This is a genomic window from Amycolatopsis melonis (genome assembly GCF_040064235.1).
Taxonomy (GTDB): Bacteria; Actinomycetota; Actinomycetes; order Mycobacteriales; family Pseudonocardiaceae; genus Amycolatopsis; species Amycolatopsis melonis.
In genome coordinates this window covers 127451-182878 of the sequence record NZ_JBDZYD010000009.1, presented here as the reverse complement: position 1 = coordinate 182878, position 55428 = coordinate 127451, and the positions used below count along the sequence as shown (strand labels likewise).

General features: G+C 72.5%; 54 protein-coding genes (2 of these 54 only partly in view). 23 read left to right on the top strand and 31 right to left on the bottom strand.

Going from position 1 to position 55428, the window contains the following annotated elements:
- The 9 genes from ABJI51_RS24665 to ABJI51_RS24625 form a co-directional block, all read right to left on the bottom strand.
- A protein-coding gene (locus ABJI51_RS24665) for an ABC transporter substrate-binding protein (RefSeq protein ID WP_348953771.1) crosses the window boundary here: on the bottom strand, positions 1-601 show its 5' portion. It extends 713 nt beyond the left edge of the window; 601 of the gene's 1314 nt are visible here — the first part of the coding sequence; it begins with the start codon at positions 599-601; its stop codon lies beyond the left edge, outside the window.
- Entirely contained in the window at positions 588-1655 is a 1068-nt protein-coding gene (locus ABJI51_RS24660; RefSeq protein WP_348953770.1) for a branched-chain amino acid ABC transporter permease, read from the bottom strand. Before ABJI51_RS24660 ends, ABJI51_RS24665 begins: the two co-directional genes overlap by 14 nt.
- Complete coding sequence (locus tag ABJI51_RS24655) at positions 1652-2503, bottom strand: branched-chain amino acid ABC transporter permease (RefSeq protein ID WP_348953769.1); 852 nt, start codon at positions 2501-2503, stop codon at positions 1652-1654. Before ABJI51_RS24655 ends, ABJI51_RS24660 begins: the two co-directional genes overlap by 4 nt.
- Positions 2504-2532: 29 nt before the next feature.
- Positions 2533-3240: an ABC transporter ATP-binding protein gene (locus ABJI51_RS24650; RefSeq protein WP_348953768.1), complete on the bottom strand. Its 708-nt coding sequence runs from the start codon at positions 3238-3240 to the stop codon at positions 2533-2535.
- A complete protein-coding gene (locus ABJI51_RS24645) occupies positions 3233-4021 on the bottom strand; it encodes an ABC transporter ATP-binding protein (protein WP_348953767.1) in 789 nt (262 codons plus the stop codon). Before ABJI51_RS24645 ends, ABJI51_RS24650 begins: the two co-directional genes overlap by 8 nt.
- A 205-nt stretch (positions 4022-4226) precedes the next feature.
- Complete coding sequence (locus tag ABJI51_RS24640; protein WP_348953766.1) at positions 4227-5204, bottom strand: ABC transporter substrate-binding protein; 978 nt, start codon at positions 5202-5204, stop codon at positions 4227-4229.
- 365 nt (positions 5205-5569) lie between these two features.
- Positions 5570-6805, bottom strand: a complete 1236-nt coding sequence (locus tag ABJI51_RS24635; RefSeq protein WP_348953765.1) for an MFS transporter — start codon at positions 6803-6805, stop codon at positions 5570-5572.
- A 986-nt stretch (positions 6806-7791) separates the two neighbouring features.
- Positions 7792-8211: a hypothetical protein gene (locus tag ABJI51_RS24630; RefSeq protein WP_348953764.1), complete on the bottom strand. Its 420-nt coding sequence runs from the start codon at positions 8209-8211 to the stop codon at positions 7792-7794.
- Positions 8212-8540: 329 nt separating this feature from the next.
- Positions 8541-9167, bottom strand: coding sequence for a thioesterase II family protein (locus tag ABJI51_RS24625; RefSeq protein ID WP_348953763.1), 627 nt, complete (start codon positions 9165-9167; stop codon positions 8541-8543).
- A gap of 86 nt (positions 9168-9253) precedes the next feature.
- On the opposite strand from ABJI51_RS24625, the gene ABJI51_RS24620 reads away from it, so the two are divergent.
- Positions 9254-12343, top strand: a complete 3090-nt coding sequence (locus ABJI51_RS24620; protein ID WP_348953762.1) for an AfsR/SARP family transcriptional regulator — start codon at positions 9254-9256, stop codon at positions 12341-12343.
- 48 nt (positions 12344-12391) lie between these two features.
- On the top strand, positions 12392-13159 hold the full coding sequence (locus tag ABJI51_RS24615; RefSeq protein WP_348953761.1) for a GntR family transcriptional regulator: 768 nt from the start codon (positions 12392-12394) through the stop codon (positions 13157-13159).
- Between the two features lie 64 nt (positions 13160-13223).
- On the opposite strand, the gene ABJI51_RS24610 is transcribed toward ABJI51_RS24615, so the two are convergent.
- Genes ABJI51_RS24610 through ABJI51_RS24595 form a run of 4 tightly spaced genes read right to left on the bottom strand, consistent with a single transcriptional unit; the run spans position 13224 to position 17043 of the window.
- Positions 13224-14543 (bottom strand): hypothetical protein, encoded by a 1320-nt coding sequence (locus ABJI51_RS24610; protein ID WP_348953760.1) that lies wholly within the window; start codon positions 14541-14543, stop codon positions 13224-13226.
- A complete protein-coding gene (locus tag ABJI51_RS24605) occupies positions 14540-14932 on the bottom strand; it encodes a PTS sugar transporter subunit IIA (RefSeq protein ID WP_348953759.1) in 393 nt (130 codons plus the stop codon). The genes ABJI51_RS24610 and ABJI51_RS24605 overlap by 4 nt, the downstream gene beginning before the upstream one ends.
- A gap of 11 nt (positions 14933-14943) precedes the next feature.
- Complete coding sequence (locus tag ABJI51_RS24600; RefSeq protein WP_348953758.1) at positions 14944-16560, bottom strand: PTS system mannose/fructose/sorbose family transporter subunit IID; 1617 nt, start codon at positions 16558-16560, stop codon at positions 14944-14946.
- A 6-nt stretch (positions 16561-16566) separates the two neighbouring features.
- Positions 16567-17043, bottom strand: a complete 477-nt coding sequence (locus ABJI51_RS24595; protein WP_348953757.1) for a PTS sugar transporter subunit IIB — start codon at positions 17041-17043, stop codon at positions 16567-16569.
- Positions 17044-17454: 411 nt separating this feature from the next.
- On the opposite strand from ABJI51_RS24595, the gene ABJI51_RS24590 reads away from it, so the two are divergent.
- Entirely contained in the window at positions 17455-18399 is a 945-nt protein-coding gene (locus tag ABJI51_RS24590; RefSeq protein WP_348953756.1) for an MBL fold metallo-hydrolase, read from the top strand.
- Between the two features lie 15 nt (positions 18400-18414).
- On the opposite strand, the gene ABJI51_RS24585 is transcribed toward ABJI51_RS24590, so the two are convergent.
- The gene (locus ABJI51_RS24585) at positions 18415-18912 is read right to left on the bottom strand and encodes a MarR family winged helix-turn-helix transcriptional regulator (RefSeq protein ID WP_348953755.1); all 498 of its coding nucleotides are present in this window, start codon (positions 18910-18912) and stop codon (positions 18415-18417) included.
- A gap of 34 nt (positions 18913-18946) precedes the next feature.
- Between ABJI51_RS24585 and ABJI51_RS24580 the strand changes: the two genes are divergently transcribed.
- The 3 genes from ABJI51_RS24580 to ABJI51_RS24570 are packed head-to-tail and all read left to right on the top strand — an operon-like array spanning position 18947 to position 21944.
- A complete protein-coding gene (locus tag ABJI51_RS24580; RefSeq protein WP_348953754.1) occupies positions 18947-19861 on the top strand; it encodes an EamA family transporter in 915 nt (304 codons plus the stop codon).
- A 37-nt stretch (positions 19862-19898) separates the two neighbouring features.
- Entirely contained in the window at positions 19899-21095 is a 1197-nt protein-coding gene (locus ABJI51_RS24575) for a glycoside hydrolase family 64 protein (protein ID WP_348953753.1), read from the top strand.
- 42 nt (positions 21096-21137) lie between these two features.
- Positions 21138-21944, top strand: a complete 807-nt coding sequence (locus ABJI51_RS24570) for an esterase/lipase family protein (RefSeq protein ID WP_348953752.1) — start codon at positions 21138-21140, stop codon at positions 21942-21944.
- Here the strand turns inward: ABJI51_RS24570 and ABJI51_RS24565 are convergent.
- From ABJI51_RS24565 to ABJI51_RS24555, 3 genes are read right to left on the bottom strand one after another with little or no spacing between them, the layout of a single operon-like run.
- Positions 21934-22776 carry an ABC transporter permease gene (locus ABJI51_RS24565; protein ID WP_348953751.1) on the bottom strand — a complete coding sequence of 281 codons (843 nt, stop codon included), beginning with the start codon at positions 22774-22776 and terminating at the stop codon, positions 21934-21936. The genes ABJI51_RS24570 and ABJI51_RS24565 overlap by 11 nt on opposite strands.
- Complete coding sequence (locus tag ABJI51_RS24560; protein ID WP_348953750.1) at positions 22773-23684, bottom strand: ABC transporter ATP-binding protein; 912 nt, start codon at positions 23682-23684, stop codon at positions 22773-22775. Before ABJI51_RS24560 ends, ABJI51_RS24565 begins: the two co-directional genes overlap by 4 nt.
- Complete coding sequence (locus ABJI51_RS24555) at positions 23681-24799, bottom strand: LolA-like protein (protein WP_348953749.1); 1119 nt, start codon at positions 24797-24799, stop codon at positions 23681-23683. The genes ABJI51_RS24560 and ABJI51_RS24555 overlap by 4 nt, the downstream gene beginning before the upstream one ends.
- A 182-nt stretch (positions 24800-24981) precedes the next feature.
- On the opposite strand from ABJI51_RS24555, the gene ABJI51_RS24550 reads away from it, so the two are divergent.
- Positions 24982-26049: a methyltransferase gene (locus tag ABJI51_RS24550; protein WP_348953748.1), complete on the top strand. Its 1068-nt coding sequence runs from the start codon at positions 24982-24984 to the stop codon at positions 26047-26049.
- Here the strand turns inward: ABJI51_RS24550 and folP are convergent.
- Positions 26021-26923, bottom strand: coding sequence for a dihydropteroate synthase (gene folP / locus ABJI51_RS24545; RefSeq protein ID WP_348953747.1), 903 nt, complete (start codon positions 26921-26923; stop codon positions 26021-26023). The genes ABJI51_RS24550 and folP overlap by 29 nt on opposite strands.
- Positions 26924-27002: 79 nt before the next feature.
- Here folP and ABJI51_RS24540 point away from each other — a divergent pair, with 79 nt between their 5' ends.
- Positions 27003-27626 (top strand): rhomboid family intramembrane serine protease, encoded by a 624-nt coding sequence (locus ABJI51_RS24540; RefSeq protein WP_348953978.1) that lies wholly within the window; start codon positions 27003-27005, stop codon positions 27624-27626.
- Here ABJI51_RS24540 and ABJI51_RS24535 read toward each other — a convergent pair.
- Complete coding sequence (locus tag ABJI51_RS24535; protein WP_348953746.1) at positions 27623-28396, bottom strand: alpha/beta fold hydrolase; 774 nt, start codon at positions 28394-28396, stop codon at positions 27623-27625. The genes ABJI51_RS24540 and ABJI51_RS24535 overlap by 4 nt on opposite strands.
- Positions 28397-28515: 119 nt before the next feature.
- On the opposite strand from ABJI51_RS24535, the gene ABJI51_RS24530 reads away from it, so the two are divergent.
- The gene (locus ABJI51_RS24530; protein ID WP_348953977.1) at positions 28516-29208 is read left to right on the top strand and encodes a trypsin-like serine peptidase; all 693 of its coding nucleotides are present in this window, start codon (positions 28516-28518) and stop codon (positions 29206-29208) included.
- Positions 29209-29269: 61 nt separating this feature from the next.
- Here ABJI51_RS24530 and ABJI51_RS24525 read toward each other — a convergent pair whose 3' ends face one another.
- Positions 29270-30097 carry a hypothetical protein gene (locus ABJI51_RS24525; protein ID WP_348953745.1) on the bottom strand — a complete coding sequence of 276 codons (828 nt, stop codon included), beginning with the start codon at positions 30095-30097 and terminating at the stop codon, positions 29270-29272.
- A 177-nt stretch (positions 30098-30274) separates the two neighbouring features.
- Positions 30275-30904, bottom strand: a complete 630-nt coding sequence (locus ABJI51_RS24520) for a TetR/AcrR family transcriptional regulator (protein WP_348953744.1) — start codon at positions 30902-30904, stop codon at positions 30275-30277.
- Between the two features lie 84 nt (positions 30905-30988).
- Between ABJI51_RS24520 and ABJI51_RS24515 the strand changes: the two genes are divergently transcribed.
- The 5 genes from ABJI51_RS24515 (at position 30989) to ABJI51_RS24495 (ending at position 37160) form a co-directional block, all read left to right on the top strand.
- The gene (locus ABJI51_RS24515) at positions 30989-32695 is read left to right on the top strand and encodes a TIGR03086 family metal-binding protein (protein ID WP_348953742.1); all 1707 of its coding nucleotides are present in this window, start codon (positions 30989-30991) and stop codon (positions 32693-32695) included.
- 223 nt (positions 32696-32918) lie between these two features.
- Positions 32919-33758, top strand: a complete 840-nt coding sequence (locus tag ABJI51_RS24510; RefSeq protein WP_348953740.1) for a hypothetical protein — start codon at positions 32919-32921, stop codon at positions 33756-33758.
- Between the two features lie 561 nt (positions 33759-34319).
- Positions 34320-34901, top strand: a complete 582-nt coding sequence (locus ABJI51_RS24505; RefSeq protein WP_348953738.1) for a TetR/AcrR family transcriptional regulator — start codon at positions 34320-34322, stop codon at positions 34899-34901.
- 20 nt (positions 34902-34921) lie between these two features.
- Positions 34922-36094 (top strand): Glu/Leu/Phe/Val dehydrogenase dimerization domain-containing protein, encoded by a 1173-nt coding sequence (locus ABJI51_RS24500; RefSeq protein WP_348953736.1) that lies wholly within the window; start codon positions 34922-34924, stop codon positions 36092-36094.
- Between the two features lie 37 nt (positions 36095-36131).
- Positions 36132-37160 (top strand): LLM class flavin-dependent oxidoreductase, encoded by a 1029-nt coding sequence (locus tag ABJI51_RS24495; protein WP_348953734.1) that lies wholly within the window; start codon positions 36132-36134, stop codon positions 37158-37160.
- Here the strand turns inward: ABJI51_RS24495 and kstD are convergent.
- Both kstD and ABJI51_RS24485 read right to left on the bottom strand, forming a co-directional pair.
- Complete coding sequence (kstD, locus tag ABJI51_RS24490) at positions 37157-38890, bottom strand: 3-oxosteroid 1-dehydrogenase (RefSeq protein ID WP_348953732.1); 1734 nt, start codon at positions 38888-38890, stop codon at positions 37157-37159. The genes ABJI51_RS24495 and kstD overlap by 4 nt on opposite strands.
- Before the next feature lie 141 nt (positions 38891-39031).
- Positions 39032-40222 carry a cytochrome P450 gene (locus ABJI51_RS24485; protein WP_348953730.1) on the bottom strand — a complete coding sequence of 397 codons (1191 nt, stop codon included), beginning with the start codon at positions 40220-40222 and terminating at the stop codon, positions 39032-39034.
- A gap of 174 nt (positions 40223-40396) precedes the next feature.
- On the opposite strand from ABJI51_RS24485, the gene ABJI51_RS24480 reads away from it, so the two are divergent.
- Entirely contained in the window at positions 40397-41110 is a 714-nt protein-coding gene (locus ABJI51_RS24480) for an SDR family NAD(P)-dependent oxidoreductase (RefSeq protein ID WP_348953728.1), read from the top strand.
- A gap of 10 nt (positions 41111-41120) precedes the next feature.
- Positions 41121-41876 (top strand): nucleotidyltransferase family protein, encoded by a 756-nt coding sequence (locus tag ABJI51_RS24475; protein WP_348953726.1) that lies wholly within the window; start codon positions 41121-41123, stop codon positions 41874-41876.
- Here the strand turns inward: ABJI51_RS24475 and ABJI51_RS24470 are convergent.
- Entirely contained in the window at positions 41842-43125 is a 1284-nt protein-coding gene (locus ABJI51_RS24470) for a 6-phospho-beta-glucosidase (protein ID WP_348953724.1), read from the bottom strand. The genes ABJI51_RS24475 and ABJI51_RS24470 overlap by 35 nt on opposite strands.
- A gap of 180 nt (positions 43126-43305) precedes the next feature.
- Here ABJI51_RS24470 and ABJI51_RS24465 point away from each other — a divergent pair, with 180 nt between their 5' ends.
- Positions 43306-44331 (top strand): PfkB family carbohydrate kinase, encoded by a 1026-nt coding sequence (locus ABJI51_RS24465; protein WP_431605664.1) that lies wholly within the window; start codon positions 43306-43308, stop codon positions 44329-44331.
- Between the two features lie 3 nt (positions 44332-44334).
- On the opposite strand, the gene ABJI51_RS24460 is transcribed toward ABJI51_RS24465, so the two are convergent.
- On the bottom strand, positions 44335-45186 hold the full coding sequence (locus ABJI51_RS24460; RefSeq protein WP_348953720.1) for an alpha/beta fold hydrolase: 852 nt from the start codon (positions 45184-45186) through the stop codon (positions 44335-44337).
- 85 nt (positions 45187-45271) lie between these two features.
- Here ABJI51_RS24460 and ABJI51_RS24455 point away from each other — a divergent pair, with 85 nt between their 5' ends.
- Positions 45272-45820, top strand: a complete 549-nt coding sequence (locus tag ABJI51_RS24455) for a CGNR zinc finger domain-containing protein (protein ID WP_348953718.1) — start codon at positions 45272-45274, stop codon at positions 45818-45820.
- Positions 45821-45829: 9 nt separating this feature from the next.
- A complete protein-coding gene (locus ABJI51_RS24450; RefSeq protein WP_348953716.1) occupies positions 45830-46237 on the top strand; it encodes a glyoxalase superfamily protein in 408 nt (135 codons plus the stop codon).
- A 4-nt stretch (positions 46238-46241) separates the two neighbouring features.
- On the opposite strand, the gene ABJI51_RS24445 is transcribed toward ABJI51_RS24450, so the two are convergent.
- From ABJI51_RS24445 to ABJI51_RS24425, 5 genes are all read right to left on the bottom strand, one after another.
- Positions 46242-46997 carry an SDR family NAD(P)-dependent oxidoreductase gene (locus ABJI51_RS24445; RefSeq protein WP_348953714.1) on the bottom strand — a complete coding sequence of 252 codons (756 nt, stop codon included), beginning with the start codon at positions 46995-46997 and terminating at the stop codon, positions 46242-46244.
- 68 nt (positions 46998-47065) lie between these two features.
- Entirely contained in the window at positions 47066-47896 is an 831-nt protein-coding gene (locus ABJI51_RS24440; protein WP_348953712.1) for an SCO6745 family protein, read from the bottom strand.
- Positions 47897-47906: 10 nt separating this feature from the next.
- Complete coding sequence (aspS, locus tag ABJI51_RS24435; protein WP_348953710.1) at positions 47907-49121, bottom strand: aspartate--tRNA(Asn) ligase; 1215 nt, start codon at positions 49119-49121, stop codon at positions 47907-47909.
- A 322-nt stretch (positions 49122-49443) separates the two neighbouring features.
- Entirely contained in the window at positions 49444-50172 is a 729-nt protein-coding gene (locus ABJI51_RS24430) for an SDR family NAD(P)-dependent oxidoreductase (protein ID WP_348953708.1), read from the bottom strand.
- 61 nt (positions 50173-50233) lie between these two features.
- Entirely contained in the window at positions 50234-50809 is a 576-nt protein-coding gene (locus ABJI51_RS24425) for a helix-turn-helix domain-containing protein (protein WP_348953706.1), read from the bottom strand.
- A 175-nt stretch (positions 50810-50984) separates the two neighbouring features.
- Between ABJI51_RS24425 and ABJI51_RS24420 the strand changes: the two genes are divergently transcribed.
- Together ABJI51_RS24420 and ABJI51_RS24415 are read left to right on the top strand one after the other, a co-directional pair.
- The gene (locus ABJI51_RS24420) at positions 50985-51305 is read left to right on the top strand and encodes a hypothetical protein (RefSeq protein ID WP_348953705.1); all 321 of its coding nucleotides are present in this window, start codon (positions 50985-50987) and stop codon (positions 51303-51305) included.
- A 60-nt stretch (positions 51306-51365) separates the two neighbouring features.
- Positions 51366-51860, top strand: a complete 495-nt coding sequence (locus ABJI51_RS24415; RefSeq protein WP_348953704.1) for a YbaK/EbsC family protein — start codon at positions 51366-51368, stop codon at positions 51858-51860.
- A 3-nt stretch (positions 51861-51863) separates the two neighbouring features.
- Here ABJI51_RS24415 and ABJI51_RS24410 read toward each other — a convergent pair whose 3' ends face one another.
- Positions 51864-53711 (bottom strand): fluorothreonine transaldolase, encoded by a 1848-nt coding sequence (locus ABJI51_RS24410; protein ID WP_348953702.1) that lies wholly within the window; start codon positions 53709-53711, stop codon positions 51864-51866.
- 176 nt (positions 53712-53887) lie between these two features.
- Between ABJI51_RS24410 and mtnA the strand changes: the two genes are divergently transcribed.
- Positions 53888-54892 (top strand): S-methyl-5-thioribose-1-phosphate isomerase, encoded by a 1005-nt coding sequence (gene mtnA, locus ABJI51_RS24405; RefSeq protein WP_348953700.1) that lies wholly within the window; start codon positions 53888-53890, stop codon positions 54890-54892.
- A 68-nt stretch (positions 54893-54960) separates the two neighbouring features.
- Positions 54961-55428, top strand: partial view of a DMT family transporter gene (locus ABJI51_RS24400; protein ID WP_348953698.1) — the 5' end (the start) only. 504 nt of this gene lie beyond the right edge of the window; only the first 468 of its 972 coding nucleotides appear in the window; its start codon is at positions 54961-54963; its stop codon lies off the right edge, out of view.

Here is a 55428-nt window from a genome sequence, read left to right as displayed (position 1 = left end):
CGGCCTGGGTGTCGCGGCCGATGTCGTCGTTCTGCGTGAAGTAGCCGACCTTCCTGCCCGCGAAGGTGTCCTTGACGTACTGGCCCTGGATCTTGCCCTCGCGGGTGTAGTCGACCTGGTAGCCGAAGGTCATCGGCGCCTTCTGCGGGTTGTCCCAGGCAAGCGCGCCGGAGGAGACCAGCAGGTCGGGCACGCCCTCGGAGTTGAGGTAGTCGACGACCTTCGAGTGCGTCGGCGTGCCGAGCCCGCCGACGATCGCGAACACCTTGTCCTGCAGGACGAGCTTCTTCACGACCTCGACGGTCTTGGTCGGGTTGTAGCCGTCGTCCTCGACCTTGTACTCGATCCTGCGGCCGTTGACGCCGCCGCCGTCGTTGATCGCCTGGTAGACCGCGCGGGCGCCGACGGAGATCCGGCTGTAGCCGGGCGCGGCAGGCCCGGTGAGCGGCTGGTGGGTGCCGATGACGACGGTGTCCTTCGTGACGCCGGCCGCCGAGTCGGCGGCCTGCGGGCCCGGGCCGTTGCTCTCCCCCGCGCCGCCGCACGCGGTCAGCGTGAGGGCGAGAGCCAGGAAGCCCGCGCCGTACCTAGTGGTTCTCATGGTTCTCCTTCGCTCGGCGGATCACCGTGTCCAGTTTCCGAAAACCGCCCTGAATGCCGCGCGGGAAGGCGAGCACGACGACGATGAGGATCACGCCGTAGACGGCCAATGGAAGGTTGCTGGCCACGTCGGTGTTCAGGTGCAGGACGTCGGCGAGGTCTTCGGACCAGGCCTGGAAGTACACGAGCGCGACGGCGCCCCACAGCGCGCCCCACAGGGACCCGAGCCCGCCGAGCACCACGGCCGCCAGCAGGCTCAGCGACAGCGCGGGCGTGAACGAGCCGGGCGCGGCGGTGCCGAGCAGGAACGCCTGCAGGCCACCGGCGAGCCCGCCGCACACCGCGCTGACGAGGAACGCGAGGATCTTCGTACGGCCGACGGCGATGCCGCTCAGCGCGGCGGCGACCTCGTCGTCGCGGACCGCGCGGAAGTCGCGCCCGAGACGGCCGCGGACGATGTTGACCACCAGCACCAGCGCGATGAGCACGCTGAGCCAGACGATCCAGGTCTGCCAGCGCAGTTCCGGGATCACACCGACCACAAAGGATGGTCTGCTGTGGACGGTGAAGCTCAGTCCGTTGCTGCCGCCGAGAAAGTCGGGGAACCGGCGGGTCAGCGCCGGGAGCCCGACGGCCAGTGCCAGGGTCGCCCCGGCGAGGTACGGGCCACGCAGCCGGGCCGCCGCGGCGCCCGCCAGCAGCCCGGCGAGCCCGCCGGCGGCACTGGCCAGCAGCAGGTCCGCCCACAGCGGGAAGGACGGGACGCGCCGCACCAGCAGCGCCACCGTGTAGGCGCCGATGAACATGAACGCGCCGTGGCCAAGGGAAACCTGCCCGGTGAGGCCGGTGAGCAGGGTCAGCCCGGCGACGGCGACCAGGTAGTAGCCGATCGTCGCGAGCCGGAGGTTGGTGAACTCGTCGGTGACCAGCGTGAGCACGACGACCACGGCCAGCGCGCCCAGTGCGGCCAGCGTGTGCACCAGCAGGGGCGGCAGCGTGCGGCGCTGTTCCGCGGCCGGCACGCGGGTTTCCGGCAGTCCGGTGCGCACCGTCATACCCGCCTCACCTTCGCGCGGCCGAACAACCCGCTGGGCCGCACGGTCAGCACGACGACCAGGATCGCCAGCGCGGCGATCGTCACCAGCTCCGGTCCCAGGTAACCGGACACATAGGACAGTCCGACACCGAGGACGAACCCGCCCGCGATGGTGCCCAACGGGTTCTCCAGCCCGCCGAGCACCGCCGCGGTGAGCGCGTAGACGAAGACGCCGTCGAGCACGTTCGGGAAGAGGAACGGCGGGGTGGCCAGCAGCCCGGCCAGCGAGCCGACGCCCGCGGCCAGTCCCCAGCCGACGGTGAGCATCAGCCCGACCCGCACGCCGAGCGTCCGTGCCACTTCGGGAGCGAACGCGGCGGCGCGCATCCGCAGGCCCAGCGGCGTGTACTTGAACACCACCAGCACGAGCGCGGCGATGGCGAGCACGACCAGCACGACGAAGAGGTCGTTGGCGGAGAACCGGCCGCGGAAGTCGAAGGCGTACGGGAACGCCAGCGGCTCGTTGGACCAGATCATGCCCGCGATCGCCTGCAGCACCAGCAGAAGGCCGAGGGTGACGATGATCGAGCTGAGTTCCGAGCGGTGCCGCAGCGGCCGGATCAGCAGCCGTTCGGTGACGACGCCCAGCACGGTCCCGGCGGCGATCGCGACGGCGAACCCGAGCCAGTAGCTGCCCGACGCCTTGGTCACCGAGTACGCGAGGTACGTCGAGATCAGCGCCAGCGCGGGCTGCGAGAAGTTCACCACCCGGGTGGCCCGGTAGATGATGACCAGGGCGAGCCCGAGCGCCGCGTACACCGCGCCTGCCGAGATCCCGCCGAGGGTCAGGTCGAGGAAGTCCTGCATACCGGACCGCTCACCTCCAACTAGACGTCTCAGAAACCGAGGTAGGCGTGGCGGAGCCCGTCGTCGGCCAGCAGTTCCGGCGCGGTGTCGGCGGCCACGACGCGGCCGAGCGCGAGGACGTACCCGCGGTCGGCGATGGACAGCGCGCTGTGCGCGTTCTGCTCGACGAGCACGACGGTGAGCCCGGTCGAGGCCCGCAGGTCGCGCAGGATGCCCATGATCCGGGCGGTGATCAGCGGCGCGAGGCCCAGCGACGGCTCGTCCAGCAGCAGCAGGCCGGGCCGGCTCATCAGGGCCCGGCCGATGGCGAGCATCTGGCGTTCGCCGCCGGAGAGCGTCGAGGCGGGTTTTGCCGAACGTTCTTCCAGCGCCGGGAAAAGCTCGTACATCTCCTTCCGCGCGGCGGCGCGGTCGGCCCGGTCGCGCCGCCACAGCGCGCCCAGCCGGAGGTTCTCGTCGACGGTCAGCTCGGTGATCACGCCGCCGCCCTCGGGCACGTGCGCCACGCCGCCGCGCGCGATGCGGTCCGGGGCCAGGCCGGTGAGATCCCGGCCGTCCCAGGTGATCCGGCCGGCGCGGGCGGGCTGCAGGCCGCTGATCGTGCGCAGCAGCGTCGTCTTGCCCGCGCCGTTCGCGCCGAGGACGGCGGTGATCCCGCCGCGCTCGACGGTGATGCCGACGCCGTCGAGCGCGCGGACGGCGCCGTAGGACACGGAAAGCTCGTCGATCTCAAGCACCGGGTGCCTCCACGGCCGGGTCGCCGAGGTAGGCCTCAGCGACGCGCGGGTCGGCCTGGATGTCGCCGGGGGTGCCCGCCGCGATCACCTCGCCGAAGTTCAGCACCACGACGCGGTCGCAGACGTCCATGACCAGGTCCATGTGGTGTTCGACGAGCACGACGGCCATCCGCTGTTTCAGCGACCGGATCAGCGACCCGAGTTCGGCCAGCTCGGCGGCCGAAAGCCCGCTCGCGGGTTCGTCGAGCAGCAGCAGCTCCGGATCGGCGGCCAGCGCCCTGGCCAGCGCGACGCGTTTCCGGACGCCGTAAGGGAGAACGCCGGGCAGCCGAGCGGCGAGATCATCGATGCCCAGTTCCCGCAGCGTTTCCCGGGCGCGATCGGCGAGATCGGCTTCGTCGCGCGCCGAGCGTCCGGCGCCGGCGAGGGCCGGGAGCAGGCCGGTACGGGCGTGGCGGCTCGCCCCGGTCATCACGTTTTCGAGGACGGTCAGGCCGGCGAACAGGCCGAGTCCCTGCAGGGTCCGGACGATCCCGAGCCCGGCGAGCCGCTCGGGACGGTGCCGGACGAGCGGCTCCCCGCGCCAGAGGACACGCCCGGCCTGCGGCCGCACGAACCCGCAGACGACGTTGAAGAGCGTGGTCTTCCCGGCACCGTTGGGGCCGATGACGCCGACGACGGTGCCGGCCCCGACGCCCAGCCGGACGTCGCGCAGCGCGGTGAGCCCGCCGAACCGCACGGTGAGGCCGTCGACCACGAGCAGGTCCTCCGGAAGCGTCATCAACGACTCTCCTGTCTCACCATGCGGACTGCGTCGTACCGCGCGGTCGGTATGAAGAGGGTGCGGTGCGGCGCCGGTCGTGTCAAGGTGCCGGCCGCGGTCCGATAATTTCGCCGAGCCGGTGTTCTTGGGAAAGTCCTTGCGCACCAACGGCGAAGGGCGGGCACGCAGTACGCGCACCCGCCCTTCGCCGCTCGGGCCGGCCTCAGCCGGTACTGGCCTGCGGCGCGATCATCGAGGAGGCGTCGATCTTCGTCTGCACGACGCCGAGCTGCTGCAGCAGGTCGGGCACGCGCTGGATGCGCCGGGCGTCCAGGGTGGACCCGAAGGCGGGCATGACCATGAGGCTGGCGATGTCCTGGTCCACGCGGGCGTTCCGGACGACGAGCGGCTCGATCCGCGACCGGTCCACGGCGGCGTGCGTGGCGTTCTGCATGGCGCGCTGGAACGCGCGCAGGGTCTTCGGGTGGTCCTGGACCCACTTGGCGGTGGCGGCGTAGCCGGTGAGCGGGAAGTTCTGGGTGCTGCCGCTGGCGGCGTCGATCACCGGATAGGCCCCGACGGTCTTGGCGGCCTGCGTGAGGAAGGGTTCCGGCTGGTAGGCGGCATCGACGCGGCCCTGCGCGAGCGCGGCGCTCATCTCGGGCAGCGGCATGGGCACCCACTGCACCTTGCCGGCGTCGACGCCGTGGTCTCGCATCACGGACTGGGTGAGCACGTCCGAGGCGGCGTTCTTCGAGCTGATGGCGATGCGTTTGCCCCCGAGGTCCTTGACGGTCTTGACGGGCGAGTTCGGCACGGTGACGACCTCGTTGCTGCGCGGGCTCGCCGAAGTGGCGTCGGCGACCAGCTTGATGTCCGCGGAGCCGCTGCTCTTGGCCAGGAAGAACAGGGTGTAGGTGGACAGCGCGAGATCGTCCTGGCCGGTGGTCATCCGGGTGAGCGTCTCCTGCCCGCTGGCGCCGACATCGGTCTGCACGTCGAGGCCTTCGGCCTTGAAGTACCCGCCTTCCTGGGCGAGCCACAGCGGAGCGAGGTCGACGGTGGTGAGGATCGCCACCCGGATCGACGGCTTTTCGACATCCCCGGAGGGCTTGGCGGCACCGAGCTGACTACACCCGCTCAGGAGCCAGAGAACCAGAGCGAGCACGCCGAGCCGGCGTGTCGAGGCGCGGCGGGGCATGGCACTCCTCGTGAATGAATCTTCCGATCCGGCTTGTCCAGCCGTGATTCGCCGGACTGTAGATGACGATTTCCCGGGGAGCAAATGCGTGGAGGAGAAATATGTCACGCCAGGTTCACGCGAAAGAGTGACAGGTTGCGTGAAGGGTAACCCACTGACAGCGTTGGTGTTTCCGACAGTAAGTCACCAACGACCTGCGTCTTGGTCTCGTGATCTCGCCACTGCTGGTCGAGGGTTGGCGATGGGCTGATCGTTGTAACGATTGATGGTCCATCCGGCGCTGCTTATCGCCTGATTTCCTGGTTCCTTTCAGTTGGCATTTTCGATTGATTCTCCTATTTCCCTGTTCGCCTTTTTTTGTTACCTCAACCGGCCTTTTCCGTCGTGAATCGACGTAGGCCGGGCGTCGTCGCACCGACCAGCAGGACCGCCAGAACGCACAGCAGTCCACCGCTCGCGAGGGCGAACGCTCCGGAAGTGGCACCCGCGAGGAGCCCACCACGAAGGTTGCCCAGGTCCGGTCCTGCCTGGCCGACGATCTGTTCGGCCGCGGCGACCCGGCCAAGGAGGGCGTCCGGCGTGTTGAGCTGGACCAGCGCGCCCCGCGACACCACCGAAACCGTGTCCGCGGCGCCCGCGAGGACGAGGCAGGCCAGCCCGACCCACGGGTCCGGCGCCAGCCCGAACACGGTGAGCGAGCCACCCCAGGCGATCGAGCCGGCAAGCATCACCAGGCCGGGCCGCGGCAGCCGCGTGAAGGTGCCGGACAGCACCGACGCCGCCACACCACCGACCGCCACGGCCGAGAGGAACAGCCCCAGCGTGCGGGGGTCGCCGCCGAAGCGTTCGGCGTTGACCAGCGGGAAGAGGCTGATCGGCATGGACAGGACGGTCGCGGCCAAGTCCGTGAGCAGCGCACCCCGGACGACCGGCGCCCGCACCAGGAAGGCCAGCCCGTCGAGCACCCCACGCAGCCCAGGCCGCGACGGCTCCCCGTCGGGCCGCATCGACGGGAGGCCGAAGAGGCCGTAGAAGGCCATGCCGAACGTCAGCGCGTCGACGAGGTAGCAGCCGCCGACCCCCAGCCACCCGAGGACGAGCCCGCCGAGCGCCGGGCCGAGCAGCATGGCGCCCTGGAAGGCGATCCGGTTCAGCGCGAGCCCGGCAGGCAGCTGCTCAGGTGGCAGCAGCCGCGGAACGAAGGTCCGCGCAACCGGCCCACCGCCGGCCACGAAGCACGACTGGACGGCCACCAGGCCCAGCACCACCACGACGGGCACATCGCCGAGAAACCCCTGCACGGCAAGGAGAACCGAGCAGCCGGCCTGTCCGGCCGTCGTGAGGAGTGCGAACTTCCGCCGATCGACCCGGTCCACGACCGAACCGGCGAACAGCCCGAACACGACGAGGGGCAAGGCCTGCGCCAGCCCGACGGCCCCGGTCCACACGGTGCTCCGAGTCTCTTCCCAGACCTGGAACATCACGGCGACGACCGTCATCTGGGCACCGAAGCCCGAGAAGACCCGGCCCAGCCAGAGGCGCCGGAAGGGCGGGGAAGAGCGGAGTGGCGTGACGTCGACGAGGGCGCCGGTCAGGGACATGGGGGGATTGTAACAGTGCTTATACGTTTCTCCTTTCGCGTGTGGGTGGCGGGTTTCCGGAGAGCTTGGCCGCGTGGCGGGAGTACGCGGCCGACTTGAGTGGCCGAGTTGGACTTGCCGATTGGCCGATGGGCGAGGGGTAGGTGGCGCGCCGACTTGGGTGGTCGAGTCGGACCGATCGCCTGGCTGGTAGGCGGGTATAGGGATCGGCGGTGCAGCCGAATGGATCACGCGACCCCGCCCGGAGCCGCCCAGGCAGCCGGACCGGCTGCGGCCAGGTTCAGGCCACCGCGAGACTCCCGGCCACAGCGAGGCTTCCGGCCACCGCGAGACTCCCGGCCAGCGCGAGACTCCCGGCCACAGCGAGGTTTCCGGCCACCGCGAAACCTCAGGTCAGCGCGAGACTCCCAGCCACAGCGAGACCTCAGGCCCACCGCGAAGCTTCCGGCCACCGCGAGACCCTGCCATCTCGAAGTACGTGTGGTCCGGGGGCCGTTGCACTCCCGACCACCGCGAGACTCCCGTCCGCGGTGCTGCAGCGGGCGCAGGCGGCCGCGGTGGCCGCGGGTGACGGCCGAGCAGGTCGACGCGGCCGCGCGGGAGCGGCGAGACTTCAGGCCACAGCGAGACTTCCGACCGCGATACCCATCCGCCAGCCCAGCACCATCGCAAGCGAGCCACCATCAGCCACAGCCCAGACCACAGCTAACCAAAGCCAGAGCCCAGCCACGCTCCCGTCGGCCCGAAACGCCGCCTCCACCGCCCCACCACACCGAGCCGACTCCACAGCACCGCCAACTTCTCTTGTACACCAACGATCCAAAACAGCAGGAACAGAAACAGAACCGAAGTAGCCATACCCCAAAGCTACCCGAACACACGTACGAAAGTCATCGCTGAACCGGGTGAAAACCCTTACCCACCAACCAAACCCGCCAAAGCAGCCCCCGATTTCCACACTACCGCAGACCACCGACAAAACTACCTCAGTGCGGAAACATGGTGTCCTTCCTGATAGTCCCGTCCTCCCCGAGCAGGAGCACCTCCGAGCCACCGCCCGCCACGACATCCCCATCCACCTGAACCGACTCCCACTCGAACTTCACCACATCACCCACCCGCAACGCCCCCGGCCGAGCGCGGAACGTGTACTCACCCGTCGCCACGAACCTGTCGTAACTACGGCTCACCCTCCTCTCGATCGCCGCGTGGCCGCGGCAGGACAGCGTCGGGGCCGCGAAACCAAGCTCCGCCGCCTCCTTGATCATTTCCTCCAGTGGCAGAAGGTTGTGCGTGCCATCCGGAGACCACAGCTGCGTGATCATCCTCCAGCGGGCCGCCGGGTCCGGTTCCGTCCAAAGGGCCACATAACGGTCGGCGAGGGCTTGGGGATCGATGTCCGTCATGACCGTCATCGTGCGGCACCCTCATGCGCGAGCCAATTCCCCGGCGGGAATGGTCCACAGAGGACAGTCACCGGTGCGTGACCGGGTCGTCACCATGTGGTGGCGGCAAGTGGACGGAAGTGATTTGGAAGTCGGGTGCGGCAGCATCGGCGCCACACCGAGCAGGAGGAGCGAAACATGAGAGCCGGGGCTATCCACGCCGTCATCGGCACGGCCTTGCTGGGAATCCTTGTCTGTGCGCCCGCCGCCGCGGCTTCCGGCTGTGGTGCAGCCGGGCCCGAGATTGCCACCATCGGCGGCGGGCCCTACATCGGTGACTCGAACACCTCTCAGGACAGCTCCAGCGTCGGTGGTGGCGCGGCGCTCTGCACCGCCAGCGCCGAGATCAGGTAGGCCGACCGCAGCACCGCGTCGCGCAGCAGTGCCGCGCTGTCCTGGGCGCGGGCCGGGAACAGCACGAAGCCCGCGCTCGTGTGCTCGCCCCAGCCCGACATCACGTGCGGCTCCCCGAACGCGCGGATCGGGCACGGCAGCGGTGGTGCCGCCGGCACGTGGGTGTCGCTGACCAGCAGGCTCACGTCCGCACGGGCCGCCTGGTCGGGCACCGCCCGCGCCGCCCGGTCCGGTGGGGCCTGGTGCGCCACGACGAGGGCACGCGGCACCAGCAGGCCCGCCGCCACCCGGCGCTGCGCCAGCCGGTAGGCGACCAGCGCGCCGAGGCCTGCGCCGAACAGCACGTGGGGGCGGCCGAGCACCTCGGCCAGCTCCGCGGACAGCGACTCGACCAGCAGCCACATGTCCCGGTACGGATGTTCGTCCCGCCGCTCGCCCCGGCCGGGCAGCTCGACGACGTGCACCGCGATTCGCGGATCACGCCAGGCCCGGTAGCGGCCGGCGGCTTCGCCGGCGTCCGGGAAACAGACGAACAACAGGCGATCAACGCCGTCTCTGTCCACCCGTGGCCTCCTCTCCTTCTCGACCGGGGTTAGGGTCGACCACAGCACTTCCGTTCCGCTTCGGTCCGCCTTCTGGGGGGCAACACGTGCGCTACCGCCTGCTCGGACCGGTCACGGTCCTCGGCGACACGGGCGCGTTCCGGCCCGGTGGCCAGAAACAGACGTCCGTGCTCGCCGCGCTCCTGCTCAACCCGAACCGCGTGGTCACCGAGGACCGCCTCATCGACCTGACCTGGGGCGAGAACGCGCCGCCGAGCGTGCGCGGGCGGCTCCAGGTGCACATCTCCGAGCTGCGGAAACTCCTCGGCCGCGACGTCATCGTGCGGCGCGCGCCCGGCTACGTCATCGAGGTCGCGCCCGGCGAGCGGGACCTCGACGTCTTCGACGACGAAGTCGCCAAGGCCAGAGCCACCTCCGGGCCGGACGCCGTCGCGCACCTGCGGGCCGCGCTGGCGCTGTGGGACGGCACCCCGCTCGGCGGGGTGAGCGAGGCGCTGGCCGAGCACGAAGGCCCGGCGCTGGCCGAACGCCGGCTCGTCGTGCTGGAGGAGCTCTACGAGGAGGAACTGGCCACGGGACGGCACGGCGAGGTGGTCGGCGAGCTGCGCCGGCTCGTCGACGAGCACCCGTTCCGGGAGCGGCTGCGGGCCGCGCTGATGCTCGCGCTGCATCGCTGCGGCCGCACCCCCGAAGCCCTCGACGCGTATACGCGGGCCCATGACCTGCTGGTGGAGGAGCTGGGCATCGAACCCGGCCAGGCCCTGCAGGACCTGCGGATGCGGATCCTGCGCGGCGAAGGCGAGCCGGTCCCCGCCCCGGTCCCGGCCCCGGTCGCGCTGCGCCCCGCCGAGCTGCCGCTGGACGTCCGCGGGTTCGCCGGCCGGGTCCCGGAGCTGGCCATGCTCGACGAGCCGGGCGACGTGTGGGTGATCACCGGTACCGCCGGCGTCGGCAAGACCGCGCTGGCCGTGCACTGGGCGCACACCGCGCGGGCGCGCTACCCCGACGGCCAGCTGTACGTGAACCTGCGCGGCTTCGACGCCGACGACGAGCCGCTGACCCCCGCCGCCGCGCTCGCGCAGCTGCTGCGGACGCTCGGGGTCGACCTGCGGGACGTGCCGCCCGGCGTCGACGACCAGAGCAAGCTCTACCGCTCGCTGCTGGCCGACCGGCAGGCCCTGGTCGTGCTCGACAACGCCCGCGACGCCGCCCAGGTGCTGCCGCTGCTGCCGTCGTCGGGCCGGGTGCTGGTGACCAGCCGCCACCGGCTCGACGAGCTGGTCGCGCGCACCGGCGCACGGTCGCTGGGCCTGGCCCAGCTGCGGGAGGACGACTCGCAGGCGCTGCTGACCGCGCTGCTCGGCGACCGGACCGCCGCCGAGCCCGAAGCGGCCGCCGAGCTGGCGCGACTCTGCGGGCACCATCCGCTGGCGCTGCGGATCGCCGCGGCCAACACCGGCGTGGCCAGCATCGGCGAGCTGGTCGACGAGCTGCGGGGCGACCCGCTGGCCCAGCTCGGCTTCGACGGTGCCGGGGAAAGCGCCGTCGGCAAGGCGTTTTCGGTCTCCTACCAGGCACTGGCGCCCGGGCTGCGTCAGGCGTTCCGGCTGCTCGCGCTGGTGCCGGGCGCCGACTTCACCGCGGTCGCCGCGGGCGCGCTGCTGGCGGTCCCCGCCGAGGAGGCGACCCGGCGGCTGCGCGGGCTGACCGCGGCGAACCTCCTGGAAGCGCACGCGCCCCGGCGCTACCGGTTCCACGACCTCGCCCGCCGCTACGCCGAGCAGTGCGTGCGCGCCGAGGAGGACGAAACCGCGCGGGAACAGGCGTGGGAACGGCTGTTCACCGGCTACTGCGCGGCCGCGGACGCGGCGGTCGCGCTGCTCGGCGCGCGGATCGTGACGCTCCCCCGCGACGACGCGCCGGCGGCGGCCAGCCCGATCGTCTTCGCCGGCGCCGCCGAAGCCGTGGCCTGGCTGGACGTCGAGGTGCCGAACCTCTCGGCCGTGCTGCGGCAGGCCGCCGCCCGTGGGCCGTACCCCGGCGCCTGGTACCTCGCCGACGCGTTGCGGCGGTTCTTCCACGACCACGGCCGCCGCGCGGAATGGCTCGAACTGGCCCCGATCGTGCTGCGCGCGGCGCAGGACCACGGCGCCCAGCCTGCCGAGGCGCTGGTGCACCTGTCCATCGGCGGCGCGTACTTCCGCGAAGGCCAGCACGAAGCAGGCATCCGGCACTCGGAGAAGGCGGTGCTGGCCAGCCGGGCGTGCGGCTTCTCCGAATGCGAGGCGACGGCGGTCGCGAACCTCGGCGCGATGCTGGAGTGGACCGGCAGGCTGTCGGAGGCGGTCGAGCACAGCCGTCGCGCGATCCAGCTGTTCCGCGAGCTGGGCAACCGGTCCGGCGAGGCGCTCGCGCTGAACTCGCTGAGCTGCCACTACCGCCAGCTGGGCAGGCTGGAGCAGGCCGAAGACTGCCTCGTCGAGGCGATTGCGCTGGCGGACAAGGAGAACCTCGCATTCTGGGCGGCGGCCAACCGCGCCGACCTCGGCTGGGTGCTGCTGGCCACCGGCCGCCTGACCGAGGCAGGCGACGTCCTCGACCAGGCACTGACGGCCTTCCGGGACCTCGGCTCCAGCTTCGGCGAAGCCACCGCACTGACCGCGGTGAGCGCGCTGCAGATCGCCCGCGGCGACCACGACGACGCCGCGCTGACCGCGGAAGCGGCCCTCGCCTGCGTCCGCCGTGACGGCGACCGGCAGATCGAGGCGGCCGCGCTGATCGCACTCGGGCGGGCCAAGGAGGGCCGCGGCGACCTCGGCGCCGCGGAACGCGTCCTGCGCGAAGCCCGCGAGCTGACCGCGGAATCCGGCCTGCGGGGCCAGCTCGCCGAGGCGTCGGCGACGCTCGCGCGGGTCCTGGCCGCCGGCGGCCGCGCGGGCGAGGCCGGTGAGCACGCGCGGACGGCGCTCGACGCGGCCCGCGCGGGCGGTTTCCGCGTGGTGGAAGCGGAGGCGCTGCTGGGACTGGCCGCCGTCGAAGCCGCCGCGGGCCGGTCGATGCTCGCCGATGGGACCGCACGGGAGTCCCGCTCGCTCTACCGCGCTGTCGGGCATGTCACAGGCGAGGCCCTGGCCGCGGATTTCCTGCTCCGGCTGGCCGATCGAGCGACAGGTTGAGCCTCAACGGGTGTTACCTCCGCCCGCGCGGCGCGACATACTGAAGCCATGCCCCGTCCGAAACACGTCGCCGCGAGCGATCTGAAGCTTCCGGACGCACTCATCCCGGGGCGGCCGAAGGGCGACCAGCTCCGCGAAATCCTGGAAACCGCCGCGACGGAGGCCGGCCCGGGCAGGCTGATGCCGTCGGAACGGTTCCTCGCCGAGCACTTCGGCGTCGCCCGCGGCACCGTGCGGCAGGAGATCAACCGGCTCGTCGCCGACGGCGTCCTCTACCGCCAGCACGGCACCGCGACGTTCACCGCCGAACGCCAGGCGGCGCACATCGACATGCTGACCTCGTTCACCGAGGACATGCAGGCCCGCGGCGTCGTCCCGAAGACGAAGGTGCTGCACGCGGAGGTGGGGAGCGCGGGCCCGCGCATCGCCGGACGCCTGAACGTCCCGCCGGGCGCCCCGGTGTTCCGGCTGGAACGGCTGCGGTACGTCGAGGACGAGCCGTTCGCGGTCGAGCGCACCAACCTCTCGGTCGACCGCTTCCCGGGCATCGAGCTGTTCGACTGGGAGACCCAGTCGCTGCACCGCACGATCGAGGAACGCTGGGGCGTGCGCCCGGAGTGGAACGACACGGCGATCTCCGCGGTCCTGCCGAACAGCCACGACGCGGCCCTGCTCGGCGTGGAGCCGACGCAGCCGTGCCTGATCATCGAGGGCACCCTGCACGACCAGAGCGGCGGCGTGATCGAGGCGGGCCGGTCGCTGTACCGGGGTGACCGCTACACGGTCTTCACCCAGGCGCGGCGCAGCCCGGCCTGAGCGCTCTCCCGGCCGGATGACATGAACGACTCTTTCATGTCATCCGACGACATGAACGAGTCGTTCATGTCACTTGGCGGGTGCCACCGGTGCGGTGGGTGCGCAGCAGCTTCAGGCAGTGCTCCACCAGCACGTCGGCCGCTTCGGGGCCGAACAGGGTCACGTACGACTCGTAGATGCCGGCGCGGTGGGCGTCGGCGTCCGGGAGGTACCCCAGATACCCGTCGGTGTAGCCGATCACCCGCGTGTGGCGGAACGGGCTGCCCTCGCGGATCCGCAGGCCCAGCGACGCGAACAGCTCGAACGGCGTGTGCAGCCAGGCGACGTCTCCCAGCGACACGACGCTGACCGGGACCGCCGCGCAGCCCGTCGGCCGGTCGGTGGCCGCCATCGCCGCGAGCATCGCGCAGCCCTCGTAGCGGGTCTGCGCGATCCGGACCGCCGGGTGGTCCTCGCCGTGGACCGCCAGCTCGCGCTGCCACTCCACCTCGGCCGCCTGCCGCAGCTCCAGGCTGTCCTCCAGCGACGGCACGTCGCGGTAGGGCAGGTGCAGGGTCGAGCGCAGCAGCCGGACCGGGCCTGCCGCCCCGACCGCCGACGCCGCCGCCAGCGTGCGCGCGATCGACGTCGCCAGGTGGCCGCCGAGGGTGCGGACCTCGTCGTGGTCGCGGCCGCGGCGGACGAACCGCGAACTCGCGTCGCCCGCCGCGCCCTGCAGGAACGCCGCGACCGGCCGGCCGATCAGCGCCGCCAGCTCGCGGCGGGTCGCGCCCGGCCAGTCCGCCGACCAGGCGAGGTTGTCCGGGCCCAGCACCGTCGGATGGCTGGCGTAGTCGAACAGCAGCGCGGCAGGCGTCCCGTCGTCGCGGCGGAGTTCGAGCACGCCGAACGACGTGTCGTGCGGCCCGTCCGGCCGGTAGCGGTTGCCGCCGACGGCTTCGGTGGACCCCGCGTGCCAGCGGGCCCGGACCCGGCTGCGGCAGGCCCGCAGCCGCAGCGCGGCGCCGGTGACCTTCTCCGCCATGCCGCCGACCAGCCCGGGATCGCGCCGCCCCGGCAGGCCCGGGTGCAGCGGGCCGGTCCAGCCCTCGGGCCCGGAATGCGTGTGCGACGCACAGACCAGCACCCGCTCGGGGTCGATGTCCACGGCCGCGGCGACCGCATCGGCCAGGGTGCGGGTGAGGCCGTCGTCCACCGCGAGCGCGTCCAGCGCCACCCAGACCACGCCGGGATCGTCCTCGGTGGACAGCCAGATGAGCGACGCCTCGAGGTCGTCGTGCGTGCCGGTCGCGACGCCGTGCCGCGCCAGGTAGCCGCCGAGGGGGTGCCCGGGCCCCGGCGTGATCCGGACGTCCTGCGCCGCGAGCAGGAGCGGCGCGGTCACCACGTCGATTCCAGGACGTCGACCACGCCGTCGCGCCCGGCGGCGCGGGCTACGCCGGCAAGCTCGGTGACGTCGTCGGTCGTGTGCAGCAGGACCTCCAGCAGCATCGGCAGGTTCAGCCCCGACACCAGCTCGATGCGCGGGCGCGCCGCGGCGGCCAGCGCGCGGACGGCGTTGAACGGCGAGCCGCCGTGCAGGTCGGCGAGCACGAGCACGCCGTCGGCGTCGCCGGCCAGCGCCAGCACGCGGGCGCCGAACTCCTCCGGGCTGTCGTGCGGGCTCAGCTCGCAGACCTTCAGCCGCGACTGCGGGCCGAGGATCATCTCGGCGGCCTCGCCGACGCCGGACGGCAGCCTGCCGTGGCCGGCGAGGATGATCGGGACGGGCATGGCGGACACTCCTAACTCTTCGCCGGGGCCGATGGCGCGAACCAGCCGAGCCACCCCAGGACGACCCCGGCCACGACGACGATGCCGATGACCCAGACCGGCCGCAGCCGGGCCTTGACCGTCAGCAGGTACACCCCGGCCGTGACCAGCACCGGCAGCAGGTACGGCAGCAGCTCGTCGAGCCGGTCCTGGATCGCCACCGACTGCGTCACCGGCTGTCCCTGGACGGTGGTGGTCTGCCGGTAGGTCAGCGTGGTGACGACCTTGACGATCGACGGGATGAACCCGCCGAGCACGACGAACCCGAGCACGGTCGCCCCCTGCGCGACGCGGGCGAGCGCGCCGGCGGCCAGGTGCCCGGCCAGCCGCTTCCCCTCGCGGTAGGCGAACCCGAACTGCCAGCGCCGCATCAGCGCGTACGGCACGAGCACCATCACCGCGGCGAAGGCCGGGCCGAGCCAGTTGCCCTGCAGCGCCCACGACGCGCCCATGGTGAAGATGATGCTGTTGTACAGCGCGAAGACGACGGTGTCGCCGATCCCGGCGAGCGGGCCCATCAGCGCGACCTTGGTGCTCGCGGCCGACTTCGGCGTCCCCGCCTCCTCCAGCGCGACGGTGGAGCCGAGGATCAGCGGGCCGCCGATCAGCACCGACGTGTTGAAGAACTGCAGGTGCCGCTGCAGGCCGGCGACGTAGTCGGCCTTGTCGGGGTAGAGCCGGCGCAGCACCGGTTCCATCGAGTACGCGAAGCCGAGTGCCTGCATCCGCTCGTAGTTCCAGGAGATCTGGCTCGACCAGAAGTACCGGCGGAACACCCGGCGCAGGTCCTGCTTGGACAGCCGGGCGTCCACCGCGGACTCCTCGGCGGACGCGGGGACGGCGATCGCCGGCTCGGCGGGCTTGAGCGTCACGAAGAGCATCGCGACCGCGACGCCGACGAGCGCGATGCCCAGCACCGGCAGGTGCAGGTAGGCGAACCCGACGAACCCGATCAGCAGCAGGTACCAGTACTTCCGCAGCTCCATCATGCCGAGCAGCAGCGCGAAGCCGACCGCGGGCAGCAGCGACCCGGCCAGCGTCATGCCCTGCACGAACCCGCCGGGGATGCGCGCGGTGATGTCCTTGACCAGGCCGCCGGACGCGGCGAGCGCGGCGAGGAACGTCGGGATCGCGCGCACCGCCACCCACGGGATCAGGCTCACCCAGTGGATCATCGCCAGGCCGCGGGCGTTGCCGTCGGCGGCGTAGCCGTCGGCGCGGTGCACCAGCGCGGTGGTGACCATCTTGCCGACCGGGTCCAGTGCCGAGAGCAGGATCGCGGCGGGCAGGCCGACGCCGATGCCGATCGCGACCTGCGCGGACGTGTCGCCCGCCGCGCCCGCGGCCAGCGCGGTGCCGACGATCGCGCCGGTCTGGTAGTCCGGGATCGTCGCGCCGCCGTAGGTGTAGACGCCGAGGGCGGCCAGCTCCAGCGTCGCGCCGATCAGCAGGCCGAGCAGCGGGTGCCCGGTGATCAGCCCGGCCACCGAGCCGGCGATCAGCGGCCGCTGCGCGTAGATCAGGAACGGGCCGAGCCCGTCGTAGGTGCAGTAGATCGCCCAGATGGTCAGGGCCAGCGCGACGAGCATGCGGGGCTAGAGCCCTTTCCGGTCGAGCAACGGGACGAATTCGGCGGGCTTGTCGCCCGGGAGCAGCTGGGTGAGCAGCGGAATGCCGGTGGCGGCGAGCTTGCGGTAGGCGTCGGCCTCGTCCGCGGTCACCGCGATCGAGCGGGTGACCATGGTGTAGGTGGTGCCCGGCCGGGGCGCGACGTTGCCGACGTTGACGACCTCGGGCCGCAGCCCGCCGTCGGCGAGGCGGAAGGCGTCCACCGGGTTCTTCGCGATGATCATGACGTCCGCGCCCGCGCCGTCGGCCAGGGTGTCCTCGACGGACAGGACGTCGGTCGGCAGCCCGCGCGCGGCCTGCGGCAGCAGCATGCGCTGCAGGTCGTCGGCCGCGACGTCGTCGTTGCAGACGATCAGCCGCCGGACGCCGAGCCGCCGGGTCCAGGCGACGGTGACCTGCCCGTGAACCAGCCGGTTGTCGATCCGGACGTGTGCCCCCGCCATAGTTCTCCTCCCGGACGGCAGGAGACATCCTGGTTCGTACCAGTAACTGTGTCAATACTGCCGGTGACCGGCCTTCGCGCGGCCGACGGAAGGACCCCTCAGACCTTCCGTCGGCCCACGAGCGCGAAGTCCCCCGCGTTTCGGTGTCGCAGTTATTTGCCCGGACCCTCCCATAAAGGTATATACCAGTATGGACAGTCGTGATCCGCTGTCAAGACCCGAAGCCGCCTCGGATTCAAAAGATCATCGACCGGTCAGCCGACAGAAATTAGGGAACCGAGCATTTCGGACGGCAATCCGCGCAACCTGCTCCGGACACCGTCGTTAAGCGCTTCGTCCGGCGCTGCCCGCGGGCCGCGCCGGTACGCTGCGGAGCCGGGTCGTCACGGTTTCGCTTCAGGGAGGGAACGCATGCCGGCCGTCAGATCGAACATCGTCCCGCTCCGGCACGCGCGGCCGGGTGTGGTGGCGTACGTGAAGAGCCCGGCCGAGTGGTTCGTCGCGAACAGCGGCTGGATCCAGGGCAGCACCGGGGTCGCGCTGATCGACACCTGCGGCACCGAACAGGCCACTCTGGAACTGCTGCGCGACGTCCGCAAGTACGCGGGCGAGCAGGAGCTGACGGTCGTCATCACGCACGCGCACGGCGAGCACCACAACGGACTCGGCGTCGCACTGCGCGAAGGCGGGACGGCGCTGGTCGCGCCCGGCAGCCTCGACCTGGTCAAGGCCGGGCCGCAGACGTACGGCAACGTCTTCACCTACACCCGCTGGGGCGTGCTGGAGCCGCCGGAGCCGGAGGCGGTCCGCGCGGTGCCGGGCCATCAGCAGCTCGACCTCGGCGGCGCGACGGCCGACGTCGTGGCGGTGCCGGGCGTCGCGCACACGGCGGGCGACCTGGTGGTCCACGAGCCGCGTTCGGGCACGCTGTTCGCCGGCGACCTGGTGTTCATCGGCGACACGCCGATGGCGGTGCACGGCTCGATCCCCGGCTGGCTCGACGCACTCGACTGGCTCCAGGACACGTTCCGGCCGCGCACGGTGGTGCCCGGCCACGGCCCGGTGGCCACCCCGGGCCACACGGCGTTCCACGCGATGCGCGTCTACCTGGAGTGGCTGCTGGAGGCGACGGTCCGCCAGTCCAACTTCACCAAGCTGGCGAAGCAGGCGTCGCTGCGCTGGCCGTCGTGGCGCAATCCGGAGCGGCACATCGGCAACCTGATGCGCGCGTACGCCGACCAGCACGGCCGCAAGCTGGACGTGGACCTGGCCATCGACGCGGTCCTGGCCGCGGCGGGCGGCCGGATCGACCTGGACGGCCTGCTGGGCGGGGAACCGGTCCGCCGCATTTCCTAGAGGCCCGACCGGGCCTCAGGAACCCGAGCCGCCGAGGCTCTCCAGGAGCGTTCGCAGGGTCTCGGCCAGGTTCTTCCGCTCGGCACTGCCGAGCGCCGCCAGGATGCGGTGCTCGGTTGCCACGTGGTCCGGCAGCGCGCGGTCGATCAGCGCGCGCCCGGCCTCGGTCAGCTCGACCCGCCTGCCGCGGCCGTCCGTCTCGTCCGGGGTGCGCTCGACGAGGCCGCGGGCCTCCAGCTTGTCCAGCCGCTGGGTGATCGCCCCGGACGTCACCATTGCCGAGCGCATCAGCTCCGTCGGGGTCAGCCGGTAGGGCGGGCCGCTGCGGCGCAGCGTCGCGAGGACGTCGAACGTCGCCGCGTCGATGCCGTGGCGGGCGAACGTGCGGCGCAGCTCGGCGTCCACCAGCGCGCTCAGCCGGGACAGCCTGCCGATCACCGCCATCGGGGAGACGTCGAGGTCGGGACGCTCCGCGTGCCACTGCTCCAGCACCCGGTCCACGTGGTCGGCCATGGCAATTACCTTAGCACTGAGGTAATCTACCTTAGTGCTAAACAAAACACTTCTCCTCGCCGCCGTCGCCCCGGCCGTCTGGGGCTCCACCTACCTCGTCACGACCGAGTTCCTCCCGCCCGACCGGCCCCTGCTCGCCGCCGTCGTCCGGGCCCTGCCCGCCGGGCTGCTGCTCGTCGCACTGACCCGGCGGCTGCCGTCGGGCAGCTGGTGGTGGCGGTCGCTCGTGCTCGGCACGCTGAACATCGGCGCCTTCTTCGCCCTGCTGTTCGTCGCCGCCTACCGGCTGCCCGGCGGGGTCGCCGCCACCCTCGGCGCCCTGCAGCCGCTGCTGGTCGCCGGCCTGTCCACCGGGCTGCTCGGCGAACGCCTGACGCGCCGCACCGTGCTCGCCGGCCTCGCCGGGGTCGCCGGCGTCGGCCTGCTGGTCCTCAAGTCCGGCGCCCGGCTCGACGCGCTCGGCGTCGCCGCGGCGGCAGGCGGGGCGATCGTGATGGCCTTCGGCGTCGTGCTGAGCAAGCGGTGGACCTCCCCCGCGCCGCTGCTGGCGACGACCGGCTGGCAGCTCGTCGCGGGCGGGCTGGTGCTCGTGCCGGTCACGCTGGCCGCCGAAGGGCTGCCGCCCGCGACGCTCACCGGCGCGAACCTGGCGGGCTACGCCTACCTCACGCTGATCGGCGCCGCGCTGGCGTACACGTTGTGGTTCCGGGGCATCCGCGCGCTGCCTGCCACGCACGTGACGTTCCTCGGGCTGCTGAGCCCGCTCGTCGCGACCCTGCTCGGCTGGCTCGTGCTCGGCCAGCGGCTGACGCCGTGGCAGCTGCTCGGCGCGGCGGTCGTGCTCGCCGCCGTCGTCGTCGCCCAGCACCGGCCGTTGCTCCGGACGGGGGCTGATAATTATCAGCCTTTGACAACCGCTCAGCGGGACACCGACCCTGAAATGGTCTGAACAACTTGCGATCATCGGCCTCGACGAGGAGGCGCCCGTGCGCACGACAATGCCCTTCCGACGGCGGCTGGGGGTCCTGGCCGCGACCGCCGCGGCCGCCGCCGGGCTCACGACCGCCGTCGCCCCGGCGGCCGTCGCGGTCCCCGCCACCATCCCGCTGAAGATCACCAACAACTCCGGGCGCGGCGACCCGGTCTACGTCTACGACCTCGGCACGAACCTGGCGACCGGGCAGCAGGGGTGGGCCGACGCGAACGGCACGTTCCACGCGTGGCCCGCCGGCTCGGTGCCGCCGATCCCGGCCCCCGACGCGGCCATCCCCGGCCCGGCCAACGGCCAGTCGATCACCATCCGCATCCCGAAGTTCTCCGGCCGGATCTACTTCTCCTACGGGCAGAAGCTCGTGTTCAAGCTCGCCACCGGCGGGCTGGTGCAGCCTGCCGTGCAGAACCCGTCCGACCCGAACGCGAACATCCTGTTCAACTGGTCGGAGTACACACTCAACGACGGCGGCCTGTGGATCAACAGCACCCAGGTGGACATGTTCTCCGCGCCGTACGCGGTCGGCGTCCAGGCGGCCGGCGGCACGACGAAGACCACCGGGCACCTGAAACCGGGCGGCTACAACGGTTTCTACACCGCACTGCGCGGCCAGCCCGGCGGCTGGGCCAACCTGATCCGGACCCGATCCGACGGCACTGTCCTGCGCGCGCTGGCGCCCGGCCACGGCATCGAGGCGGGCTCGCTGCCCGCGAACGTCCTGCAGGACTACATCGACCGCGTCTGGGCGAAGTACAGCTCGTCGACGCTGACCGTGACGCCGGTCGCGGACCAGCCGGGCGTGAAGTACTACGGCCGGGTTTCCGGCAACGTCATGAACTTCACCAACACCTCGGGCGGGTTCGTGACGGCGTTCCAGAAACCGGACTCCGACAGCGTCTTCGGCTGCTACAAGAACCTCGACGCGCCGAACGACGTCCGCGGCCAGATCTCGCGCACGCTCTGCGCGGGCTTCAACCGCTCGACCCTGCTGACCAACGCGAACCAGCCCGACACCAGCTCGGCGGGGTTCTACCAGGACGCCGTCACGAACCACTACGCCCGCAAGATCCACGCCCAGATGGCCGACGGCAAGGCGTACGCGTTCGCCTTCGACGACGTCGGCAACTTCGAATCCCTGGTCAACGACGGCAACCCGGCGACGGCCTACCTGACGCTGGATCCGTTCGACTGACGAGCCATCCCGATCGGCCGCCGGCCCGGTCATCATGGAACCGTGCGGATCACGGACTGGTGGCACGGCATCAGCCCCCGGCGGCGCCTGCTGATGGGTGGCGTCGGCGTGGCCGCGGCGGCCGTGCTCGCCGCGGCCCTCGTCGCCGCCTCGGTCACGAAGAGCGCGCCGGACAGCGGGGTTCCGGACCAGGACCGGCCCGGGCCGGTCCTGCTCGTCCCCGGCTACGGCGGCGGCCAGGGCGCCCTGAACGAACTGGCCGCGAAGATCCGGCAGGCGACCGGCCGCTCCACCGAAGTGCTCACCCTGGCCGGGGACGGCACCGGCGACCTGGTCGAGCAGGCCGCCGTGCTCGCCGACGCCGTGGAACGCGCCTACGAACAGGGTGCGCCTTCGGTCGACGTCGTCGGGTACTCCGCGGGCGGGGTGGTCGCGCGGCTGTGGGTCAGCCGCGAAGGCGGGGACCACCATGCCCGGCGGGTCGTGACGCTCGGTGCGCCGATGCACGGCACCGGCCTCGCCGCGGCGGGCGGGGCGCTCGTCCCCGGTGCCTGTCCGGCCGCCTGCGTCCAGCTCGCCCCGGGCAGCAGCCTGATGCAGGAGCTGGCGAAGGAGCCGATCCCGCCGACGCTGCCGTGGCTGTCGGTCTGGACCGAGCGGGACGAGACGGTCACCCCGCCGGACTCGGCGCGGCTCGACGGCGCGGTGAACGTCTCCCTGCAGCAGCTCTGCCCGGGAAACCCGGCCACGCACGGGGATCTGCCGACCGATCCGGCCGTCACCGAGCTGGTCCTGCAGGCCCTGGGCACCGCGCCGCTCGAGGCGCCGAAGGACTGCGTCAGCTCGTGACGTCCTTCGTCGCGAAGTTCGCCCACGCCGCCCCGAAGAACACCACGATGTACCCGGCCTGCAGCAGCAGCCCGTGGTCGATGTTCCGCCACAGCACCGGATCGCGGAAGAAGTCGATCCAGGACAGCCAGTAGTGCGTCGGCAGGTACGGCTTCACCGGCGCGGCCGCGTCCAGGGTCTCCAGGACCGAACTGGTGATCAGCACGGCCAGGCCGCCCAGCGCGGCGCCCAGCGCCGAGTCGGTCACCGTCGAGAGGAACACGGTGATCGCGGCGAACCCGAGCATCGACACGACGATGTAGGACACCGCGCCCAGCAGCCGCAGTCCGAGTGCCGACGAGCTGAGCGACTGGCCCGACAACGACGTCACGCCGGACGGCTGCCCGCCCGGCCCGGCGATGCCGGGGACGCCGCCGGTGCCGAACAGGATCACCCCGAGCACGAGCGACGTCAGCACCACGATGACGATCGCCGCGGTCACGTACACCGCCAGCGCCACCATTTTCGCGGCCAGCAACCGGGTTCGCCCGACCGGGCGGACCAGCAGGTAACGCAGCGTGCCGCCGGCCGCTTCGCCCGCGATCGCGTCCCCCGCGACGACGGCGACCGCGATCGGCAGGAACAGCGGCAGCACCAAGGCGAGCGCGGCGGCCGGGAACAGCGAGCCGTCGTGCACCACCGCCGAGAGGAACGCCCCGCCCTGGCCCGGCGGGGGCGCGAAGTCGGCCGTCGCGAGGAAGACGCCGACGATTGCGGGCAGCAGGCACAGCAGCAGCACGCTCACCCAGATCCGTGGCCGCAGCACGAGTTTCCGCAGTTCGACGCCGATCATCCGGCCGCCCCGAACCGGTCGGAGCCCGGACCCGTCACGTCGAGGACGACCTCTTCGAGCGTCCGCTGTTCGGCGTGGATGGACGTCACGCGCACGCCCGCTTCGACGAGCAGGGCGTTCAATGCGGCCGGGTCGCCGTGGCGGATGACGAGCCGGTCGCCGTCGCGGGCTTCGAGCCGTCCGTCGAGGACCGCGGCCGCCGCCGCGGCGTCCGGCGTGCCGACCAGCACCCGGCCGGTCGCCGCCCGCAGCGTCGTCAGGTCCTCCTCCAGCACGAGCCGCCCGCGGTCGACGACGCCGACGCGGGTGCACAGCTGCTCCACTTCGGCCAGCAGGTGGCTGGACAGGAACACCGTGGTCCCGTCCGCGTTCAGCTGCACCAGCAGTTCACGGATCTCCTTGATGCCCTGCGGGTCGAGGCCGTTGGTCGGCTCGTCGAGGATGAGCAGCCGCGGCTTGCGCAGCAACGCGCCGGCGAGCCCGAGCCGCTGCCGCATGCCCAGCGAGTACGCCTTGACCGGCCGCCGGTCGACCCCGCCGAGCCCGACCTGTTCGAGTGCTTCGCCGATGCGACGGCGCCGCGTGCGCCGCGGGCCGCCGCGCCCGGCGGCGTCGAGCAGCGCCAGGTTCCGCCGTCCGGACAGGTGCGGGTACGCGGCCGGGCCCTCGACGAGCGCGCCGACGTCGGGCAGCACGTCGGCGACCCGCCGCGGTACCGGCCTGCCGAGCACCTCGATCTCGCCGCTGGTGGCGTAGACGAGGCCGAGCAGCATCCGGACCAGCGTGGTCTTGCCCGAGCCGTTCGGCCCGAGGAAGCCGTAGCGGTCGCCTTCGCGGACCCGGAGGTCGACGGCGTCGACCGCCACCGTGGCACCGAACCGCTTGGTGAGGGCCCGCGTGACGATCATCGGCGCGCCCTCGACAGCTCGTCCGCCACGGTGCGCAGGACGTCCGGAGTGACCGTCCCGGCCAGCAGGTACGAGCGGCGCGCGACGGCCGACCGCACGATCGCCAGCGACAGCGGCGTGATCGACAGCTGCACCACGGTCCCGGCGGCCAGCCTGACCTGCGTGCCGCCTGCCTTCCCGGCCGCGTCGGCCGCCGCGGCGGCAATCGGGCGCGGCACGGCGATGACCGCGAAGGACGCCAGCCCGCGGCCGTAGAGCGCGGCGCCGGTGACGCCGCCGAGGTCCGGCGACACCACCGGCCGCCCGGCGAGGGACGGCGGCAGCGGCACCTGGGTGAACGCGCCGAGTGTCTCGGCGAGGTCCGGGGCGTTCGTCACGGTGAACCCGGACCCGGGCGCCGGCCGCGGCGTCCCGACGACCGGCGTCGTCTGCTCGAGCTGCCGGAACTCGGTCACCAGGATCGGGGCCGCCTGCCCGCGCGCGGCCACTTCGACCCGCACCGGCAGCCCGGTCGCCGGGTCCGCCCAGAGGTCGACGTGCCCGATGGTGGTGGCCGGATCGGCCGGGACCAGCCGCAGGCCGGACGCGGCGACGCCGGCGACGTTGCGGCCCGGCAGCGCGCTCACCGGGTCGCCGCCCGCCGCCCGCAGGATCCGCCGCGCCAGCTCGGGCGGCAGCAGGTCCGCCGCACGCGGGAGCCGGACGCCGGGATCGCCGACCAGCGAGGTCAGCATGTCGTCGCCGTAGTCCCACGCGTATTCGCCGCCCGGCAGGCGGTAGACGTCGTGCTCGCCTGCCGTGCCGAGGATGTCCACGCGGTAGCGGTCCGGCCCGGCGTACCACGCGCGCATCGGCGTCCGCATCGAGAAGAGCGCGGTGACGGCACCGAGGTTCGGCAGTTCCGGCAGGGCGAGCGAACCGGCGCTTTCGGCGTAGCCCTGATAAGGCCGTCCGGCGGAGTCCAGCACCAGCGCGCGCAGGCGCGCCGGGTCGAGCGTCTCCCCCGCCGGAGCCAGCGCGGAGACGAGCGAGGGCACCGAAACCAGCACCGCGGCGACCGCGGCGACGACCGACCACCGGCGCCACCGGGCCCGCCGCACGACCGAGGGTGTCATTCCGGCATCACCTCTTCCGTCCTTTGTACGCCATGGCACCGGGCCGCGGGCTAGGGTCGAAGGGTGACGACACCCGTTCATGCTGCTGTCCTGAGCTAGTTCCCGCTCCGGTCACTTCGCACACCCGCACGTCCACGCGGGTTCTTCAGCGTGCCCGCAGCAAGAACGGAAACCCCTTTCCCGTGGCTCATCTCGTGCTGCCCGGCGAACCCGCTCGCCGGCTTTTCTCACCACCGTCGCGGCAGGCGGTCGTCGCCGGTGACCGTCTCTCCGCCGACGCCGCCCTGCGCACGGCCGCCTCCGGCGTCGCGCTGCTCTGGCGTTCCGACTACCCGGCGGCCCGGCGCCTGCTCGCCGCCATGAACCGGCGCATCCCGCCGCCCCCGCCCGGCGACTACCCGCGCTACCGCGCCGACCGGGCCCGCCGCGCGCGGCTGCTGTCGCTGCTGTACGTGCCGCTGGATCCCGGGCACGTCGTGCCGCTGCGCCGCGCGCCGGACGTCCGGGCCGCGTGCACCGACGTCTACGGCCCCCTGGACGAACCCTCGGCCGTCCCGCTGCGGGAACTGCTCGGGGTCCTGAGCGCGGCGGAATGGCGCCGCCAAGGCGTCACCGTCGCGGCTCTCGGCGCGCGCATCCACCCGCACTACGGCGTTTTCGCGCCGGTGCGGCAGGAGTACGTCGACCTGGTCGCGGACACGCCGTTGCCGGACACGCGGCTGGCGTTCGACATCGGCACCGGCACCGGCGTGCTCGCCGCCGTCCTCGCCCACCGTGGTGTGGAGCGCGTGGTGGCGACCGACTCCGACCCGCGCGCCGTCGCGTGCGCGTCGGAAAACCTGGCGCGCCTGGGCTTCGGTTCGCGCACCGAAGTGGTGTGCACGGACCTGTTCCCGCCCGGCCGCGCGCCGCTGGTCGTGGCGAACCCGCCGTGGCTGCCGGGCCGGGCGCGCACGCCGCTCGACCACGCCGTGTACGACCCGGGCAGCCGGATGCTGCGCGGCTTCCTCGACCGGGCCCGGCGGCATCTCACGCCGGACGGCGAGGCGTGGCTGGTGCTGTCCGACCTCGCGGAGCACCTGGGACTGCGCACGCGCGCCGACCTCCTGGGCTGGATCGCCGCGGCGGGCCTGCGGGTGGTGGCCCGCACCGAGGCGGCACCCCGGCATCCCCGTGCGCTCGATCCGGCGGACCCGCTGCACCGGGCGCGGGCCGCCGAGGTCACGTCGCTGTGGCGGCTCCGTCCATAGTGGACGACGCACGCAGGCCCGCGACCGCCTCCACGGCTTCCCGCGTCTCCCGCACGTTGTGGGCCCGGAAGACCGCGGCCCCGGCGTGGGCCGCGATCGCCGTCGCCGCGAGGGTGCCCGGCAGGCGGTCGTGGGCCTCGACGTCGAGCGTCTCGCCGATGAGGTCCTTGTTCGACAGCGCGACCAGCACCGGCCAGCCGGTGTCGACGAGGCGGCCGAAGTGCCGGAGCAGCTCGAGGCCGTGGCGGGTGCTCTTGCCGAAGTCGAACGTCGGGTCGACGAGCACGCCGCCGCGCGGCACCCCGGCCGCGACCGTCCGCTCGGCCGCCTCGGTCAGCTCGGCGATCACCTCGGCGACGACGTCGTCGTAGCGCGGCCAGAACGGCCGCTCCGGGGTCGGCGCGGGGTACGGGTCGGTGCGCACCGGCATGCCGCCGACGTGCGAGCACACGTACCCCGCGCCGAACTCCGCGGCGACCTCGACCAGCTTCGGGTCCGCGCCCGCCCACGTGTCGTTGAGCAGGTCGGCGCCCGCTTCGCAGACCTGGCGCCCGACCTCGTGGCGCCAGGTGTCGACGCTGATGACCAGCCCGGGGTGGCGTTCCCGCACCTCGGCGACGAACGGCACGACCCGGCGGCACTCCTCGTCGACGTCGACTTCGGGGCCTTCGCCCGCCTTCACCCCGCCGATGTCGACGATGTCGGCGCCCGCGGCGACCGCGCGGTCGACGGCGTCGCGGGCGGCGTTCTCGTCGTAGGTGGCACCCTTGTCGTAGAACGAGTCGGGCGTGCGGTTGACGATGGCCATGACCAGGGCACGGTCGCCGGGCATGCGACGGCCGCGGAAGACCATCTCCGGCCGGTGTGACGTCATGCCCCCAACCCTGCCAGGTCGCGGCTGGGGCCGGAACGCCGCGCCGCGTATCCTCGGCGCCATCGAGGAGGGGGACGGCATGGACACGACCGGGGAGAGACCGGCCCGCAGCGACGCCGAGGCGATGATCGCCGAGGCCAAGAAGGCGCTGTGGGTGATGGTGGGCCTGTTGGCGCTGCTGTGGGCGATCCAGGTCGTCAACGCCGTCGGCGGCTACGGCCTCAGCCACGAGTTCGGCATCGAGACGCGCGACCCGGCCTCGCTGCCGGAGATCTTCACCGCGCCGTTGCTGCACTACGGCTGGGACCACATCGAGGCCAACTCGGGACCGCTGTTCGTGTTCGGCTTCCTCGCCGCCTACCGCGGGGTGAAGAAGTGGCTCGGCGTGAGCCTGCTGATCATCGTCGCGAGCGGCCTCGGCATCTGGTTCACCTCGCCGTCACTGGCGGTCACCGTCGGGGCCAGCGGCCTGGTCTTCGGCTACTTCGGCTACGTCATCGTGCGGGGCCTGTTCGACCGGCACCCGATCGACATCGTGATCGGGCTGGTGATGGCGTTGTGCTTCGCCTACCAGTTCACGTCCCTGCTGCCGACCGAAGAGGGCGTCAGCTGGCAGGGCCACCTGTTCGGCTTTGCCGGCGGCATCGTCGGCGGCTGGCTGTTCCGCGACCGCAGGCCGAAGACGCCGCTGCTCTCGGATTAGCCGCCGAAGGCGAACACCGCATCGGCGAACCCGTCCGGGTCGAAGTCCATCGCCTGGTGGGCCTGGCCGGGCAGCGGCACGACGTCGGCGCCGGGGATGCGGCGCGCCACTTCTTCGGCCGCGAGCCGCAGGTAGCCGGGGCTTTCGGTGCCGGCGAAGAGCCGGGTGGGGACGGCGATCTCCGCCAGCCGGTCGTCGAACACCATCGCCTCGACGACGTCCAGCTCACGCGGGATGGTGTGTGCCGCGGCGACGCGGGCCTGCCAGACCGGCGTGCCGCGCATCGCCTCGACGGCCGCCGGGGTGAGCCGGAGGGCCTCCCGCAGGAAGATTTCGAGCACCTCTTCGGGGTCTTCGGCGGTGCGCATGCGGTGCCGCGCGTCGGGTCCGACGACGGGCTCGCCCGGCTTCGGCCGCGGCGGTTCGTAGGCGACGAGCCTGCTGACGGCCGTGGTGATCCGGACGGCTTCCAGCGCGCACAGGGCACCGTAGGAGTGCGCGAGCAGGTAGACGTCTCCCCCGGCGGCTTCGGCGACGGCGGCGATGTCCTCGCCTTCGCGGCGGATGTCGTAGCCGGGAGCCTCCGCGCGGCTGAGGCCACGGCCCCGGCGGTCGACCAGGTACAGGCGGTACCGCCGGGCCAGCCGGTCGCGGACCGTCGTCCAGCGGGTGTGGTCCGCGGCGGTGCCGTGGACGAGAACCATCGGCGGGCCGTCGCCGCAGGTTTCGAACCCGACGACCGTGCCGTCGGGGGAAGTCACCGTCGCCATGGTTCCGAGGCTAGCGCTGTGAGGTCGCTGTGGATCTGCCCGTACAGGCTGCCGATCGGGCAGTGCTGTGGTGATCTGGACGGGTGGCGATCAAGGTTCCCGGGCCGCTCGCGGCGGCGATGCTGGCGCTGGGCACCGTGCTGACCATCGGCGCGGACACGACCTCCGACGACGCCTACGCCTCCCCGGCCGTCCCGCCCGCCGCCCCGGCCTCGCCGTCCGCCTCGGCCGCGCCCTCGGTCGGGGCGTTGTTCGCGAACGGCAGTCACTTCTGCACGGGCAGCGTCGTGCACTCCGGCACCGGTGACCTGGTGCTGACCGCCGCGCACTGCGTCCGGGACGGCATGACGTTCGCGCCCGGGTACCACGACGGCGTGGCGCCGTTCGGGATGTGGACGGTGACCGCGACCGCCGTCGCGCCCGGCTGGACGGCCTCGGCCGACCCGGACCTGGATTTCGCGTTCCTGACCGTGCAGCAGCCCGGGAACCCGGCGTCGCTGGAAAGCCTGACCGGCGCGAACGCGCTCGGCACGAACCGCGGATTCGACCACCGGATCACCCTCACGGGCTACCCCGACACGGCGGCTTCCCCGGTGGTCTGCACCGGGGACACCACCCGGTCGGACACCTACCAGATGCGGGTCGCCTGCCCGGGTTTCCCCGACGGGACCAGTGGCGGGCCGTGGGTCACCGGCGGCGAGGTCATCGGGGTGATCGGCGGGTTCCAGCTCGGCGGCGACACCCCGGACGTTTCCTACAGCCCCTATTTCGACGACGACATCGCGAAGCTGTACGCGTCGGTCGCCGGCTGACGCGCGAAACCGGGCCCGCGTCCCTGGCGGAGGACACGAGCCCGGTTCACCTCATGGGACCTCAGCAGGTCACGATGAGCCCGGTGAGCGCCGAGCACGTCTTCGACGCGCTGTCGTTGGCAGCGTTGGGATCCGTCGGCGAACTCGCCGTCCGCTGGGCCGTCGTGGTGTACGAGCCGAGGGCGAGCAGGCCGCCGTCCACCGAGAACGTCCTGGTCGCGGACGCGCCGCTGGCCAGCGACGCGACGTCGCAGTTCACCGTCCGCGTGGTGCCGACGTGGGCGCACCCGGAGCCGCTCGCGAACGACAGCGCCGCCGGATACGTGGCCACGACCCGGATTCCGGACGCCGCGCCCGGGCCGATGTTCGTCACCGTCACCGTGTAGTCGATGCGGGCGTTCAGGCCGCCGCGACCGGTGGCCGCGAGCCCGACCTTGATGTCGGCGAGCGTCGCGGGCGGGGCGATGGTGACGACCGGGCCGTCGAAGGTTTCGAAGGAGTAGTTGTCCCCGACGAACTGGTGCTGCAGCGTGAACTGCCCCGGCGCCGCGGTGTCCTTGACGCGCAGGGTGAACACCACCGTCCGGGACCCGCCCGGCTCGAGGTCGCCGAACGGGGCACGGTAGCTGCTGCCGTACTGGAAACAGCCGAGCGACGTCACGCCGGTGCAGGAAACGAGGTCGGCGACGTCGGTGATCGCGGTCGGCGAACCGTAAATGGCGCCCTTCGCGAAAGTCACCGTGAAATCGCGGTCGTTGTAAATGGTTTGCGTGACGGTGAATGTCTGTCCCGGAACCAGGGTGGTGGGACTGACTTGGACAGAACTGGTGGGCGGGGCCGCCTGCGCAGCGGGCGCCATGGCGAAGAATGCCGTGGCCAGTGCGGCCACCGAGGACAGGATGGTGACCCGTCGCCAGCTTCGTTGCATAGTCGTGATCTCGCTGTTCCGGTCCGGGGAATACGGCTCTGACAGTTTGCGGCACTTGTTTCGGGGACAACCGACGCTGATCAGTCGCCGCACTCCCGGAATTCGTTACCGCCATCGGGCGGCGGCGCGGCACCGCCGTCAGGACGGACGCCAGCGGCCGTTCATCTCACCGGGCCGCGGTGGTGGGCCCGGCAGGTCCGGGCCGCCGTCGGCCGCCAGCCCTTCGATGAGCAGCGCGAGGTATCGCCGCCGCAGCTGCGTGGTGCGCTCCGGGTCCTCGACGCGGATGGCCGCGCAGCACTCGAGGATCATGCCGATGTCTTCGGGGACGGCGTCGCGGCGCAGGCGCCCGCTCTCGTGCGCGCGGGCGACCAGGCCGCGCGCCAGCTCGTTCGCCCGCCGGGCGTCTTCACCCATCTCGGGGGTCGGGGTGAACAGGCCCGCGAGGTGGACGGTCAGCGAGTGGACGTCGGCGTCCACGATCCGGCGGAGGAAACCGGTCAGCGCCGCCCAGCCGTCCGGCTCCTCGGCGGCGGCTTCGGCCTCGGTGATGAACCGGCGGAGGCCATCGTGGCAGAGACGGCAGAGCAGCACCTCCTTGCTGGGGTACCGCCGGTAGAGCGCGCTGATGCCGACGCCGGCGCGCTCGGCGACGTGCGCGATCGGGGCCTTCGGGTCGACAAGGAAGACCTGGCGGGCGGCATCGAGGATGACGACGTCGTTGCGGGCGGCCTGGGCGCGGCGGCCGGGGAGGGCTGTCTCGGGCATGGATCCAGATTAGCACTGGAACGGATCGTTCCGCTCTGATACAGTTCGGAACGAACCATTCCGTTCCAGACCGAGGAGCCAGTCATGACCGTCCCCGCCCTCCGCCCCTTCCGCGCCGAGATCCCCCAGTCCGCCCTCGACGACCTGCAGAACCGCCTGCGTGGCGCGCTGTGGCCGGACGACCTGCCCGCCGAGTACGGCGTGACGAACGAGCGGGTCCGCGCGCTGGCCGAGTACTGGCTGGAGAAGTTCGACTGGCGGGCCGTCGAGGCGCGGCTGAACGCGTACCCGCAGTTCCTGACCGAGATCGACGGCGAGACGATCCACTTCCTGCACGTCCGGTCGTCGCGGCCGGACGCCACGCCGCTGGTGCTGACCCACGGCTGGCCGGGCTCGATCGTCGAGTACCTCGACGTGATCGGCCCGCTCACCGAGCCGGAGTCGGCCGACGCCCCGGCGTTCCACCTGGTCATCCCGTCCCTGCCCGGGTTCGGTTTCTCGGGCCCGACCCGCTCGGCGGGCTGGGGCACGCACCGCACCGCGGCGGCGTGGGCGGAGCTGATGAGCAGGCTGGGCTACGAGTCGTACGGCGCGGTGGGCAACGACGCCGGATCGATGATCTCGCCGGAGATCGGCAGGCTGGCGCCGGAGAAGGTCGTCGGCGTCCACGTCACGCAGCTGTTCGCGTTCCCGTCCGGTGACCCGGCCGAGATGGCGGACCTGAGCGAGGCCGACCAGGCCGCGCTGGCGCACCTGCAGTGGTTCTACGAGAACATGTTCTCCTTCAACACGCTGCACAGCCAGCAGCCGCACACGCTGGCGTTCGCGCTGGCGGACTCGCCGCTGGGCCTGCTGGCGTGGAACGCCCAGCTGTTCGGCGAGCACCTGGACGCGGAGTTCGTGCTGGCGAACGTGGCGCTGTACTGGCTGACCCGCACGGCAGGCTCGTCGATCCGCTTCTACTACGAAGACGCGCACAACACGGCGCGCCCGGAGGGCCCGACGACGGTCCCGACCGGCCTGGCGATGTTCGCCGGCGACTTCCAGTCGATCCGCCGGTTCGCCGAGCGCGACCACGCGAACATCGTCAGCTGGAACGCCTACGACGTGGCGTCGGCCGGCGGCGGCCCCCGCGACGCGGCGGGCCACTACGCGGCACACGAGGCAACGGAGGTCCTGGTCGCCGACATCCGCGCGTTCTTCGCAAGCCTGAACCGGGGAACGGACTGGCCGGTCCTCACGGCGGCGCACGAGGCCCTGCGGTCGGCGATCGCGGGCGTCACGGACTTCTCGGCCCCGACACCGTGCTCGCAGTGGAACGTGACCCAGGTCCTCCAGCACGCGGCAGGCGACCAGCTGGGCTACGCGGCCTTCATCACGGGCTCGGGCGGCCCGGACTTCGACCCGTTCTCCCCGTCGGGCGAACTCGAAGAGCGCCCGTCGGACTACCTGGAGCCGGCCCTCCAGACCGCGGCGGCGGCCTTCGCCACAGTGAGCCCGGACGCAACGGAGGTCCCGACCCCGCTGCCCCAGGGAGCCCTCCCGGCCCCGGTGGCCGTGGGAGCAGCAGCCCTGGACGCGGCAGTCCACGCGTGGGACATCGCCAAGGCAAGCGGCCAGAAGTCCCCGCTGACCCCGGACCTGGCGGAAGCCCTCCTCCCGGTGGCCCACCAGCTGGCCGAGCCCCTGCGCGGCTTCGCCTACGCCCCAGCCCTGAAGGCCGAGGCCGACGACGACGCGGTCGCGACGCTGCTGCGGTACCTGGGCCGCAATCCACAGTGGACTGCCTGACGAAGATGCCGGGGAACCGCACTGGTTCCCCGGCAGGCCCGCGTCACGGCCTCAGACTGGTCGCCTTGCGTCACTCCGTTGCCCCCCAAGCGTTCCCGATTCGTCCACCGAGTCCGCGTTCCATCCCGGCCAAGCCGGGGTACGCAGGCCGCCTGCTCCCCGCCCGGCCCGTGCCGCCGAAAATCCGTTGTCCCCCAAGCACTCCCGTACCTACCCTGGCGGCATGACGAACGGACCGTTCCGGTGGGACCTCGTGCGTCCCGACCGGGTCGGGACGCTCCTCGACGACGCCCCCGAACCGCACCTGTGGTTCCTCGATGCCCTCACCGACTGCACGGCCAAGGTCCTCGCCCGGTGCGGGAACGGCGAACTGCGGTTCGTCGGCCGGTCGCTGGACAGCATGCACGATCTCCTCGGCGGCGCACTGGAACGCACGTCGTGGCACGGGCGGGTCGGGCGGCTGCCTCTGTCGCTCAAGCCGCGGGCCGCGTTCGGGTCGCGGGATCTGGGGCTGCTGCGGGAAAACCTGGCCGCCGCCGGGATCACGCCGTACCGCCTCGCGCGCGGTACGCGGCCCACGGTGTTCGTGGACCTGGTCTACGAAGGCGAGACGTTCACCGAGCTGTACGTCCAGCTGCGCCGCTGGATCGACGAGGAGCGCGAGCCCTGGTCGGTGATCCGCCGCAAGCTGCGGTTCCTCGGCGTCACGCTCCGCCAGCCGACCCAGCCGGACGCGTGGCGCTGGCAGGAGGACGTCGACTGGCCGGACGAACTCCCCGCGTCGGCCGTCCGCAACGTGTCGCTCGCCCCCGACGTCTGGCACTACCTCGGTGACCACCAGCCGAAACTGACCCCGTCGTTCCCGCGGCAGCGCTGGACCGACGAGACGATCCGCACCCCCAACCACGGCAAACGCGCCCGCCGCGCCCTGGCCGAGGCGTTCGCCCTGGTCGACGCGGGACGCTCGGCAGCGGTACGCGACCGGCTCGTCCGGACGATCACCACCGAGCCCGCCATGGCCGAACCCTGGCTGCGAAGCCTCGTCACCCAGCTCCGCCCCTGACCCCGCCAACCCGCCGGCGCCGAACGCAACCCACCCCGCGACCCAACGGCGCCCCGGCCACGGCCCAACGAACACCCACGGCCGCGCCACCCGGCCTGGCCCGCCACGGACGACCCGGGCTGCGCCCAACTGCCCCGCAAACCAGCCCATCCGCCCTGGCGACCACGCACCCGCCCGACCCCCGGCCCCCCGCCCGGCCATGGCCATGGCCATGGCCGAGCCCAGGCTGCACCCCGCCCCGCAAACCAGCCCGGCAACCACGCAGCCGCGACCCAGCGGCGCTCCGGTCACCGCCCGACGAGCACCCCCGGCCGCGCCACCCGGTATGGCCCGCCGCGGACGAACCCCGGCTGCGCCCAACCGCCCCGCACACCAGCCCGGCAACCACGCTCCCGCCACCCAGCCGCGCCCCGCACACCAGCCCACCCGCCACCCACACCCGCCAGCCCACCCGAACCGAACCAAGCCACCCCCAACCACCTCGCCCTGACCGTCCGGTCAGCCCGAGGAACCCACATTCGGCGCATCCCCCTACCCCGCGCCCCTCGGTACGGTGGCCGCATGATGCGGAAGGCGGTTGCGGTGCGGCGGGAGGAGATCGTTGGTGCCGCCCTCGCACAGATCCGGCGGTGTGGCATTGCCGGGGTGCGGGCCGCCGAGGTGGCCAAGGCTCTGGACATCAGCACCGCTCTCGTCTTCTACCACTTCGGTACCCTCGAAGCTCTCATCATCGAAGCGTTCCGGCAGGCTGCCGAGAAGGAACTCGCCAAGCTCGGCGACGCTCTGGCGCGCGGTGGCCCGGTCGATGCCCGGCTGCGGGCCGTGCTTGCTCTCTACGGGCCTGCCAAGGCCGATGGCTGGCAGCTGTGGATCGAAGCCGGGGCCGCCGCGATGCGGGACCGGCAGCTGCGGGCCGTGCTGCAGCGGCTGGACCTGCGGTGGCGGGATGCCGTTGTCGCCCTCATTGCCGAGGGGGTTGGCGCCGGGGCCTTCCGCTGCCCGGATCCGCACGGTGCCGCCTGGCGGCTGACCGCCCTGCTCGATGGGCTGGCCGTTCAGGTTGTCGCGCGGGACGGGACCGTGACCGCCGGGGACTGCGCTCGCTGGGTGGAGCAGGCGCTGGCGCACGAGCTCGGATCTTGACCGGCCGATCAGGAGGGGCGATGAGCGAACCGGCCTTGCTCGAAGTGGCGTGGACCGATCCCGTCACCGGGTGCCGCGGGTACCTGGTGATCGACCGGCTCGTCAGAGGCGTCGCCAGCGGCGGCCTGCGGATGCGGCGCGGCTGCACCCTGTTCGAGGTCCGCGGCCTGGCCAGGGGCATGACTCTCAAGGAAGGCCTCAACTACGACCCCGACGGCCGGTACGTCCCGCTCGGCGGCGCCAAGGGCGGCATCGACTTCGACCCCTACGACGAGCGGGCCCGCGACGTCGTCGCGCGCTACCTGCACGCCATGCGGCCGCTGATCGAGCAGTACTGGACCATGGGCGAGGACCTCGGCCTGCGGCAGGACGTCATCGACGGCGTGATCGCCGAGATCGGCCTGCGCAGCCCGGTCCAGGCCGTGTACCCGCTGCTCGACGACCAGGAGGCGGCGACCGCGCGGCTGGCCGAAGCCTTCCGGATCGAGGTCGGCGGCCTCGGGCTCGACGAACTCGTCGGCGGCCTCGGCGTCGCGCAGGCCACGCTGACCGGCCTGGAGATGCTCGGGCTCGACACCGAGCCGAACCGGGTCGTGCTGCAGGGCTTCGGGTCGATGGGTGGCGCCACCGCGCGGTTCCTCGCCGACGCCGGGCTGCGGGTGGTCGGCGTCTCGGACGTCCACGGCGTCGTCGCCAACCCGGATGGCCTGGACGTCGAGAACCTGCTGCGGCACCGTGACCGCTTCGGCGGGATCGACCGCGACAACCTCCGGCCCGGCGACCGGCTGCTGCCGCCGGAAGCGTGGCTGGACGTGCCGGCCGAGGTGCTCGTCCCGGCCGCCATCTCCTACTGCATCGACAGCGACAACCAGGCCAAGATCGGCGCGAAGCTGATCGTCGAGGCGGCGAACCTGCCGGTCACACCGGACGCCGAGGAGCTGCTCGACGCCCGCGGCATCCGGGTGGTGCCCGACTTCGTGGCCAACTCCGCGACCAACTCGTGGTGGTGGTGGACGCTGTTCGGCGACGTCGGCGCGGACGCCGAGGAGGCCTTCGGCAAGGTCCGCGCCCGGATGCGGCACCTGGTGACCAGGATGTTCGAGGTCGCGACGCTCGACGGCCTGAGCCTGCGCGCCGCCGCGCTGCAGCTGTCGGAGCGGAATCTGGAGGCCATCCAGGCCCGGTTCGGCTGACGGGAACGTTTCCGCCCCCGAAGTAGTTGAACGTTGTATGAAACTCGGCATCTACAGCTTCGGCGACCGCGCGCCGGACCCGCGCACCGGCGAGCAGCTGTCCGTCGCGCAGACGCTGGCCAACACCCTCGAGCGGATCAAGCTCGCCGACGAGCTGGGCCTGGCCTTCTACGGCCTCGGCGAGCACCACCTCGACCAGTACGCCATCTCCAGCCCGGGCACCGTGCTGGCCGCCGCCGCGAGCGTCACCCGGCAGATCACGCTCAGCTCCGCCGTCACCGTCTTGAGCACGGAGGACCCGGTCCGCCTCTACCAGCAGTTCACCACGCTCGACCAGCTCAGCCACGGCCGCGCCGAGCTGCTGGCCGGGCGCGGGTCGTTCACCGAGTCGTTCCCGCTGTTCGGCAACGACCTCGGCGACTACGACGAGCTGTTCGAGGAGAAGCTCGCGCTGCTGCTGCGCATCGACCGCGAGGACCCGCTGACCTGGTCCGGGAAGTTCCGCCCGCCGCTGGAGAACGCGCGGATCCTGCCGCGCCCGTACGGGAGGCGGCTGCGCATCTCGGTCGGCACCGGCGGCAACCCGGAGTCGTCGATCCGCGCCGGGCTGCTCGGCCTGCCCGTGGTGTACGCCGTGATCGGCGGACGTCCCGAGCGCTTCGCCCCGCTGGTCGACCTCTACCGCCAGGCGGGCGAGGCAGGCGAGCAGGACCCCGCGGACCTGCACGTCACCATGGGCGCGATCGGCTTCATCGCCGAAAAGTCGCAGGAGGCCAAGGAAACCTTCTACCCGTACTGGCTCGAAACGATGAAGTACGGCGCCCGCGCCCGCGGCTGGGCGATCCCGACGCGTGCCGAATACGACGAGTACACCCGGGACGCGCAGGCGTTGTTCGTCGGCAGCCCGCAGGAGATCGCCGAGCGGCTGGTCGCGGTCGGCAAGCTCACCGGCGCCGACCGCTACGCCATGCAGATGGACTGGTCCGGCGTGCCGCACGCCGAGGTCATGAAGGCCATCGAGCTGCTCGGCACCGAGGTGCTTCCCCTGGTGGAAAAGGAGTTCTAGACGTCGTTGGCGGCGATGTAGCCGAACGTCATGGCCGGGCCGATGGTCGAGCCCGCGCCCGCGTAGCTGTGCCCCATCACCGCCGCGCTCGCGTTGCCTGCCGCGTACAGGCCGCGGATCACCGAGCCGTCCGGGCGCAGCACACGAGCCCTGGCGTCGGTGCGCATGCCACCCTTCGTGCCGAGGTCGCCCGGGACGATCCGCAACGCATAGAACGGCGGCAGCCACAGCGGCGCCAGGCAGGAGTTCGGCTGCACCGCCGGGTCGGTGTAGTAGTGGTCGTACACGCTCGCGCCGCGGTGGAACTCGGGGTCGGAGCCGGTGCGGGCGAAGCCGTTGAAACGGTCCACTGTGGACTTCAGCGCCGCCTGCGGCACGCCGATCCGGCGGGCCAGGTCCTCGATCGTCGACGCCTTGAAGACGGCACCGCCGGCGTACCAGGCGTCCGGGAACGGCAGCACCGGCAGGATGTCGCGGAACAGGTAGCGGTTGCGGTAGTTCTGGTCGACGACCAGCCACGCCGGGATGTCCGGCGCCGTCGGGTTCTTGTCGTACATCGTGTGCACGACGTCGCTGTAGGGCGCGGCCTCGTTGACGAACCGCTGCCCGGCCTGGTTCACCAGCAGCCCGCCGGGCAGGGTGCGCTCGGCCAGGCAGAAGTACGGGTCGCCGGGGACCGGGATGGCCGGGCCCCACCACGCGTCGTCCATCAGGTCGAGGGCCGCGCCGGCGCGCTGGCCCGCGCGGTGGCCGTCGCCGGTGTTCTCCCGCGCGCCGACGGTCCAGTCGGTGCCGATCGGCTGCCGCTGGTACTGCGCGCGCATCGCGGCGTTGTGCTCGAACCCGCCCGAGCCGACGATCACCCCGCGCCGGGCCCGCACCAGCCCGTTCGGCGTCACGACCCCGGTCACCGCGCCGTTTTCGACGTTCAGGTCGGTCAGCGGCGTGTTCAGCCACACCGGCACGTTCGCCCGCTGCAGCCCGGCCCGCAGGCCGGCGGCGAGCGCCTGGCCCATGGTGAGCGGCTTCTGCCCGGCCAGCGCGGCGGCCGTGCCGCGGGCGAGGCACTCGGCGGCGACCGCGGCGCCCTTGGCGTTGACCGCGGCGAGGTTCAGCCACTTGTAGTCGGCGCTGAACACGACGAGCCCGGGCGGGGTCGCCAGGTACGGCGGGTTCAGGTTGGCCAGCTCGGCACCCAGCAGGTTCCCGTCGAACTGGTCCGGCTCGATCGAGCGGCCGTTCGGCAGGCCGCCCGGCAGCTCCGGGTAGTAGTCGCTGTAGCCCTCCATCCAGCGGAACCGCAGCGGGCTGTTGGCCATGACGAACGCGATCATCTCCGGGCCGTTGCGCAGGAACGCTTCCTGGCGCGCGGCAGGCACGTCCGGGCCGACGACGGCGGCGAGGTACTGCGCGGCCTTCGCCGGGGTGTCCGGCACCCCGGCGGCGAGCAGCACCGGGTTGTTCGGGATCCAGATGCCCGCGCCGGACCGCGCCGCCGAGCCGCCGAACGTCGGCGCCTTCTCGAGCACGACGACGCTGAGGCCGCGCTTGGCCGCCGTCAGCGCCGCGGTCATGCCCGCGGCGCCGGAGCCGACCACGACGACGTCGTACTCCCCCAGCGGCGCCGCGGCACTCGCGGCGGGCGCCGCGGCGAGCGCGGACGTCGCGGCCAGGCCCACGCCGGCCGCGGTGCCGCGCAGGAGCTGGCGGCGGGTCAGGTCGGCATCCATGGCGTCCTCCTCGCTCGCGGGACAGCGAGGTCATGATTCCGATCCGGACCGCGAACTGGAACCTGTTCTACCCGCTTGGAGCAGCCGGGACCGGTCCCGATCGGCCGGAGGCGCCAACCGGTGACGGCATTCGGCCCAGGCTCACGCCGTCCACGTCACCGGCAGTGCCTCCGGGCCGCGCACCGACAACGGCGGCCGCCAGGCGACGGTTTCCGGCGGCAGGGCCAGATCCAGGCCGGGCAGCCGGTCGAGCAGCGTCCGCAGCGCGATCTCGCCCTCCAGCCGGGCCAGCGCGGCGCCGAGGCAGAAGTGGATGCCGTGCCCGAAGCCGAGCTGCGGGGCATCCTTGCAGCGGATGTCGAACGCGGCCGCGTCCGGGAACACGTTCTCGTCGCGGTTCGCGGCCCCGGTGTGTGCCAGCACCGCCTCGCCGCGGCGCACCACCCCGCCGGACAGCTCGACGTCTTCGAGCGCGACCCGCAGCAGCGACGTGTCGGCCGGGCTGTCGTAGCGCATGATCTCCTCGACCGCGCCGGACGTCAGCGCGGGATCGGCCCGCAGCGCCGCGAGCTGCTCCGGATGGCGGCACAGCAGGAAGATCCCGGTCGAGATGAGGCTGACCGTCGTCTCGTGCCCGGCCAGCAGGAGCTGGGTCGCGAGGTCGATCAGCTCGGCTTCGGTGAGCCGGTCGCCGTCCTCGTCGCGGGCGTGCACGAGCGCGCTGAGGAAGTCGCCCGCCGGCTGCGCGCGCTTCGCGGCGACCAGCTCGGCCATGTCGTGCGCGCCGTCGCGCCGGGCCTGCTCTACGTCGGCGGGTGTGTGCTGCATCGGCGTGACGATCACGCGCGACCACTGCCGGAACCGCTCGCGCCCGGCGAAGGGGACACCGAGCAGCTCGCACATGACCGCGGTGGGCAGCGGGAAGGCGAACTCCTCGACCAGGTCGGCGGGCGGGCCGTGCGTGGCCAGCGCGCGGACGAGGTCGTCGGCGATCTCCTGGATCCGCGGCCGCAGCCCGGCGATCCGCCGGACGGTGAACGCCTGCGCGGACAGCCGCCGCAGGCGCGTGTGGTCGGGCGGGTCCAGGTTGAGGATGCTGTGCTCGCCGGTCGAGAAGTCGCCCGGCTCGATGAGGCACGGCGCGCCCGGGTACAGCAGGTTGCGGCTGAACCGGGGGTCGGCCAGGACCGTGCGGACGTCGTCGTAGCGCGTCACGAGCCAGCCTTCGTGGCCGCTCGGGAACGCGACCCGGGACATCGGCGGGTGGCCGGCGTAGACCGCCCCCATCGGGACGGCGGGATGGTCCTTCTCGGCGGGATAGACAGCGGTCATGGCGCCGATGATGAGCGCCGCCCGCGGCGTGCGGGAAGGCGTGGCGGCACGGAAGACCCGGCCGGACGCCGGATTGCGTCCGGACGGCCGCCCGCACGGGCAGCGGTAAGTTGACGATGCCCTCAAGTTGTGGCTAAGTTGAGCACACTCTCAACTTAGCCCCAGGAGGAACTCTTGCCGAAAGTCCTTGCCGTGCTGGGTGCCGGCCCCGGCCTGGGCCTGTCGATCGCCCGCCGCTTCGGCCGCGAAGGCTTCACGACGGCACTGGTCTCCCGCAGCGACGCGCGGCACGCGGCCTACCGCGCGGCCCTGCCCGGCGTCACCGCCCTCACGTACACCGCCGACGTCACCGACGAAGCCCAGCTCCGCGGCGTGCTCGCCCGCATCACCGAAGACGCGGGCGAGATCGACACGGTGTACTTCGGCCCGGCCGACGCCGGCGCCGGGCCGGGCATCACCCCGCTCACCGAAGCGGGTGCCGACGCCCTGCGCACGCCGTTCGAGTCGATCGTCGTCCCGGCGGCCCGGCTCGTCGAAGCGGTCCTGCCGGGCATGCTGGCCCGCGGCTCGGGTGCGCTGCTCTTCGCGGGCGGCCTCAGCGGCAAGTACCCGATGCCGATGCTCGGCAATCTGGGCCCGGCCTCCGCAGCGCTGCGCATGTACGTGCTGGCGCTGCACGAAGCGTTGCGGGACAAGGGAATCTACGCCGGAGCGCTGACGATCGGCGGCCTCATCGAGGGCGGCGACATCCACAAGCTGCTCACCGAGCAGGACCACGGCATCCCGGTGGGCACGCTGAATCCCGACGCCATCGCGGACCGGGCGTGGTCGCTGTACGCCGGGCGGGAAGAGGCGGAAGCGGAGTTCAACGCCATGGCGGCGGTCTAGCCTGGAGATCATGTACACCCCGGAAGAGCGGACCGCGCTCCGCGAAGCACTGGTCGAGGCGGCCCGGTCGGACGAGCGCGTCACCGGCGCCGCACTCACCGGCTCGGCCGCGCTCGACGCCGAGGACGCGTGGTCGGACATCGACCTCGCCTTCGCCGTCGCGGGCGAGCCGGAGCCGGTCGTCGCGGACTTCACCGGGCGGATGTACCGAGAGCACGACGCCGTGCACCACATGGACGTCGTGGTCGGGCGCACCGTGTTCCGCGTGTTCCTGCTGGCGAACACCCTGCAGGTCGACCTGGCGTTCTGGCCGGAAGCGGACTTCGGCGCGACGACACCGAAGTTCCGCCTCCTGTTCGGGACGGCCCAGGAACTCGACCAGGTCCGGCCGCCGGAGGCGCGGCGGCTGATCGACCTCGCCTGGCTGCACGCCCTGCACGCGCGGTCGAGCATCGCCCGCGGCCGTGGCTGGCAGGCCGAGTACATGATCGGCCGGGTCAGGGAGTACGCGCTGGCACTGGCGTGCCTGCGCCACGGCCTGCCCGCCGTCGAAGGCCGCGGCCTCGACCGGCTGCCCGCGGAGGTCACCACGCCGTTCGCGGAAACGCTGGCCGGCAGCCTCGACGACCTGGACCGCCCGTTCCACGCCGTCGTCGAGCTGCTCGCCGCGGAGATCGACCGGGCCGACCCCGGGCTGGGGGCCCGGCTGACCCCGCTGCTGCGGGAACTCGCTAAGCCAGGTAAGCCAGTTCCGGGTGCGCGCTGACGTAGGCGTCGAGCAACCGCCGCGCCACCGACACCGAATCCACCAGCGAGTGCACCGCGAACGCCCGCAACGCCGCGTCCCGTGACCCCGTCGTCGCCGCTTCGAGCACCGCACGCTCGGCTGCCTTCACCGCCGTCACCAGGCCCAGCGCGTGGTCCGGCAGCGGGCCGGTGGCGATCGGGCGGGCGCCGTTGCCGTCGACCGTGCACGGCAGCTCGACCACCGCGTCGGGCGGCACGCCCGGCAGCGCGGAACCGTTGCGGACGTTGAGGATCAGCGTCGTGCGCTCGCCGCCCGCGAGCGCGCGCATCAAGGCCACGGCCACCTTCTCGTAGCCGCCGCCTTCGAGGTCGTCCGCGGCCCGCTCCTCCGAACGCGTCTCGGCCATGTACGTCGCTTCGCGTTCCAGGCGCGTGCGTTCCCACGAGGCCAGCGAAGGGTCCGCGTAGAAGCCGCGTTGCTGTTCCAGCAGGAAAGCCCCGCGCGACGCGGAACCGGCGGCCTCGCGCGCGAAGTAGTAGTAATGCAGGTATTCGTTCGGCACGGCCCCCAGCGCACGCAGCCACGCGGCGCCGAAGAGCTTTCCCTCCTCGAACGACTCCAGCGCGACGGCGTCGGCGAGCAGCCGCGGCAGGACGTCCTCGCCGCCGACGCGGACCGCGCGCAGCCAGCCCAGGTGGTTGAGGCCCGCGTAGTCGAACCACGCCGTCGCCGGATCGACGCCGAGCGCCCGCGCGACCCGGCGGCACAGGCCCACCGGGGAGTCGCAGATGCCGATCACCCGGCCGCCCAGCTGCGCGGCCATCGCTTCGGTGACCAGCCCGGCGGGGTTGGTGAAGTTGACGACCCACGCACGCGGCGCCAGCTCACCGATCGTCCGCGCGAGCGCGACGGCGACCGGGACCGTCCGCAGCCCGTACGCGATCCCGCCCGCGCCCACGGTTTCCTGCCCCAGCACGCCTTCCGCGCAGGCGAGCTGCTCGTCCAGCCGCCGCCCGCGCAGGCCGCCGACCCGGATGGCGGAGAACACGAAGTCCACATCGGACACCGCATGCGCGAGCTCGGTGGTCGTGCGCACGCGCGGCGCGCCGGGCCGCCCCGCGGCCTGCTCGGCGAGGACCCGTTCGATCGCCGCGAGCCGCACGGCGTCGACGTCGTGCAGGACCAGCTCGGTGATCCCGCCGCCGAGCAGCGCGCCGTGCACCAGCGGCACGCGGAACCCGCCGCCGCCCAGGATCGCCAGCCTCACCGCACCACCACCCTCACGGCGACCCTAGCGCAGCGCTTGCGCTTCCGGCGCCGCCGGCCGAAGCGGGGCCACCTCCTCGGGACGCCCACCGCCGGAACACGCGAAACGGCGCAGCGCTTGCGCTTCCGGCGCCGCTGACGCACGCTCGGGCCAGCATTGCGTGATCCCGTGGAGGCGCCCGTGCCGGCCGAGCCCGCACCCGACATCGATGTCTTCCTGTCCGGTCCGCTGTTCTTCGACCTGGTCTTCACCGGACTCGAACGGCCGCCGTCGCCGGGCACCGAAGTGTGGACCGGTGGCATGGGGTCGGGGCCGGGCGGGATCGCGAACTTCGCGGTCGCGCTGAGCCGGCTCGGCCTGCGGACCTCGCTGGCCGCCGCGTTCGGCACCGACGTCTACGGGCGCTACTGCTGGGACGTGCTGTCGCGGCAGGAGCACATCGACCTGTCGCGGTCGCGGCAGTTCCCGGAGTGGCACTCGCCCGTGACCGTCTCGCTGTCCTATGCCGGCGACCGCGCGATGGTCACCCACGGCCATCCGCCGCCCGTCCCGGTCGCGGAGCTGGCCGGGTCGCCGCCGCCGAGCCGCGCGACCGTTGCGCACCTCGGCCTCGACACCGCCGCCTGGGTCCACACGGCACACCAGTCCGGCAGCCTGGTCTTCGCCGAGGTCGGCTGGGACCCGTCGGAGGCGTGGTCGCCCGCCCTGCTCGACCAGCTGGCCTGCTGCCACGCCTTCCTGGCGAACGAGGTCGAAGCCCTGCGCTACACCCGCACGGACACCCCGGAAGCGGCACTGGCCAAGCTGGCCGACCTGGTCCCGCTGGCGGTGATCACCCGCGGCGGCGCGGGCGTGCTGGCGGTCGACGGGACGACCGGCGAGACGGCGTCGGTGCCGGCGCTGCCGGTGGAGGTCCTCGACGCGACCGGTGCGGGCGACGTCTTCGGCGCGGGCTTCGTCGCGGCGACGCTGACCGGGTGGCCGCTGGCCGACCGGCTCCGCTTCGCGTGCCTGACGGCCGCCTTGTCGGTCCAGCACTTCGGCGGCGCGCTGGCGGCACCGGGCTGGCACGAGATCGCCCAGTGGCACGCCCGCACGCGCCGCCCGGACTACGCGTTCCTGGACGACGTGCTCCCGGCGGAGACCGTGGCGGGCACCCGCCGCGGCCCGGTGACCCTCGGCTTCGGCGACGACAGCTGGCGCTGATCGTCACCGCAGTACCCGGCCGAGGAAGCCCCGGATGTACCCGGCGATGGCGTCCAGGTGCGTCTCCAGCGCGAAGTGCCCCGAGTCGAGCAGGTGGATCTCGGCGTCGGGCAGGTCGCGGGCGTACGCGCGGGCGCCGTCGGCGACGAAGATCTCGTCGTTGCCGCCCCACACCGCCAGCAGGGGCACCTGGCTGGCCCGGAAGTACTCGTGGAACTTCGGGTACAGCGCGACGTTGTGGTGGTAGTCGGCGAGCAGCGCCTGCTGGATCGCCGCGCCGCCCGGCCGGTCGAGCAGGGCCTGGTCGTGGATCCAGACGTCCGGGCTGACCAGCTCCGGGTCCGGCACGCCGTCGAGGTACTGCGCCTTGGTCGCCTCCAGGGTGACCATGCCCCGCAGGTCGTCCTCGGTCAGCGTGCCGGCGGCGAGCTTCTGCGGCAGCCCGGCACCGAGCCCCTCGACGTAGGCGTTGCCGTTCTGCGTGACGATCGCGGTGACGCGGTCCGGGTTCGCGGTGGCGATGCGCAGGCCCACCGGGGCGCCGAAGTCCTGGATGTAGAGCGCGAACCGGCCGAGGCCGATGGCGTCGAGCAGGCCGAGGGTCAGCTCGGCGAGGGCGTCGAAGGTGTAGGTGAACTCCTCGACCGGCGGGGCGTCGGACGCGCCCGCGCCGAGGTAGTCCGGCGCGACGACGTGGTAGCGGTCGGCCAGCGCCGGGATGAGATGCCGGTACATGTGCGAGCTGGACGGAAACCCGTGGAGCAGCACGATCGTGGGCGCTTCGGCGGGCCCGGCCTCCCGGTAGAACAGCCGGTGCCCGGCGACGGTGACGTAACGGTGGTGCACGGTGACCATGACTTCTCCTCGCGTCTCATGGATACTTCTCGATTTATCCATGAGACGTGCTAGGCTGTCAACACCCGATCCCGAGGAGGCATCGATGGTCACCGCAGCACCGGGCGAAGAGCGTTCGCCCGCGCTGGCCCTGGTCAACACCCGGCGGCTGAGCCCCGCCGGCCCGGTCGACGACCTCGCCGAGCCCGGCCCGGCCGCCGCGTGGCTGCGCCTGCCGTCGGTGACGGCCGAGGATCTGCGCCGCCTGCACGACCTGCGCGCCGCGGTGCGCGAGCTGCTGGCCGCGCTGGCGGAGAGCCGCTCCCCCGGCGGCGACGCCGTCACCACGGTCAACGCGGCAGCGCGGGCGGACGCGGCCGCACCGCAGCTGGCGTGGCGGTCCGGCCCGGTGCGCGAATGGCACAGCACCCGGCCGGGCAGCTTCGAGGAGGCCGTCGCGGCACTGGCCCGCGACGCGATCGACGTCGCGACCGGCGACCTCGGCGGCCTGGTCCGGGCGTGCGAAGCCCACGGCTGCGTCCGGTTCTACTTCCGCGAGCACGCCCGCCGCCGCTGGTGCTCGACGACGTGCGGCGACCGCGTCCGCGCGGCCCGCCACCAGCGGCTGGTGGTCGAGCAGCGCGACGCGCGCTAGCGTGACCCGATGGACTGGACGCTCGAAGTGGTCGTGGTGCCGGTGTCCGATGTGGACCGGGCGAAGGCCTTCTACGCCGATCAGCTGGGCTTCACGGTCGACCACGACCGGACGTTCGGCGAGCACGTCCGGCTCGTCCAGCTGACCCCGCCGGGCTCGGGCTGCTCGGTGGTGATCGGCCGGGGCGCGGTGCCGGACATGCCGCCGGGCTCGCTGAAGGGGCTCCAGCTCGTCGTCAAGGACCTGCCGAAGGCCCACGCGATGCTGCGCGAACGCGGCGTCGAGGTGAGCGACATCGAGGTGTACGGGATGGGCACCTGGGACGGGCAGGCGGATCTGGACAACGTGGGTTTCGTGCACTTCAGCGACCCCGACGGCAACGCCTGGGCGGTGCAGCAGATCTCGTCGCGCCGCTGACGGGTCAGTCGGTCAGCGCACCACAGCTGACGTTCACGGTGGACGCGGTCATCGTCCGCGCCCGGTCCGACGCCACGAACGCCGCCACCGCCCCGACGTCGGCGAGCGTCGCCGCCCGCCCCAGCATCGTCTTGCCCGTGATGCCCCGCTCGATCACCTCGCGGCCCGGGAAGTCCCGCGGGAGCGTCTCCGGAATCCCGCCGGTCCGGATGGTCACCGCGCGGATCCCGTGCGGCCCCAGCTCCGCGGCCAGCTGGCGGCGCATCGCCTCCAGCGCGTGGAACGCCACCTGCAGCCCGCCGACCGGGAAGTCGCGGACCGGATCGCCCGCCCCGCCGAACAGCAGGATCACCCCCGACCGCCGGGGCATCATGTGCCGCGCCGCCGCGCGGGCGGTCAGGAACTGCGTCCGGACCGCCGTCACGACCGGACGCTCGTAGTCCGCTGTCGCCATGTCGACCAGCGGCGTGCCCTGGACGTCGCCGTGCGCGATCAGGTTGAACGAGACGTCGATGCCGCCCTGGGCGGCGACCGCGTCCGCGTGGGCGTCGACGGCCTGCTCGTCGAGGGCGTCGACCTCCGCCGTCTCGGCCGCGCCGCCCGCCGCGCGGATGCGCCCGGCCACCTCTTCGAGCCGGGCACGCGTGCGGCCCGCGAGGAAAACGCGCGCCCCTTCCGCGGCGAACGCCTCGGCCACCGCCGAGCCGACCCGCCCGCCTCCGCCGTAGACGATCGCGTTCTTGCCCGCGAGCAACGTCATGGGTCCCTCCGATCTCCGGGTGCCTTCACCACGGCGTCGAACGAGCCCGCCCGGAATCGACACCGGCGTCAGGGCCGCGGGACACCCATCGGGTTCGGCACCGGGACCACACCCGCGTCGATCACCGCCCGGCTGAGCGGGACCGCCAGCTCCAGGAGCCGCTCCAGGTCGTCGCCGAGGGCCTCGAGCGGGGCCGCGGCCAGACGGTCGGTGTCCTCTTCGATGCGGCGGCGCAGCGCCCGGCCGTCGTCGGTCAGGCGGCCGTCGCCGTCGAGCACTCCCCGCCGCTGCAAGCGTTCGAGCGCCGCCGTCCAGTCGTCGTCGGACCAGCCGCGGTGGGGCTGGACGTCGGCGCGGCCGAGCACGCCGTCGCCGATGTGGGTCAGCGTTGTCTCCAGCCCGCCGAGTCCCGCGTGGACCGCCGCGAGGACGTGACCGTCGCCGCGGTGTTCGCGCAGCACCGTCGCCGCCAGCCACACCCGGCCGAGGGGGTCGGCCGGCCGCGGCACGTCCGCCCAGGCCGCGGCCAGCGGACGGCCGTCGCAGCGGCACGCGTCCGCCGCCCGCTCCAGCAGTGCCGCGAGTTCCTCGTGGCCGTCGCCGACTGCGCGGCGCAAAGCCGACGAGACCGCCGCGAGCCGCGTCTCGACGACGTCCGCCGGAGAAGCGAACGACCACGCGTCCGGCAGGGCGCGGGCGACCATCGCCGGGGCGAAGCCGAACAGCATCGCCGTCGCGGCGGCCGGGCCGACCGCGCCGAGCGGCGCGACCCGGCCCGCGAAGTAGCCCATCCAGTAGCCGCGCAAACCGGCCGCCTTCGCCGCTTCGGCCGTCTCGGGCGCGAAGTAGACGACGGCGTGCAGGGGCTCGACGGCCGTCCAGAGCTTGCGGGCTGTCATGGTCTGCTCCTCAGGGGGTCAGCCGGTGCAGGTCGCGCGGGAACAGCGTGGCCTCCCGGACGTTGGCGGCGCCGAGCAGCCGCGCCGTCCAGCGTTCCAGGCCGATCGCGAAGCCGCCGTGGGGTGGCATGCCGTGGGCGAAGGCGGCCAGGTAGTCGCGGTAGGCGGGCGCGTCGTCGCCGAGGACCGCGAGGTAGTCGGCGTGCCGGTGCAGCCGCTGGCCGCCGGTCACCAGCTCCAGGCCGCGGAAGAGCAGGTCGAAGCTGTTCGAGTAGCCGGGCCGCGCCGGGTCGGGGTGGGTGTAGAACGGCCGTTTCGCCATCGGGTAGCCGGTGACGAAGAGGAACTCCGAGCCGTGCTCCCGCCGCGCCCAAGCCGAAAGCCGCCGTTCGTGCGCGGGCGCGAGGTCGGGCTCGTCCGGCGGCGCGCCGAGGAGCTTCAGCGCGTCCGCGAAGTGGATCTCGGGGATCTCCTCGGGCACGGTGACGAGCCCGGCGGCCATGCCCGCCAGCACCTCCCGCAGCACGGCCATGACGTCGCGGTGGTCGCGGATGAAGCCGAGTTCGGCGTCGAGGCTGGTGTACTGGGCCAGGTGCCGCGCCGTGTCGTGCGGCTCGGCGCGGAAGACCGGGCCGACCTCGTAGACGCGCTCGAAGACGCCGACCAGCGCCTGCTTGAAGAACTGCGGTGACTGCGCGAGGTAGGCGCGGCGGCCGAAGTACTCGATGCCGAAGACGTTCGCCCCCGACTCGGTGGCCGACGCGACGATCTTCGGCGTGTGCGTCTCGGTGAAGCCCAGCCGGTCCAAAGTGGACCGGAAGCCGCGGACGGCGGCCGCGGACAGGGCGAAGCGGGCCCTCAGCGCGGGGTGCCGCAGCGCTACCGGGGCGTGGTCGAGAATTGTCGGCAGCGACGCGTCCACCTCGGGCCGGTAGAGCGGGAACGGCGGCGGCTGCACCGCTTCGGCCAGCGTGCGGACCACCGGCGACGTCAGCTCGACACCGCCGGGCGCGCGCGGGTTCGCCGTAACAGTGGCCTGCACCTCGACCACGGTCTCCTCGGGCGGCGCGGCACCCTGCAGCACGACCTGGGCCAGCCCGGAGCGGTCCCGGACGACGACGAACGTGACGGACTTCAGCCGCCGGCGGCGGTGCACCCAGCCGGCGACGCGGACGCGGGCGCCGACGTGCCGGGGCAGGTCGGCGGCCAGTACTCGGGAACTCATCACCCTCCCAACGCGGAACCCTCGGGAGTGCGGGCGAGAGGGGAAGCTCGCGGTGCCACCGCACATTCACCGCCGGACGGCGGCCTCGTCGCGGCCCGGTGACGGGGGCCGGCCGGCGGGGCATGGGGCGCGCGGGCGCCGTTCCTCCCCGCACTCCGGAGGGTCTTCACCACCGGGCACGGGACCGCCTTCCCAGCTGCCGGCGGCTCTCTGGACCCGTGCGCTCCCGGGGCTACTCGTCTCCATCAGCGCGTTGGGGAAACGGTAGCCGCCCGGCGGCGAAGACGCCGCTGGTTTTCGACGGGCTCGCCGCCGACCCGGGTCACCGGGCCCCGTAGGCGCCGCCGTTGACGTGGATCACCTGGCCGGTGATGTGCCCCGCGCCCGGCGCGGCCAGGAACTCCACCGCCTCCGCCACTTCCTCCGGCGTGCCGGCGCGCTGGTCGAACGCCACCGCAAGCCGCGGCGCCAGCCACTCCTGGGTCAGCGTGCCGTGGAAGAACTCCGTGTCCAGCACGACTCCCGGGGCCACGACGTTCGCCGAGCCGGATGCTCCCAGCCTGCGGGCGAGGTCGGTGTTCCACGCCTCGATCGCCGCCTTCGCCGCGCCGTACGAGCCTGAGCCCTGCTTCGCCGCGATGGACCCGAGAGTCACAACCCGCACGTTGTCCGCGAAGCGCGGCTCCAGCGCCGCAGTCACGAGGACTGCCGACAGCACGTTGGCCGCGAAGTTCGCCTGCCACGCGTCCGCGACGCCTCGCAGGTCGCCCGGGGCCGGGGCTTCGCGGACCCGGTCGGTGTTGCCGCCCGCGTTGTTGACCAGGACGTCCACCCGCTCCGGCAGCTCCGCCAGCGCCGCCTGGACCGCCGCCGGGTCGCTCGCGTCGAAGGCCACCGGGCGGGCGCCGATCCGCTCCGCCGCCGCTTCGAGGACGTCCTTGCGGCGGCCGGTGACGGTGACCCGCTCGCCCGCCGCCGCGAAGCGGGTGGCGATCGCCAGCCCGATGCCCGTTCCGCCGCCGGTGACCACGATTTCCCGCTGTTCGCTCATGGCGTCATCTTCACCGACGAAAGCCTTGCCCCGCCGGGTTTTCCCGGCGAACGGAACACCTTTACCAGCCGGTCGCCGGATACGTCATCACGCAGATCGCGTCGACGTCGTCCGCCGACGCCTCGTAGAAGTGCGGCACGTCGGCGCCGAAGATGACGAAGTCGCCGCGGCCGAGCGTGCTCGGCGTGTCGACCGGGCCGGCCACCAGTCCGCCGCGGGCGACGTAGATGTGCTCGACCGTGCCCTGGGCGTGCGGCGGGCTTTCGATGCGCTGGCCGGTTTCGTGGATGCGGATCCGCCACACCTCGGTCAGCGTGCCCGCGCCCATCCGGTGCAGCAGTTCCTGCTTGCTGTACTCCGGCTCGCCGGTACCCGGCCGGACCACCGGCTTCGGGGGCGTCGCCGGAGTGATGACGTCACCGAGCGGCAGCCGCAGCGCCACCGCGATCGCCGACAGCGTGTCGATCGTCGGGTTGCCCAGGCCCGCTTCGAGCGTCGAGAGCGTGCCCTTGCTGATCCCCGCCTGCCGGGCCAGCTCGGCCGCGGACAGCCGCCGGGCCTCGCGCATCCGGCGTACCTGGGCGCCGATCAGCACCGCAGTGCTCTCGCGGACGTCGCCGCTCTGCTGCTCCGTCATCGCCGCCCTGCTGTCCGTTCCGTGCTGCTGCGAATGTAACCGACGCACCCCGCGCCTGCGGCCCGCCCCGGAACCCCACGGGCGTGACCGGCAGCACACAGTATGTTATAGTGCCCATGATCGTTCAGTTTGCTGAACTCGACGTCTCCAGCGTAGTTCACGGGGAGGTGGCGACGTGCTTTCGGCGCGAGGGGAGATCGGCATCCACGCCTGCACGGAAGCCGACATGGCCGCGGTGTCCAAACTGCTCGCGATGGGGGTGCTCAGCGTCGACCAGGCGCTGTCCCCCGACCTCCTGGTCGCGGAGGTCGACCACCGGGTCGTGGCCGCACTGGCCCCGAACTCGCCGGTGGCGGCCGACCCGTTCGTCGCGACCGCCGAGGTGAGCGAGCTCCTGCTGCTGCGGGCCAGCCAGCTCGGCTGGCCCGGCCACCGCGAGACACCGCGCTGGATGCGGACGTGGCGGGCCTGGTACGACCGGGGTGCCCTCTGCTGAGCCGCCCCGTGCGCAATGGCCGCCGGAACCGGCGGCACGAAACCGAGGACGAGGAACTTCGTGGAAAACACCACCTATGACAAGCTGATCTCCCTGCTCGACGAGCACGGCGCGAGCTACCGGCTCATCGACCACCCCGCCGAGGGGCGGACGGACATCGTGAGCCCGATGCGCGGCAACGAGGTCGGCCACGCCGCCAAGTGCATGGTGCTGATGGTCAAGCAGGGCAAGAAGGTCACCCGTTACGTCCTCGCCGTCGTGCCCGGCGACCGCAAGGTCGACCTCGCCGCCGTGCGCGCGCTGCTCGACGGAACCTACATCTCCTTCGCCAACGCCGAAACCGCCGAACGCCTCTCCGGCTGCGTCGCGGGCACCATCCTGCCGTTCTCCTTCGATCCCGCGCTCCAGCTGATCGTCGACCCCGGCATCCGCGACATCGAAGAGCTGTACTTCAACGCCGCCCGGCTCGACCGGTCCGTCGCGCTGCGCACGGCCGACTACCTGGCCATCGCGCAACCGCGGTTCGAGCGGATCAGCCAGCCCGCCACGGACTGAGGCTCACGTCGTCGCGGCGGCCGTGCCGGTGACGAGGTCCCGGATCTCCGTGAAGGACTCCGACCAGAACACCAGCCCGTGCCGCCGGACGTAGATCTTCTTGGCGTCCTCGGCCGCTTTGGCCACCGCGGTGGCCAAAGCGATGCTGCCGTACTCCTGGGGATCGATCACCAGGACGCCCAGCCGGGTCAGCTCGGCGTCCGGGATGTAGTGGTTGTGCACGACGTACGCCGCGCCGAACCGCTCGGCCAGCAGGTGGTGCAGGTAGGCCTCCACCGAGGCCGGCCCGGCGCCGCGGCAGTGCAGTACCCCGTCGCCGCCGCCTTCGACCAGCACGAAGTCGTCGTCGGCGAGGTCCTTGATGTAGGCGCCGCTGGCCGAGACGTACAGCCGTCCGCCGGCGGAGAAGCTCACGTTGCCCGCGGAATCGGTCTGGTGCGCGAACTCCCCGCCCAGCCTGCCGAGTTCCTTCGCGTGGGCGAGCACCGTCCGGTGCGCGGAATGGTCGATCGGCTCGCGCTCCAGCGTCATTTCCGCCCACCGCCTGCTCGGCCGGAAGGCACTGCGCTCCGGCGGTTTCCGGCGGGGCGCCGGGGCGGCGTCCCCGGTGAAGTGGATCCCGGAGTGCCTGCCGAGGAATTCCCGCACCTGCGGGCGGACGTCGTCCGGCTCCGCGGTGCCGAGCAGGATGCCGGCGACCCAGCCGGCGACGAGGTCCATGTCCGCTTCGTCCGCGCCGCGCCGGGTGATCTCCTGCACGCCGAACCGCAGCGCGTCCACGTGCTCGAACGCGACTCCGCGGTTCACCGAGATCCCGGCGGCCAGCAGGCGTTCCAGCAGCGGCGGGCCCCCGCCGAGCGGGCGGGTGTCGACGAAGAACATGTGGTTGGCGGTGAACCCGCGGTCCTTGGCCAGCACCGGCACGCCGAGCCGGTCGAGTGCGGTGGCGAGGCGTTTCGCGTTGCGCAGCACGCGGTCGGCGTACTCCTCGCCGACGACGTACATCTCGTGCAGCGCCACGAAAAGCGCCAGCGTGGACGCGGTGTGCTGGCTGCTGACCATCCCGTTCGACAGCGTGTAGCCGATCCGTTCCATCGGGCCCCGGTCGCGGCCGACGATCAGGCCCTTCTGCGGGCCGAAGAACGTCTTGTGCGTGTTGGCCTGCAGGATGTCGGCCCCCTCGGCGAGCGGGGACTGGAACCGGCCGCCGGCGATCAGCCCGAGCGTGTGCGAGGCGTCGTAGATCAGCGGGACGTCGCCCGCGATTTCCTTCAGCTCGCGCACGGGGAACGGGAAGAGGTAGTTCATCGCGTCGATGTAGAGCAGCGAAGGCCGTTCCTCGCGGAATATCTTCTCGGTGGCGGCGAGGTCGATTTCGCTGATGTCGCGGAAGGCGTAGGTACAGCTGCGGCGGCCGAACCCGCGGCAGATGAGCTCGGTGAGGAAATGCCCGCCGTCCTTGGTGGAGATGCGCATGATCTTGTCGCCGGGACGGGTCAGTGCGGCAAAGGTCGTCTGCATGGCGTGCAGCCCGGAAAGGCAGCGGAATTCGGCGTACTCACCGCCGAAGAGCCGGCGGCACACTTCGGTGGCGGACCGTTCGATCCGGTTGACCCGGTCGAGGCCGCGGTAGAGCAGGTTGTTGAGCCGGGACGGCGAATCCTGCCGCATGTCCAGGTGTTCCAGCAGGTAGCGGGTGCCGAGGTCACTGGCGAGCACGCTGCGCGCGAACGGGGAAAGCACGGTCTCGTTCGCCGTGAGGTGGAGCAGCTCGGCCGCTTCGTCCTCCTCGGCCCTGATCAGCTCGCGAATGGCGCCGAGGTCGAGCGGGGCTGCACTGGGTTCCGTCATGTCCATTCCGTTCACGGGGAATAATGCCGGTTCCGGTGATCGTAGGGCCGCGGCGGCCACCGGCGTCAACGACGCAGGCGAAGATGCGCGCGAAGTAGTAGCGGGAATACGACCTTGGCCCTATCGTCCGATTTCTTTTCCGGACCTATGATTCCCTGCGGACGGAGGTGTCCCAGATGACCGTCGACGGGGAACCGCAGAGCGTGCTCTGGCAGGACGGCTGCATTGTCGCGGTGGACCAGGTCGCGTTGCCCCACCACGAGCGGCGGATCCGGATCACCAGGGTCGACCAGCTGATCGCCACCGTCTCCCGGCTGGCGATCCGCGGCGCGCCCAGCCTGGCCGCCGCGGGCGCGCTCGGCGTGCTGCTCTCGGCGCATTCGCGCCGCACCCCGTTCGACGCGGCCGGAATCCGTGCCGACGCCGGGCGCCTCGCGGCGGCGCGGCCGACCGCGGTCAACCTCCGCTGGGCGGTCGACCGCATGCTCGCGGTGCTCGACGGCGGTTATCCCGCGCTGGAACGGGAAGCGGACGCGATCCTCGGCGAGATCGTGACGGCGAACGCCGCACTCGCCTCGGCGACGGCGGACTTCGTGTGCGCGGCCACGGCCCGGCACCGCCTGCGCGTGCTGACCCACTGCAACACCGGCTGGCTGGCGACCCTGCGGATCGGGACGGCGCTGGGCGCGGTCCTGCGGCTGCACGAGCGGGGACGGCTGGAACGGGTGTACTGCACCGAAACCCGCCCGCTGCTGCAGGGTGCCCGGCTGACCTGCTGGGAGCTGGACCGCGCGGAGGTGCCGCACGCGCTGCTGGTCGATTCGGCCGCGGCCGCCGTCATGGCACGCGGCGCGATCGACTGCGTGATCGTCGGCGCGGACCGGATCGCGGCGAACCGGGACACCGCCAACAAGGTGGGCACGCTGGCACTGGCCATCGCCGCCCGGCATCACGGGATCCCGTTCGTCGTCGCGGCGCCGACGTCGACGATCGACGAGGCCACGCCGTCGGGGGCGGGCATCCCGATCGAGCACCGGTACGCCGAGGAGGTCACCCACTTCGGCCTCGAACTGACCGCGCCGCGGCGCACCGAGGTGGAGAACCCGGCGTTCGACGTGACGCCGGGCGAACTCGTCTCGGCGGTGATCACCGAGCACGGGGTGTACCGCCCCGGTGGTTGACCGCGGTCACTGGAGAGCGCTACGTTGACCATTATATTGAACGCTGTCGCGAGGGGGACCTGGCCGCGATGAAGCAGCTCGACGCGCGCGTCGCCGATCCGATCGACCATCAGCGCAGGCTGCTGATCAGCGACCTCTCCATCGTGCTCGTCGCGGTGATCTGGGGGTCGACCTACGTCGTCATGCAGGTCGTCGGCCATTCGCTGCCGGTGATGGCGTTCCTGGCCCTGCGGTTCCTGTGCTCGCTGCCGGTCATCGCGGTGATGGGGTGGCGGTCCCTGCGGACGCTGACCGCCCACGAAGTCCGCTCCGGCGCGGTGTTCGGCACGCTGCTGTTCGGGGTGCTGGCCTGCGAAACCGCCGGCGTCCGGTTCACCAGCGCGGCGAACGCGGGCTTCCTCATCACGGTGTCGGTGGTGCTGATCCCGTTGTTCGAGTGGGTCCTCTTCCGGCGCCGCTACCACGCGCTCGTCTACGTCGCGACGCTGTGCGGGCTGGCCGGCTGCGGGCTGCTTTCGCTCGCCCACGGCTTCCGG

What these genes read in the sequence shown, in the direction of transcription:
- ABJI51_RS24555 (WP_348953749.1), bottom strand. Translation starts at nt 24,799, where the DNA reads ATGACACCCTCGGTCGTGCGGCGGGCCCGGTGGCGCCGGTGGTCGGTC.
- ABJI51_RS24440 (WP_348953712.1), bottom strand. Translation starts at nt 47,896, where the DNA reads ATGACAGCCCGCAAGCTCTGGACGGCCGTCGAGCCCCTGCACGCCGTC.
- ABJI51_RS24565 (WP_348953751.1), bottom strand. Translation starts at nt 22,776, where the DNA reads ATGATCGGCGTCGAACTGCGGAAACTCGTGCTGCGGCCACGGATCTGG.
- ABJI51_RS24595 (WP_348953757.1), bottom strand. Translation starts at nt 17,043, where the DNA reads ATGGCGGGGGCACACGTCCGGATCGACAACCGGCTGGTTCACGGGCAG.
- ABJI51_RS24590 (WP_348953756.1), top strand. Translation starts at nt 17,455, where the DNA reads ATGCCGGCCGTCAGATCGAACATCGTCCCGCTCCGGCACGCGCGGCCG.
- ABJI51_RS24455 (WP_348953718.1), top strand. Translation starts at nt 45,272, where the DNA reads ATGGTCACCGCAGCACCGGGCGAAGAGCGTTCGCCCGCGCTGGCCCTG.
- ABJI51_RS24560 (WP_348953750.1), bottom strand. Translation starts at nt 23,684, where the DNA reads ATGATCGTCACGCGGGCCCTCACCAAGCGGTTCGGTGCCACGGTGGCG.
- ABJI51_RS24605 (WP_348953759.1), bottom strand. Translation starts at nt 14,932, where the DNA reads ATGCCCGTCCCGATCATCCTCGCCGGCCACGGCAGGCTGCCGTCCGGC.
- ABJI51_RS24410 (WP_348953702.1), bottom strand. Translation starts at nt 53,711, where the DNA reads ATGACGGAACCCAGTGCAGCCCCGCTCGACCTCGGCGCCATTCGCGAG.
- kstD (WP_348953732.1), bottom strand. Translation starts at nt 38,890, where the DNA reads ATGGATGCCGACCTGACCCGCCGCCAGCTCCTGCGCGGCACCGCGGCC.
- ABJI51_RS24425 (WP_348953706.1), bottom strand. Translation starts at nt 50,809, where the DNA reads ATGACGGAGCAGCAGAGCGGCGACGTCCGCGAGAGCACTGCGGTGCTG.
- ABJI51_RS24505 (WP_348953738.1), top strand. Translation starts at nt 34,320, where the DNA reads ATGATGCGGAAGGCGGTTGCGGTGCGGCGGGAGGAGATCGTTGGTGCC.
- aspS (WP_348953710.1), bottom strand. Translation starts at nt 49,121, where the DNA reads ATGAGTTCCCGAGTACTGGCCGCCGACCTGCCCCGGCACGTCGGCGCC.
- ABJI51_RS24475 (WP_348953726.1), top strand. Translation starts at nt 41,121, where the DNA reads ATGTACACCCCGGAAGAGCGGACCGCGCTCCGCGAAGCACTGGTCGAG.
- ABJI51_RS24520 (WP_348953744.1), bottom strand. Translation starts at nt 30,904, where the DNA reads ATGCCCGAGACAGCCCTCCCCGGCCGCCGCGCCCAGGCCGCCCGCAAC.
- ABJI51_RS24660 (WP_348953770.1), bottom strand. Translation starts at nt 1,655, where the DNA reads ATGACGGTGCGCACCGGACTGCCGGAAACCCGCGTGCCGGCCGCGGAA.
- ABJI51_RS24500 (WP_348953736.1), top strand. Translation starts at nt 34,922, where the DNA reads ATGAGCGAACCGGCCTTGCTCGAAGTGGCGTGGACCGATCCCGTCACC.
- ABJI51_RS24495 (WP_348953734.1), top strand. Translation starts at nt 36,132, where the DNA reads ATGAAACTCGGCATCTACAGCTTCGGCGACCGCGCGCCGGACCCGCGC.
- ABJI51_RS24515 (WP_348953742.1), top strand. Translation starts at nt 30,989, where the DNA reads ATGACCGTCCCCGCCCTCCGCCCCTTCCGCGCCGAGATCCCCCAGTCC.
- ABJI51_RS24635 (WP_348953765.1), bottom strand. Translation starts at nt 6,805, where the DNA reads ATGTCCCTGACCGGCGCCCTCGTCGACGTCACGCCACTCCGCTCTTCC.
- ABJI51_RS24530 (WP_348953977.1), top strand. Translation starts at nt 28,516, where the DNA reads ATGCTGGCGCTGGGCACCGTGCTGACCATCGGCGCGGACACGACCTCC.
- ABJI51_RS24630 (WP_348953764.1), bottom strand. Translation starts at nt 8,211, where the DNA reads ATGACGGACATCGATCCCCAAGCCCTCGCCGACCGTTATGTGGCCCTT.
- ABJI51_RS24430 (WP_348953708.1), bottom strand. Translation starts at nt 50,172, where the DNA reads ATGAGCGAACAGCGGGAAATCGTGGTCACCGGCGGCGGAACGGGCATC.
- ABJI51_RS24460 (WP_348953720.1), bottom strand. Translation starts at nt 45,186, where the DNA reads ATGGTCACCGTGCACCACCGTTACGTCACCGTCGCCGGGCACCGGCTG.
- ABJI51_RS24450 (WP_348953716.1), top strand. Translation starts at nt 45,830, where the DNA reads ATGGACTGGACGCTCGAAGTGGTCGTGGTGCCGGTGTCCGATGTGGAC.
- ABJI51_RS24655 (WP_348953769.1), bottom strand. Translation starts at nt 2,503, where the DNA reads ATGCAGGACTTCCTCGACCTGACCCTCGGCGGGATCTCGGCAGGCGCG.
- ABJI51_RS24510 (WP_348953740.1), top strand. Translation starts at nt 32,919, where the DNA reads ATGACGAACGGACCGTTCCGGTGGGACCTCGTGCGTCCCGACCGGGTC.
- mtnA (WP_348953700.1), top strand. Translation starts at nt 53,888, where the DNA reads ATGACCGTCGACGGGGAACCGCAGAGCGTGCTCTGGCAGGACGGCTGC.
- ABJI51_RS24485 (WP_348953730.1), bottom strand. Translation starts at nt 40,222, where the DNA reads ATGACCGCTGTCTATCCCGCCGAGAAGGACCATCCCGCCGTCCCGATG.
- ABJI51_RS24640 (WP_348953766.1), bottom strand. Translation starts at nt 5,204, where the DNA reads ATGCCCCGCCGCGCCTCGACACGCCGGCTCGGCGTGCTCGCTCTGGTT.
- ABJI51_RS24615 (WP_348953761.1), top strand. Translation starts at nt 12,392, where the DNA reads ATGCCCCGTCCGAAACACGTCGCCGCGAGCGATCTGAAGCTTCCGGAC.
- folP (WP_348953747.1), bottom strand. Translation starts at nt 26,923, where the DNA reads ATGACGTCACACCGGCCGGAGATGGTCTTCCGCGGCCGTCGCATGCCC.
- ABJI51_RS24535 (WP_348953746.1), bottom strand. Translation starts at nt 28,396, where the DNA reads ATGGCGACGGTGACTTCCCCCGACGGCACGGTCGTCGGGTTCGAAACC.
- ABJI51_RS24445 (WP_348953714.1), bottom strand. Translation starts at nt 46,997, where the DNA reads ATGACGTTGCTCGCGGGCAAGAACGCGATCGTCTACGGCGGAGGCGGG.
- ABJI51_RS24585 (WP_348953755.1), bottom strand. Translation starts at nt 18,912, where the DNA reads ATGGCCGACCACGTGGACCGGGTGCTGGAGCAGTGGCACGCGGAGCGT.
- ABJI51_RS24540 (WP_348953978.1), top strand. Translation starts at nt 27,003, where the DNA reads ATGGACACGACCGGGGAGAGACCGGCCCGCAGCGACGCCGAGGCGATG.
- ABJI51_RS24600 (WP_348953758.1), bottom strand. Translation starts at nt 16,560, where the DNA reads ATGCTCGTCGCGCTGGCCCTGACCATCTGGGCGATCTACTGCACCTAC.
- ABJI51_RS24645 (WP_348953767.1), bottom strand. Translation starts at nt 4,021, where the DNA reads ATGACGCTTCCGGAGGACCTGCTCGTGGTCGACGGCCTCACCGTGCGG.